The following is a 57,671-nucleotide window of genomic DNA, read 5'->3' as shown; positions in this document are numbered from 1 at the left end:
GTATTGATAATAACATTTATCCACGTCCTTTGGTTTCAATGATTGGATTAAGCCTTAATTTCTAATAACTTAACTTAAAAAGGAAAATTATGAAATTCTATATATTAAAACATCTGGTTCCTGCAGTAGCTTTTACATTGGCTATGGGAACTAGTTCATGTATCGGTGACCTGAATGTTGACCCTACAATAGATAAAAGTACTTCTGTTGAATTTAACAGAGATCCTATTTTTGCAAAGATATATGCTAATATGGCATTAACAGGTAATATCGGACCTGCAGGTAATGGTGACATTGACGGTATAGATGAGGGAACATCAGATTTCTTCAGACAATTATGGAATATGAATGAATTGCCTACTGATGAGGCTGTATGTTGCTGGGGTGATGCAGGTGTGCCTGAATATAATTTTACTCAGTGGGATGCTTCACACGGAATGATGACAGCCATGTATTACAGATTATATTTTGGTATAACAATGGCAAACTATTTCTTAGAGAATACTGTAGATGATGCAACTGCAACAGATCTTAGGGCAGAAGCCAGATTTCTAAGAGCATTATATTATTATTATGCAATGGATTTTTATGGTAATATACCTCTTATTGTAAAGGTTTCTACAGAGCAAGCAGAGCAGTCTGACAGGAAAACAATATATGAATTCATAGAGAAAGAGCTTCTGGAGTGTGTGGATGATATGAAAGACCCTAAAACAAACACATACGGTCGAGTAGACAAGGCTGCTGCATGGTTATTGTTGGCTAGACTTTATCTTAATGCTGAAGTCTATACAGGAACTCCACAGTGGGGATTGGCGGTTACTTATGCAGAAAAGGTACTTGAATCCGGATATACTCTTTGTAAACCATATAAAAATCTGTTCATGGGTGATAATAATACCAATGGTGCACAGAATGAAATCATTCTTCCGATACTTCAGGATGGTATAGATACACAAAACTATGGTTGTGGTACGTTCTTGGTTGCTGCTACTCATAAAACAGACATGAATAATGCCGGAACAAGTGAAAACTGGGCTGGTAATAGAGCAAGAAAACAGATGATGACTATGTTCTTCCCTAACAATGATGCTCCAAATGTTGATGAAAATGAAATGGTAAAACAAGCTAAAGACGACCGTGCTTTGTTCTATGGAAAAGACAGAGAGCTTGAAGTTGAAGATGTATCCAATTTTACTCACGGATATTCTTGTGCGAAGTTTACAAATAAATATTCTACAGGTGCAACACCAAAAGATGCCAAATTTGTAGATATGGATGTTCCTTTCATGAGAGTTGCGGAAGCATATCTGATTATAGCAGAGGCAAAAACAAGGCTTGAACTACCTGATGAGGCTAAACCTTATATTGACGATCTTAGAGATAGAGCAAATGCAACAAAACAACCTACATATTCATTGAATGATATTTGTGACGAATGGTGTAGGGAATTTGCTTTCGAAGGACGTCGTCGTATAGATCTTATCAGATTTGGTAAGTTTGGTGGAAATACTGACTATGTTTGGGATTGGAAAGGTGGTACAAAGGAAGGTACAAACTTTGACGCTTATAGAAATCTTTATCCGATACCGACAAAGGAAATAGTGGCAAATCCTAATCTTGAACAAAATTTCGGATATTAATATTATGTTGTTTTAATGACATTATAAAGATATAAATTATGAAAAATAAGATATTTACATTATTACTTGCAGGAATGGCCATTTTCTCTTCTTGCGATAGCGATAGAGATTCCAATCCTGTATATAACCAGCCGGAAACGTTTACCTTGAATAAACCGGCTTTGTCTGGTAATATTTTCGATTTGAACAGTTCTTCTCATATTTGGCTGACTTGTTCACAGCCTGATTATGGTTTTACTGCAGCCGTTACGTATACTTTGGAAATCTCTTTGACTGATGATTTTGAAAAAGTACAAGTGCTGCCTACGCAGTTTACTACTGCTAAAATGGAGGTAAAGACTAATGAGTTGGCAGTTTGTGCTACAAACCTTTTCATAGCAGAAGGTAAGGTTAAAGACGATTTCCCTCTTCAGACTCCTTTATATTTAAGACTAAAAGCTGTTGTAACAGATCTTAAAGAGCCTGTTTATTCAAATTCTATCGAGATAAAAACAGAATTGGAATATACTTTACCGCCAATTGAGATTCCAAAGAAATTGTATATCGGTGGTGACTTCTGTGAATGGAATTGGGACAATACACTTGAGATGGTTCCTGTAAATGGAGTTGAAGGAAAATTCTGGAGATTGATATTTATTCCTGAAAACAGTAGTATCAAGTTAAGTCAAACTTCAACAGAAGAAACTAGTGCCGGATTTGCAGAAACGACAATTAATGATAATTATGAAGCTGTTGTAACAGATAATTCTGGAAAGATTGGCTTTACTAAAGGAGGATGGTATTTATTGGTTGTTAAGGCAGCAATAGAAGGAGCTGAACTTAGATATACCATGGATATTAATGAGCCTGCAGTATATTTGTTTGGACCTGTAATTGGAGATAAATGGGCTCCGGAAGAAGCTTTGAAATTTACGGTTCCTCAGGTAGCAGACGAATTCTTTGTATCTCCTGCGTTTACAAATGCCGGTGAAGTACGTGCGTGCGTAGTATTGGAAGGTCACGACTGGTGGAGAAGTGAATTTATGGTTTTCAACAATAAATTGGAATATAGAGGTAATGGTGGTGATCAGGCACGTATTCAGGGTGCTGTAGGTCAGAAACTATATATCAACTTCACAGCCGGAACTGGTAAAATTGAATAATATAAAAATGTTGTCGGGGATAATTTTTCCCCGACAAGCTAAATTAAAATGGATCTATGAAAAAGAAATTTTTATATACAGCTATATTTGCTGCAATGATAGGTTTGGCTTCATGTAATGAAGATTTCAATGCAGATGTTGCAGCTCCACAGACTTGGGAACAGGAAGAAATTCTTGCAGCTTCAGGCATGACTATTACGCCGGCAGCTGATATTAATCTAGAAACAGCAACAGAAGATTCTGTGATACTTTTTTCTTATCAGGTAAATAATCAGGTAGAAGGCAGTAAAATTGAAAATCTTACAGCTTATGTATCAAAACAAGATGTTGAGGAATGGCGTAAGATTGAAGTTAATGAGGAAGGTAAAGCTAGCGTAGAAGTACTGCAGAAAACTATAGAAGACTTGTATGGAAAGAAAGATGAAATGCGCACGCTTGCTCTTAAAGCTGAAGCTAGTATGAATATTGATGGAGAAGCTTTGTTTTTAAGTGCTGAAAAAGTTTCTGTAAATATTACGCCTAAAAAACCTTTGATAATCCCGGAATATTATATTGTTGGCAATATACAAGGTTGGAATACAGGAACTAAGAGTTGTGCCTTATATCCTGTAAATTTGGAAGAGAGTATTTTTACATATACAACAGATTTTTCGAATAATAATGCTGGAACTCCTAACTTTAAAATATGGGCGGCTGCTGATTTTGGAAATTGGGACAATGCCATTGGTACACAGATTGATGGTGATACAAATCTAGAAGGTAAATTAGTTCAAGGAAATGTTGGTGCAATTCAGACACCTGACAATGGAATATATACATTAACATTAAATCTCATTGAAATGAAATATGAGATGGTTAAAGAAGAGAATCAAAGTGTCGTTGAGTATACATCAATCGGTTTAGTAGGTGGATTTAATGGTTGGAACCAGGTTGATAATGTACAATTGATTAAAGCTGCTCCACATAATTGGTATATAAATAATTTTACAGTAGAAAGTGAAAGTGAACTGAAGTTTAATGCAGATAAAGCATGGACAGTAAGTTGGGGTACTGGCGTAAATTTAGGTGATATTCCTTTTGGTAAAGCTGATCTAAATGGAGCTAACTTTAAACTTCCTGCAGGTACATACGATGTATTCTTTAATGATATAACAGGCCAATTTGCCTTCTTTGCAAGATAATAACTAATTATAATCAATGAATTGCCATTCGGAGGAATACAAAAGTTCCGATGGGTGGCAATTCTTTTTTTAACCTGACTACCATGAAAAAGACTCTTCAAATAGGTTTCTATATATTAATTTCATTGTTCATATTTACTCAAAGTTCATGTCAGGACAAGACTTTTGATAATGAATCGGATAGTGAAAATTCAGGAAATGATTCAAGTGATGAAGGAGATGACAATGAAGAGACATTAAAGGAAGGACTCACTTGGTCACCTGAAAATCCTGATGCTGATTCTGAACTTACTATTAACTTTAAGGCTCCTGTAAAATCAAAGCTTTACGGCTATATGGGAGATGTTTATATTCACACCGGAGTTATCACTCAAGGTGTATGGGCTTTTGTTCCTGCCGAATGGAACGAGAACATAGCCAAATGTAAAATGACGAAGAAGGATGACAATTGCTGGTCTATATCTCTTTCTCCATCTATAAGAGAATGGTTTGCTTCGGGTGAGACTGCTATTAATAAACTTGGTATAGTAATACGTAGTTCCGATGGTAGTAAGAAGGGAATAGAAGAAGATTCTTTTATTGAGGTAACCGATAATAAATACACAGCTTTCCAACCTGCTCCTATAATTGAGCAGACTATGCCGGCAGGGACAGTAGAAGGTATAAATATATCAGGTGGAAGCAGTGTGACTTTTGCTTTCTATGATAAGGATAAGAATGGAAATCATAAAGACTTTGCATACATATTAGGTGATTTCAATAACTGGACATTAGCCAATGACGGCACTTCTCAAATGTATAGGGATAATTTAGCCGGATGCTGGTGGATAACTGTTGAAAATTTGGATCCGGAAAAGGAATATCGCTTCCAATATTATACAGGAACTAAAGACGGTGATGTAATTAGACTGGCTGATGCATATTCCGAAAAGATTCTTGACCCTGATAATGATAAGTATATCCCTGAATCGACATATCCTTCGTCTGAAATGGTTTATCCGGAGAAAGGTATAGGAATAGTTTCTACATTCAAGATTAATAAGGATGAATATCCATGGCATAATAATGATTTCAAGATAAAGGACATAGATAATCTCCTTATATATGAATTGCACCTCAGAGACTTTACTTCAACATCCGATCTTAATGGCGCAATAAGCAAACTTGACTATCTGGAAGGTCTTGGAATAAATGCCATAGAGCTGATGCCGGTACAGGAATTCGATGGTAACGACAGTTGGGGATATAACCCATGCTTCTTCTTTGCCATGGACAAAGCATACGGAACAAAAGAAATGTATAAGAGGTTTATTGATGAATGTCACAATAGGGGAATAGCCGTTCTATTTGATGTGGTATATAATCATGCAACAGGAGCACATCCTTTTGCAAAATTGTATTGGGACAGCAAGAATAATAAGACAGCAGCTAATAATCCGTGGTTTAATGTTGATGCACCTCATCCTTATGGTGTATTCCATGATTTCAACCATGAATCAGAGCTTGTAAAGACTTTCGTAAAACGAAACCTCAAATTCTTACTAGATGAATACAAGATAGATGGTTTCCGTTTTGACCTTACGAAAGGTTTCACTCAGCGTCAATGTAGTGAAAGTACCGCATCTGATTATGATGGAAATCGTATAGCTGTTTTGAAAGATTATTATGACGCTATTCATGAGGCAAACGAAAATGCCGTGGTTATATTGGAACATTTCTGTTGTGATAAAGAAGAAAAAGAACTTGCAGACTATGGTCTTAAACTATGGAGAAATGGTAACAATGCGTATTGCCAGTCTGGAATGGGTTGGCAAGACGACAGTGGTTTTGAAGGAATATATACAGGCACTAATAATATGAAGTTCGGTGGCTATATAAGTTTTATGGAGAGCCATGACGAAGAACGTACTGCTTTTAAGGCAAAGGAGTACGGTAATGGTGACTTAAAAACTAATCTGGCAAACCGAATGAAAAGTATGGCTACAAATACGGCTTTTTTCCTTACTGTACCAGGACCGAAAATGATATGGCAGTTTGGAGAAATGGGTTATGATGTTTCTATTGAAGAGAATGGTCGTACAGGACGTAAGCCTTTACATTGGGAGTATTTGAATGATCAGTATAGAAAAAAACTCACAGAGACTTATACCCTTATTCTTAAACTTAGAAATAAACTACCACAGCTTTTCTCTTCTGATGCGACATTCAGATGGGAAGTATCTGAAAGTTATTGGGAAGGATGCCGTAATATTTCAATTGAAAGTATAGACGGAAAGAAACTTTTCATTGTGGGTAATTTTACGACAGAAGAACAGACATCTTCAGCTCAAGTCCCGTCGGGTTGGAGCGGATATTATAACTTTATCAGTGCTGAACAGGTAAGTAATGTTGCCGGAACACAGCCGACTGTAGCTCCACATGACTTTGTTATTTATTCTAATTTTCTTATTAATAACTAAATGATATGATAAAGAATTAGTCTGAATATGAAAAGTTGAGTAGTTAAGAGATTTTGGATTATTTCTATGGAATTAATTATCTTTTTATTTATTTTGACGATAGTATCATGATAAAACTAAAACAACTGATGACATTACCACTGATAGTAACTACTATAGGTTGTGGGGAGACTAACAGGTATGAGTCGTATGCAGACTATCCGTCATTCTCTACCGAATGGACGGAAATGGTATATACCCCCAAGTCGACAAACTTTATGCTGTGGGCGCCTACTGCAGAGGCTGTAAGAGTTAATATATTTGATGAAGGAATTGGCAGTCAGGCGGTGAATTCTGTGAAAATGAGTCGTGGAGATAACGGGCAGTGGACTGCAGAAGTCGATGAAGATCTTAACGGCAAGTTCTATACATTCAATGTATGTATTGACGGTAAATGGCTTGACGATACTCCGGGAGTGATGGCAAAGGCTGTAGGTGTGAACGGCAAGCGTGCTGCCATATTGGACTTGAATAGTACTAATCCTGAAGGTTGGGAAAATGACAAACGTCCAGAACTGAAGAGTTTCAATGACATTATTCTGTATGAAATGCATCATCGTGATTTCTCGTTAGACAGTTTGTCTGGTATTGAAAACAAGGGAAAATTTCTTGCTTTGACTGAAGAAGGAACCAGAAACATTTATGGACAGACTACAGGTATTGACCACTTGAAGGAGCTAGGTATCACTCATGTTCATATTCTTCCGTCATACGATTATGCGTCTGTAGATGAAACTAAGCTTGATACACCTCAGTATAATTGGGGATATGACCCTCAGAACTACAATGTGCCTGACGGCTCATATTCAACAGATCCGTACAAGCCTGAAGTCAGAATTCGTGAGTTCAAGCAGATGGTGCAGTCACTCCATAAGGCTGGTATCAGAGTGATAATGGATGTAGTATATAATCATACTTTCAATACAGAACACAGTAATTTTGAATTGACAGTACCTGGATATTTCTATCGTCAGAATGAGGATGGAACATTTGCCAATGGTTCAGGCTGTGGAAATGAGACTGCTAGTGATCGTGATATGGTGCGCCGTTATATAGTGGAATCAGTGAAACATTGGGTGAATGAATACCATGTTGATGGCTTCCGTTTCGATCTTATGGGAATACATGATATAGAGACTATGAAGGCTATTCGTACCGAACTTGATAAGATTGACCCTACAATTTTCATTTATGGCGAAGGATGGGCTGCAAGCGCTCCTAAATATCCTAAAGAAAAACTGGCTATGAAGGCCAACACATGGCAGATGCCCGGAATTGCTGCATTCAGCGATGAATTCCGCGACAGCTTGCGTGGCTCATGGAGTGACGATGCTAAGGGAGCTTTTGTCACTGAAGGTAAGGGATATGAGTCGGGTGTTATGTTCGGTATTGCTGCTGCACTACCTCATCCTCAGTTGAAAGAGGCTTTGAAGGACTATCCTGCATCATGGACAGCACAGCCTACTCAGATGATAAGCTATATAAGCTGCCATGATGATCACTGTATAGGCGACCGTCTTCTCATTACAGCTCCAAAAGCTGACACTAAGCAGCGTATGCGTTTATTGAAGTTGGCAGAAACGGCTGTATTTACATCACAGGGCGTTCCTTTCATCTTTACAGGTGATGAACTGATGCGCGACAAGAAGGGAGTTAAGAATTCATATAACAGTCCTGATTCAATTAATGTGATAGACTGGCGTCTGAAAAAGCAGCATAACGATTCTTACGAATATATAAAAGGACTTATTGCTCTTCGTAAGGTTCATCCTGCATTCCGTTTGGGTACAGCCGATAAGGTTTATGAACATCTTGAATTTATAAATCCCGGGACTAAGGGGGTTGTGGCATTTCGCATCAAGGGACAGCCTGAAGGTGAGGAGTGGAAGGATATAACAGTGATACTTAACGCTGGAACTAAAACTGCAAAGGTTGAGGTGCCGGAAGGAACATACCGTTTGGTTTGTTACGATGGAAAGATTTCACCGGAGAAAGGCTTGAAAGATTCCAAGGGTAAGACTCTTGCTGCAGCACCTCAGTCGGCTACTATTGCTTACAGAAAATAAATTTATTTTTTGATATGAATAGACACATATTGATGTTTATCATGATCCGGCATTGACCTATTGATTTGTTATTAATAATTGTTTTTATGCTATATACTGTTTTTTATGGAACAGTATATAGCATTTTTTATAAATATTATATATATTAGTGGTGTAAATTCTTGATATAGGGTGTATTATGGTTTGTAGAATTAAGTTATATCCATTAGTGTTGCTCTTTGTTACATTACTTTTTTCATGTAGTAAATACACAATCAATGAAAATGATGATACCTCCGATGAAGACGGAGTAGTAAATGTCTATTTAAAATTTCGTAAGAATCAAAATGGTGATATTATTGAACTGGAATATCCGGTTCGCATTTTTTGTGTGGAAAAAACTACTTCTGCCATTACAGAGTTTTATTATGAGGAGGGTGATGGTATTCTGGCATCTGTCAATAAAGGCAAGTATTCAGTAAATGCTTTTCTTGGGGTAGACAAGGATAATTTCATTCTTATGAACGATATAAATGGTAAACCTATGATATCCATAAATGCTTCTGGAATATCTGATAAGCCAGTCATGTCTGCACATTCCACATTGAATATAGACAAGCAGACGGAGATAAATTTTATTCCCATCTATATTGTTTCTTCTACTGAATTTGAGTTTAGTAATATTCCAACAGAGGTAAGGAGTGTGAATGTGGAAATATCCCCTGTATGTTGTGGTCATCATGTCGAAGGAGGATTTTCTGATAGAATACAAAGTGCGGTTATAGCTTGTGAGTTGAATAACGGTAAGTGGATTTCCGGTCAGAAGTTCTTATTCCCGGCAGAAGGAGAGAAGACAACAGTAACAGTAAGACTTGACTATGACAATGAAATAAAAGAGTATCAATATATATTTTCCGGAGGCTTAAAATCAGGACAACCTTATAAATTTACCGGAGGATTTGATGAAGATTTAAGTATGGATGGAGATTTTCAGATAAGTGGTTGGAATATGGAAGAAGAAGTTGTTATTGATTTTGAAAACGGTAATACGGTTGACGATGAGGATGGTGGAGATGAAAATGATAATGATGAGCCCGACGATGAAACTTCTGTAGATCCGGATGATGTATTTTATGTAGATGAGCTTCCTTCGCCAAACGCAATATGGGGGCCTTTCTATTTATGGAAATCAGAAGAGATAGAAACAGGAGAGGCTTTAGTAACTGTCATATCTCCCGACCAATGGTTTCAGATATATGAAGAAGGTGAGGCTTTGGAAATATTGAGTAACTATGAAATTGACGGTATCTCTGATTGGAGAACTTTCACTAGAGAAGAAGCCGAAGATTTCTTTAAGGAGTTTTCCAAGAATCTTGGTGAACTGAATACTTATTTGGAGGAAAATGGACATAATATTTTTTATACAGAGAACAGATATCTGTGTGAAAATGGTGGGTATGCATTCAGTATGTTTGGAGCAACTAATATCAGGCCGGCAGGTAAGACTGTGAAATATTATCTACGACCGGTAAGAACGTTAAAATTGAAGGTCCGTTCATAACCTGTCTGTTATATTCGTTTATATGTGAAATTTAAGATTATGCTTCAAAAAATATTATATAAATCATCTGTTATTCGAAGTTAGGCATTATCTTTGCAAGTATAAAATTGTTTCGTTTATTAACAAACAGGTAACTTTAAATGATAATTTGCTCATAAAAACTTAAAAAATAATATTAAACCATGAGAAGTAAAAACACATTTATAGCCGCAGCCTTATCTCTTATGTCAGCTGCTGGGACTGTTTATGCCAATGAAAATATAATGACTGTACATGCCAACAAAGTCATATCTGAAATAAGCCCTACTATGTACGGGTTGTTTTTCGAGGATATAAATTTTGGGGCTGATGGAGGATTGTATGCTGAATTGGTAAAGAACAGATCTTTTGAGTTCGATCAGAATTTAATGGGGTGGAACGTATTTGGAAATGTTGTTCTGATGAACGACGGACCTTTCAACCGTAATCCTCATTATGTTCGTTTAAGTAAAGCTTCACACCCTCATAAACATACCGGAATCGAGAATGAAGGCTACTTTGGAATTGGGCTTAAGGCAGACAATGAATATCGTTTTTCTGTGTGGGCTCGTGGTAAAGGTCAAAGAATACGGGTAGAACTTATTGATAACGACACTATGGGTGAAAGTCAGGTTATTACTTCCGGAAAAGTTGAAGTAGTGTCTGATGAGTGGAATAAATATGAAATTACACTTAAACCTAAAGTTGAAGAGAAGAAGGCACATCTTCGTATATTCCTTGAAACTAAAGGTAGTGTGGATTTGGAACATGTGTCACTGTTCCCTGTAGATACCTGGAAAGGAAGAAAGAATGGTCTGAGAAAAGATCTTGTACAGGCATTGTATGATCTTTCGCCTGACGTATTCAGATTTCCGGGAGGATGTATAGTAGAAGGTACTGACGCATCGTCCAGATATCAGTGGAAAGAAACTGTTGGACAGGTAGAAAACAGACCTACTAATGAGAACAGATGGCATTATACTTTCCCTCACAGGTTCTTTCCTGACTATTTCCAGTCATACGGATTAGGCTTTTATGAATATTTCCTGTTGTCCGAAGATATAGGAGCCGAACCTTTGCCTATTTTGAACTGCGGTCTGTTGTGTCAGTACCAGAATAGCGATGATTGTCAGATGTCAGCTGACAGTCTTGATATGTTTGTTCAGGATGCTTTGGATTTGATAGAATTTGCCAATGGTAGTACAGAAACAAAATGGGGAAAGTTGAGAGCAGAAATGGGACATCCTGAACCATTCAATCTGAAGTATCTGGGTATCGGTAATGAACAATGGGGGCAGATTTATGTTGACAGACTGAGAGCTTTTGTAGAAGTTCTTAGAAAGCAGCACCCTGAAATCAAGATAGTAGGTTCGTCAGGACCATATCCTGAAGGTAAGGAATTTGATCATCTTTGGAAGGGAATGAAGGAACTTAAGGTAGATTTGGTAGACGAACATTTCTATCGTCCTGACAACTGGTTCATTTCTCAGGGAAAGAGATATGACAGCTATGATAGGAAGGGTCCTAAGGTTTTTGCAGGTGAGTATGCATGTCATGTTCCTGGAAAAAAATGGAACCATTTCCGTGCTGCATTACTTGAAGCGGCTTTCATGACAGGATTGGAAAGGAATTCTGATATCGTCAAGATGGCTACATACGCTCCTTTGCTGGCACACGTAGAAGGATGGCAGTGGCGTCCGGACTTGATTTGGTTCGATAATCTTTCTGTGTTGAAAACATGTAGCTATTATGTTCAGCAACTTTATGCTACAAACAAAGGAACACATGCATTGAAACTGACTATGGACGACAATGCCGTATGTGGTGATAAAGAACAGAACGGTCTGTTTGCAAGTGCGGTTTGGGATGAAGATGCACAGATGTATATAATTAAAGTTGTCAATACCTCCAGTGATACACAGAATATAAAGATAGACTTTAAGGGATTGAAGAAGAAAAAGTTACAGAATGATGTGGAGACTATCTCGCTTCATTCTGATAATCTGGAAAAAGAAAATACTTTTGATGATCCTGATATGATATTACCAAAGAAGGGAAATGTAAAAGTTGAGAAAAATATTCTTTCAGATTCTTTGCAGCCTATGTCTTTTGTAGTGTATAAATTGAAGACTTTATAAAGGTTGTAGAGGTTTTAAATAAACGCCTTGTCATTTGATTTTAAATGAACTGTTATTTTAAATCAAATGACAAGGCGTTTTTTGATAAGTATTATTAGAGCGAATTTGTCTTCTGAATATAGAATGTTTTATTAAAAATGTGTTTTTAACTTGTTTTATTTATTTTTTTTCCCGATAATTGCAACTTGATGTTTATTAACCTAAAAATAAATAGTTGAGTTCTATTCTATGTTACAATTGTAAATTTATGGGGGAAGAGAATGATGATATTATAATTTGGAAAAATTTCTTGTCTGGCGACAAGGAAGCTTTTTCTATGTTATATCGTAGATATGTACAAAACCTTTTTAGGTTTGGAATACAGTTTACGGATGACAGAGAGTTGGTGAAAGACTGTATTCATGAGGCTTTTCTCAAAATTTATAAGAACAGAGGAAAAATATCTAAAGTAACGAATGTAAAGATTTATTTACATATAGTTTTGAAAAATATCATAATAGATGAGTTGCGTAGGACAGTTAAATTTAATTCTTCTTTAGAACCAACGGAAATTGACTCGTCTGAAGGATTCGATATTGAGGAAGAGTATGTGAATAAAGAATTAAATATATGTAAATCTAAATGTTTAAGAGAGTTTATGGAAATGTTAAATCCTCATCAACGTAAAATTATCCGGATGCGGTTTGTGGAAAATATGAGTATAAAGGATATAGCGGTGGCGATGGATATGAAATATCAGTCTGTGGATAATCTTATACATAGAGTTATAAAAAGAGGTAGGAATGAGTATCTTAACTAATATTAATAGAATAATATGGGTATAAATCCACCTATTTTTCGTTCTTTTAATGAAAACGGTAGATATATGGAAGAAACATTAAGAAATAAATATGTTGATTATGGGTTTGAAGATTTTCTTCATGATTCATATTTCATAGAATCTGTCAACAATCCTACAGAAGAGTCGGAGGCTTTTTGGAAAAATGAGCTAATAATAATGAAACGAGTTGATGAATATAGGGCTGCTTGCGAATATATTAAATCTATTAGTAATGACACGGATGATGTTAGACTGTCCGATGACGAGATTGGTAATCTTGAGAAAGAGATATTGATGTCATTTTGTGAAGTGGATAAGCGTAGATTGTTGACTCTTAACATATTCAAAATTATAGGTATTGCGGCATCTTTCTTTTTATTGTGTTTGGTTGGATACAAGGCCTATATCAATTATTATTCAGAAAAGGATAAATTGGATATAATGACTTTTGCCATGAATAGTAAGCAATCTGAAGAGAAGGTAAGTGATGAAATAGTACTATTGCTTTCTGATGACAGAAAAATCAGTATGAAAGAAGATGAAAGTGTTATTAATTATAGTAAATCATCGGAAACGATATCTATTGGTAAAGAAGAAAAGAAAGAAAAGTATGTAGAAAAGGAAAGTGTTGCGCAATATAATGAGTTGATAACTCCAAGGGGTAAAAGAAGTAAATTAGTGTTGGCTGATGGGTCAAATTTGTGGGTCAACTCAGGTACAAGAGTCGTTTATCCAAAATCTTTTTCTTCGGATAAAAGGGAAATATTTGTTGATGGTGAAATTTATATAGAGGTTGCTCCAGATAAAGGAAAACCATTTTATGTAAGGACAAAAGGAATGGATGTCAGAGTACTGGGTACAAAATTCAATGTGTCTTCATATTCAGATGAACAAAATGAAAGTGTGGTGCTTGTTTCTGGTTCTGTTTCAGTAGGAAAACACGAAGAGGCGGAATCGACTGTAGTATTGACTCCCTCTCAGAAATATAATATACATGATGGTGATGCCACTGTTGAGACTGTTGATGTGAAAAATTATATATGTTGGATTAACGGTGTTTTGTATTATGATCAAAAATCTATTATTTATATTTTGTCCGATTTGGCGAAATATTATGGTGTTAATGTAAATTATAACTTGTCCGAAGATTTTGCAGAAAATAATTTATATACTGGAAGACTTGAAATTAAACCGACATTTGATGAAGCTTTGAAAAGTCTAGGAGGTTTTCTACCTATAAAATTTGATAAGAAAGGTAATAACTTATACTGTATAAAATTTTGATTATAAGTAATTTATATATAACAATATAGAGGAAACATTTCGGTGTTTCCTTTTTTTTTTGAAAAAAATAAAGAAAATGTGAGTATAAGAAATGAACAAATACGTTCATATTTATGAGTGAGCGAATTTTAATTATTAACCTTTTAATAAACTGAGATATGAAAACATGAAACCTTAAAACAGAAAACCGAGAGAATACTGCAATATTCACTCGGTCTCATTGAATAGATAATTAACATTAACATGTTAAACTTATAATCGTTACAAATATATGAGGAAAAAAATATACAATGGATTAAATCGGTTAATATTTAGGTATATTTATAGTTTTGCTGTATTTGCTATTGTTCCGTCCGGCTTTACCTTGTCGGCGGCAGAAGTCGTACATAATAATGATGAAAAAATTATTCTGACTTTAAATATCAAAAATCAGCCCTTGGAAAAAATATTCTTGGCTATAGAAGAGAAAAGTAATTGTTCTTTTTTTTATCCTTCTAATTTGGATTTAAAACAGAAAGCTTCTATATCTGTAAAGTCTGTTGAGTTAACAGCAGAATTGTTGAATAGTGTATTTAAGGATACAGGTTTAACCTTTTCTATGGATGGCAAACAGATATATGTAGCAAAGAGAACAGAAAAGCAAACTAAGGTTTTTACTAAGGATAAGGACGCAAAAATAGAAGTTCGCGGACGAGTGATAGATGAAAATGGAGAACCTGTAATTGGAGCGACAGTCATGGTTAAAGGTTCATCGTCTGGAACAATTACTGATTTTGATGGAAATTATGTGATTAATGTTTCAAGTAATAAAGATGTGTTGCAATTCTCTTTTTTGGGATATTCCAATAAGGAGGAAGTTGTGGGTAACAGAAGGTTTGTAAGTTTGGTGATGTCCGAGGATGTAGAGCAACTTGATGAGGTTGTCGTTGTTGGATATGGAACTCAGAAAAAAGAAAGTGTTGTAGGAGCGATTTCTCAAGTAGGTAGTGAAGATTTGGTTAATTCAGGAACACCTAATATTACTAATGCAATAACAGGAAAGTTGTCAGGAGTTATGACTATGCAGACAAGTGGACAACCTGGTAAAAATGATGCGGAGATCATAATTCGTGGTATATCAAGTTGGAATGGAAGTAAACCGTTGGTATTGGTAGATGGTATTGAACGTGATTTCACGGATCTTGATCCGAATGAAATAGAAACAATTTCAGTATTAAAAGATGCTTCTGCTACTGCTGTATTTGGTGCTCGTGGAGCCAATGGTGTTATAATTGTCACTACAAAAGAAGGAAAAATAGGTAATCCTAAATTTAAAATTTCTTTTAATCATGGTATTTCGTGGGCAACAAAGTTACCAAAACATGTGGATGCAGGAACAGTATTGAATGCTTATAATGAACAGTTGATGAATTCTGAGAAATATGAACAACTTGTTTCTCAGTCTACAATTCAAAAATATGTTAATCCTTCTTCTCCGTTGGAAGCTATTATGTATCCAGACGTAGACTGGCTTGATGAACTTACTAATAATTTTGCTAATGTCACAAATGCAAATGCAAATTTAAGTGGAGGTACAGAATTTGTAAATTATTTTAGTTCTATTGGTTTCATGAGAGAATCTTCCTTATTTACTGCATATCAGGGAAATAATAAGTATCATGATGCAAATTTTGATTATAGAAGATTTAACTATCGTACTAATCTTGATTTCAAACTTACTAAATCTACAAAATTACAATTAAAGGTTGGAGGTGATATCTCTATTAATAAATCTCCAGGTTCTTCCCCTTGGAGGAGTGTATTTTCTACTTCCAGTGTGAATTATCCTGCTTATTATCCAGCTTGGATGCTTGAAGAATTTCCTGATTTGTATTATCCTGACGCACATGGAATAAGGTTAGTATCACCAGATATGGCTCCTTTCCCAGTAAAAAATCAGAATCCTTATTCAATCTTACATTTAGGGAATTTCAATCAGACTAATTCAATGAAACTGTTTACAGACTTGGTACTGAACCAAAAACTTGATTTTATAACCAAAGGATTGTCTTTACAGGCAAAGGTAGCATTTAATACATATTATACACATACATCACTTACTTCTTCATACAATCAGAAATTTTGGACTTTTTATCCTGAAAGAATAGGAACAGATCAAAATCCGTGGAAAATGCAGGGTGAAGGAGATTTCTATTATCATGAGGTTGAGAATCCCAATCTTGGTGTAGGTGGACTTGGCAGTTTTAATAAAGCTTTGCATTATGAGTTTTCTTTGAGATACGACCGTTCTTTTGGTAAACATAATGTAACAGGACTTGCTCTTATGAACCGTGATATAAACCATATAGGTGCTGGTTATCCTTATCTGTATGAATCATGGGTTGGGCGTGCTACATACGATTACGGTAAACGTTATCTTTTTGAATTTAATGTAGGATATACAGGAAGTGAGAAATTTGCTCCATCAAACAGATTCGGACTTTTCCCTTCTTTTGCAATAGGATGGGTCATTTCGCAGGAAAAGTTTTTCAAAAAGGCTTTTCCATGGATAAATAAATTCAAAGTAAGGTATTCGGATGGACTTGTCGGTAGTGATGCGTCGGCAAACCGTTGGCTTTATATTAGTGAATATTCTAAAAATGGTAGTAATATTACTGAAGACAAGATTCCTAATCTTCATGCTCAATGGGAAGAAGCACGTAAGCAGGATATTGGTATTGAGATGAGCTTTCTTAACAATGAACTAACATTGGGCTTGGATTTATATCAGGAAAAGCGTGACAAAATGTTGTTAAGTCCTCGTTATAATATATTTGTGGGAACTTCATTCAAAGATCTTAACATTGGAAGTATGAAGAAGCATGGTATGGAAATTGAAGTCGGTTATAGAAAACATACAACATACGGTCTTGATTATAATATTCAGGCTATGGCAGGATTTACAGAAAACCGTATTCTAAGTAAGGATGATCTACCATATGCTCCTGAGTACCAGAAAATAGCAGGTAAGGCCTATGGCGGAAGAAATAGCGGACAGATTACGATTGACGGTAATTTCTTTAATTCAATAGATGAATCTCATATTTATCCTAGTACAAGCATTAGTAAGTATATGGCTACTACAGGTGGATATAAATATATTGATTATAATTCGGATGGTGTTATTGATAATTTGGATGTTTTTTCAATAAAAGGGAGTAATTATGCTCCTTGCTCATTTTCATTGACAGGAGGATTGAAATATAAGAATTTTTCTATGAGTATGGTTTGGTATGGGAACATAGGAAAATATGTTTTATATAATTCCGCATTCTTTAAAGAATTCTTTTCTACTGAGGTTGTCATGCATGAGAATCAGGTTGATTATTGGAGACCTGATAATCATGATGCTACTCATCATGGTATGGGAGCTGCGAGTTTGTCATTTGCTGGTGGAGATGATTATGACGGTTTTGAGTTAGGTATACAGGGTTTTTCATGGGTAAGAGCAAATTATATAAAATTGAAGGAAATAAGGCTTGCTTATAATGTAAAATCTAAATTTCTGAAGAAAGTATTAGGAATGAACAATTTTAATGTCTTTGTTGATGGAACTAATCTGTTGATGTTTACTGAATTACCTATGGGAGATCCTGAATCTAAGTTATATAAAGAGGGTACATATCCTCAAATGGCAAGTGCTAGAATTGGTTTTAATATGGACTTCTAAATAATTACGATTATGAAAAAAATATATAAATTGTTATTATATGGAATAATAGTTTCTATAACATCATCTTGTACGGATTTTCTCAATATATCACCGGATGCCAATCTTAAGGAAGAGGAAGTTTTTACAGATATGAATAATATTAGAGCCTATTTTAATCCTGTTTATTCAAAAATGAGAAATGGAAATCCTCTTTATCTTAGTAAATGGGGATCAAAATGGTCATTTGAAGAATTGACAGATGCAGCAGAAAATGGTGCTGGATATGCAAGAAGTGTAATTAATGGAAATTGGAAAGAAGGAGTTAGTATACTTATATCAGAACGTCGTCCTATTTTTAAAGAGAGTTTTGTATCAATACGTATATGTAACAATGTTATTGCCAATATCGACAGAGTGGAAAATGCCATAAGCGAGGAAGAAATATATGATTTGCTTGCTCAGGCATACTTTTTCAGAGGATATGCGTATTTCCAGTTATGTCGTATGTGGGGAGGCATGCCATATATGTATGAACCATTAGCTTCTGATGATGATTTTGATATGCCAAGATTGTCTGCTGTTGATACTTATAAAGCAATAGCGGCAGATATGGACTTGGCTTATGAGAATTTTGTCAAGGCTAATAAGGTGAGGCGAGATCCTAAACCTGGAGAAACAGGTAACTTATCTACAACATATAAATTGAATCAGCCTAACGGATGTGCTGCTTTGGCTTTAAAATCAAGAGCTTTGCTTTATGCTGCCAGTCCATTAAATAATAATAATAACGATCAACAGTTATGGATAGACGCTGCAAAGGCTAGTCTTGAGGCTATAAGAGTGGCTGAAGATAATGGATATATACTTCTTCCTATAGAACAGTGGCTTGATAATACTTATAATAAAAAGTATACAAATGAACAGATTTGGGCAGATTCACATGGTAAATTGAATTTTAAGAGCGAGGGTATGACAACTCTATTGACAGGGCCGATGATGAATAATACCGGTTATGCCACGGGTATTTTACCAACACAGAACTTTGTAGATAGGTATGAGATAGCGCCAGTAAATGGTCAATTGGCTTTTCCAATGAATACTGAAGAAGAAAGGAATAAAGCAATTGAAGCTGGTGTATATAATCCACAGACTCCTTATAAAGGATTGGATAAAAGATTTTATCATACTATATTCTATAATATGGCTCCTACAGTATATAAGAAGAAACATCAGTCCGCATCTATACAGAACAAAATAAATATGTGGTATCAGATAAAAACTGATGGTACAAAATTGGAGTCGGATTGTATTATTTCTGATAAGTTTAAAGGATATGCTTTTACTGGATACATGCAAAAGAGATTGACTGGCGATATAAATTGGACAAATACTGGAAGTAAAGAAATTACAGATCCTTTATTTATGCTTAGCGAATTATATCTTAATTATGCTGAAGCTGCCAATGAAATAGGAGGTCCAGAAGGCTCGGTCGAAGGAGGTATGACATCTTATCAAGCATTGATGGTTATTCGAGATCGTGCAGAACAGGGGGACGTTCGTCCGGAATATCTTATAAATAAGGATGTATTTAGGGAACGCATAAAAAATGAACGTAGTATAGAGTTAGCATTTATAGGTCATTATTTTTACGACTGTAATCGTTGGATGGATTCTTCAAAACAAAGAGGGGTAACATTATATGGTATGGATGTAGAAAAACTTTCCGGTAATTATGATATAACAGCTTATCCGGAAGGGTATAGATATACAAGATTGCCTTTGATAGATACAAAACAAATGACTATATGGCATGATGCTATGTATCGTTTCCCTTTTACTCTGAATATGTATTATCAGTTCAAGGATTTTGATACTTCATTGAATCCATATTGGTAATTAAAATAATATAATATATGAATACTAGAAATATATTAAGAAGTGTGGATAAAATTGCTTTCTGCATATTTGTGCTGTTTATAACTTTGATGTCTACAAAAGTAGAGGCACAAAAACAATCAAAAGTTAATAACCAGATATCTGTAACAATAAAGGTTACGGATGAGAAAGGTGAAGCAATTCCTGGTGCATCTGTAGTAGTAGGTGAAGGATTAATACATGCAACTACAGATGTAAACGGGGAATTGACATTCGTTTCAAAACCTTCGGCTGTTGTGTCAGTCAGTATGTTGGGGTATGAGAAATATTCAGGCATAGTCTCAAATCTTGCGATTAGAGGTAATATAGTATTAAGTGAAGCAGCTTTTCTTAAGTCTTCTGATGATGTTGTCAGTATACCATACAGTTCTACATACAGTCGTTATGCAACAGACAATCTTTCTACTCTTACAGGAAATGATTTGTCTAAATATCCGACATCGGATTTGCGCAACGCCATGACAGGTCTTTTGTCTGGATATACTTCATCCGAGAAAGATGGACAACCTGGCTTGCATGCTGAGGAGATGAATGCTACCAATGGTATCACTTCGAAAGTGGATGAATATTCACGTGGACAGGGTGTGGTCTATGTTATTGATGACATTCAGGTTGACATAACGGAAATGCCTCTTGATCCGGAAGAAATTGAGAGTGTTACGTTGGTGAAAGATCCTGTAACGAGGTCTCTTTATGGACCAGCCGCACAGGCTATAATGTATATCAGAACAAAACGAGGAAAAGTTAACGATAGAAGAATCAGTGTTAACTTAGAAGGTGGTATCAGTGTTGTGGATCGTTTCCCAGAATACACAAATGGGGTAGATTATGCAAGACTAAATAATATGGCAAGAGTTAATAGTGGACTTGAACCGTTGTATAGCGATGAAGCTATATCACAGTATGCATTAAACGACCCTTATAACCCATTATATCCTAATGTAAATTGGCGTGATATGATGTTTAAAAACACACGCTCTTATCAGAGAGCGAATGTCTCTTCCATTGGAGGAAACAGGAATGTACAGTATGCTGCTTATATAGGATATACCGGTGAAGGTGATATCTACAAATTGGGCAGAAAGGCTGATTACAATAGACTTAATGTTAGAACAAATCTTGATGTAAGGCTCAATGATATAATGAAAATACGGTTTGATTTTGCCGGAAATATAAGTATCAGACATTCTCCAAATTATGGTTCCACTGAAGATATAAATGAGTTTACCTCATTGATATCTCATGTGAATAATAATAGTCCTGTCGCATATCCTGTTCATATCGGTTTTAGTGATGCTACTGGCAGGCCAATGTATGCCATATCTAAGACATACCCTAATAATCCAATAGGAGGAATTGAAGGATGTGGATATTATTCTGAAATTAATCGTTCAGGTATTGGTAATGTTTCGCTTGATATAGATTTTGGGCATTTGATCAAGGGCTTGAAATCTACTTCGTATATAGGATTCAACGGTTCTTATCTTACACGTGTAGGAAAAAGTGAACAATATGCGGCTTATTATATTATTCCTAATCCGGAAGCAGAAAATGGATATGATACAGAAAAGGTGAGGGGGGAGACTCTTGCTTCAGGTGAAAGTAAGTTACATCAATATTATAGTGTTAAATATACTGCGTATGAACGTCTTTCTTATGACAGAACATTTGGAAATCATCAGTTAAAAACCGGTCTTACAATGAATCTGAGTAATTGGGTCCGTGAAGGTTATAAAGAACCAATACGTCAGGCCAACGGAATATTTGATTTATCGTATATACTTAAGGATAAATATATTTTCCAGGGAGTTGTAAACTACGTCGGTTCTAATTATTATGCTCCTAAGAATAGGTATAAGATGTTTCCTACATTTGGGGCTGCATGGATACTTTCTGACGAGAAATTTATGAAAAAATGTGAAGTTGTAGATTTCTTGAAACTACGTGCCCAAATAGGACGAGTTGGTGACGTTACATATCGTACGACATATAAATATGAATCAAACTGGAAGAGCGATGGCGCTGATGCCTTTGGATATCCAGGAGGTCCTTCGTCAGACTGGATAGGAAATAATACTTCTTCTACAAGTTCTACACAATATACCACACTTGGAAATCCTAATCTTGATTGGATTTATATGGATGAATTTACTGTGGGTGGAGAAGTTATGATGTTTGATAAAAGGTTACATGTTGATGTGTCTTATTATAACAGAACAAGAAAAGGTCAGATTATACAACCGTCTAATTATTATCCAAGCTATTTGGGTTTCAAGGTCTTACCATATCAGAATTTCTCAAAAACGAGATTTCATGGGGTAGAGATTATGGCTTCATATAAAGATAAAATAGGTGATTTAAATTATAGAATAGGATTAAATCTTTTACGTAATAATGCTTTGTATCTTAAACTCGACGAGCCCAATTATCCTGAAAACGAGAAATGGTATCGTTCAAAATCAGGTAAAGCTACCGGTGATATTTACGGTCTGATTTGTACAGGTAAGTATGCCTCTGATGAAGAAGCGTTGAATGATCCTGTAAAATCTTCATTCTCTACTGATTTGAAGGCAGGAGATCTGAAATATAAGGATATGAATGGTGATGGAGTAATAAATAATAATGATAAGGCTTGTATAGGTAATTCAACTCCTAAACTCAATTATGCAATCAACATTAATTTAGAGTATAAAGGATTAGAATTAACAGCAGTCGGAACAGGAGTAGCCGGAAGAGAAGGACTATTACCAAGCTCTTATTATAGAGGTGGAAGCGGTGAAAACAATTACTCAACATGGGTAAGAGACAATATTGGAGGTGAATATCCACGTTTGACTTATTATAAAGTTGAGCATAATTTTCAGGATTCTTCTTTCTGGTTGCGTAATATGAGTTATTTTAAACTACAGAATGTTGAACTTGCATATAATATTCCTTCAAGAATATGCGATAAATGGGGGATAGGAGGTATTCGAGTTTTTGTTCGTGGTGCAAATTTGCTAACTATTTCCGGAATAAAGGATACAGATCCTGAATCTATGTCATCTGGAATAGATGTATATCCTTTGTATTCAACTTATACAGGTGGTTTGAAATTTACATTTTAAAATAAAAAAATATGAGAAATAAATTATCTTTTGCAATAATATTTTCTGTGATTTTATCCGGATGTGATTCTTTGCTTGATCCGTATCCATACGGTCAGGTGGATGATGAAGAAATGGAAAAATTTCAAAATTACGTAAGTGGGCTAGTCGGCTATGCGTACGAACAAATACCAAGGAACTATAGAACTATAGAAGGTAATCGTTTGGATTGTACTACTGATGATGCTGTCTTGACAAGTGTAAATGACCAAGTTGTAAAATTTGCAACTGGTAGAAGTAATAATTCACAGGATCCCTTTTCAGGAATATGGAGTTCTTCATATAAAGCTATTGCTAATCTTAATATATTCCTTGATGATAATATGGGGTTGAATAACAAATATTATTTGGACCCAAAACTTGATGAAGCATTTAAGAAAAGATTGCAGGGAGAGGCGTATGGTCTTCGTGCATTTATGGAATGGAGATTACTTAAAACTTACGGTGGAAGAGGTATAAAATCAGGAGAAATGCTTGGTACACCTATCATTACAGAAAAGGTGACAGTAGATTCCGAACAGATTTATTATACGCGCTCAAGTTATGATAAATGTGTTGAACAGATTTTGTCAGACTGTGAAGCTGCTTATGCCTTATTACCTTTGGCGCATAGGGATTTTTTGTATACAGATGAAGAATTACGAACATATCAGGGTATATTGGGAGGTTGTAATTGGGGAAGGATAGACGGTATTACAACGAGAGCTATTTTAGCTGATATGTATCTTACATACGCTAGTCCATTATTTAATCCTAATGGAGATATGGAGCGGTGGAAAAAAGCGGCTGAATATGCAAAGGAAGTGATGGATTTTAAATTGAATACAGATAATGTGTCCGGCGGTTTCGTTTGGAGTAATAGGTTGAATTGGTTTGATGCATGTTCTCCCAATGGTATATTTGTAAGTCGCAGGGATGGTAATACAGATACTAATGACAGTCATGAAAAAGAGTTCTATCCTGTAGGATTTAGAGGAGATGGAGTATTAGGGGCTACTCATGATTTAGTAGATGCTTTTCCTATGAGTAACGGGTATCCAAAGGAGCATCCAGAGGGACAAAAACTTTATGATTCAAATAATCCTTATGCAAACAGGGACCCTCGTTTCTATTCAGTTATATTTTATCCTGGATCGACAAATAAACATGACTACACTTTTGAAACATGGTTTGATGAGACTTCCGGTGAATGGGGGAAGGATTCACCGGGTTTGGCAAAAGTAAGCCGTACAGGATACCACATAAGAAAAATGGTTTATCCTGATCTTGATTGGAGTGCTGCAAATGTTTATAAAGGTCCACATGTGAAACATTATTACAGATGGGAACACATGGTCCTTGCTTTTGCTGAGGCGGCAAATGAATATACAAAAGATCCTAACAGTACATTTTTCGGGATATCACCTAAAGATGCATTGAAATATCTTCGAAGCCGTAAGACTTATGATAATAAGGCCATTTTTGCTGATTCAGACCCTTATCTTGAAGAAGCTGCCGAAGATTATGAAACTTTTCGTGAACTTGTACATAACGAGAGGCGTATTGAGTTTTGTTTTGAAGGACAGCGTTTCTTCGATATACGCCGTTGGGCTACTAATGTAAATGAAATAAATAAACCTGTACATAAAATTAATGTAACAAAGAAAACCGACGGAACATTTATATATGAGGTACAGGAAGTTGAAAATAGGGAATTTCCATCTTTGTTTATTCCGATACCTTATGGTGATATTCTTAAAGATGATAATCTTGAACAAAATGAAGGTTGGAATACTTGGTCTAAATAATTATATTATGAGTATGAAGAAATTATTATTGATTTTATCTGTATTGGTGTGTTGTACATCATGTTATGAAGATTATATTAAGGATTATGATTATTCCGGTATTTATTTTACTCATCAGGTTGATGTGCGTAGTTTTATAATCGGTGAACGTAATAAATTCGATTTTGGTGCTGTTTTAGGAGGTGTAATGTCAAATGATAAAAAACGTGAAGTCTATTTTGAAATAGATCCGAGTATAATTGATGAAACTATACTTGATAAAATGAAAACGTCTAAGTTTGATCACATAAAGAATTCAACAGCCAAATTAGAGAGTCTTGAATTGCTACCTTCAGAATGGTATTCTTTAAGTAATTATGAGAAAATGACTATTGATAAAGGAAGGTATGCCGGTATTGTTTCTGTTGAAATGCAGGATGGATTCCTAAAAAATTATACAGAAACTATAAGTCCCAAGTATGTCTTGCCAATTAGGATAATTAGAGCAGATGCAGATTCTCTAATGGCTGGAAAGGAATATACTGTAATAGGTGTAAAATATGAGTGTAAACTTTTCGGTTATTATTATAACTATGGAGAATATGTTTATTATAATGCTCAAGGAGAGGAAACTGAGAGAAAGAAGATTGCGTTTAAAATACCTATGGATGATAATTACATAAATACACTTGTAACATCTGCCCCGAATAGTGTTATGTCAAGTATGGCTGCCAATAATATTGATTACAAAATGAATATAAAATTAAAGGAAGACAATACTATCGATTTGTTAGCGCCTGAGGGCGTTGGATATTCGATACAGAGTGTAGGTGAATGTAAATATAATAATCCCAAACTGCTTCAGGATCGTAAAATGTTCCTTAATTACAAGATTACCAATGGGGATGGCAGTTATATTGTAGCCAATGATACTCTTGTTTTTCGTAACAGAATAAGGGATGGAGTCAAAGAATGGAGAGATGAAGATCCAGAAAACTATAAGTAGTTAAAGTTTTAGATAGGTTTTATATAGAGAAGAAAGAGAAACTGAGATTTTTATCCTCAGATTTCTCTTTCTATAGACTTTATTTAATTTAATCAGTATTTTGTTTGTTGATAAATTATTACTTTTTTTAATAGTCTATTATTGTTTTGATGCCATAATCATAAAAATATATTTTGATTATATCTGATTTTATATAATTGGTTATAACATTTACGTAAAATATTGTTTTTAAGAAAGATGATAATTATGGTAACGTCTGTTATAAATTACTGGTGTTGTTAAAAGGTTAGTTGGATAATACTGATATAATTTATTAGTAGTTCGGAGCGTATGATTTTAAATACTAAGCTTTTAATATAGAAATTTAAAGTTTACTACGCAGTTCGAATATTATGAGCATAATTGAATAAATTATGTAAGTAAATAAAATAAATGGAAAGGATGATATTTAAAATTAGAAGTTTCTGTGTATGGTTTATAAAAGAATATTATATCTATTGTTATCGTTATTGATGATTATTTCTTTGAATGCAAAAGTTATTTTGCCGTCAATAATATCGGATCACATGGTTTTGCAACGAAATAGTAATGTAAAATTATGGGGGTATAGTGACAGTAAAGAATTTATAGAAGTGTTTACCTCATGGAATTCAAAAGTTTATAAAGCTCAAATAAATTCAAGTGGATATTGGGAACTTACAGTAGAGACTGGCGATGCTGGTGGACCTTATAATATTAAATTTAATGATGGTAATATTCATAAGTTATCAGATATTTATTTAGGTGAGGTCTGGTTGTGTTCAGGACAGTCAAATATGGAAATGCCTATTAAGGGCTTTTCAGGACAACCTGTTGAAAATTCAACAGAAACGATAGTAAACGCAAGACCTGATACACCGATACGACTTTTTAGTGTTAGTAAAAATCCTTCAAAAAAGGCTTTAGATGATTGTCAGGGAAAATGGAATGTGAATACTCCGGAAAATGTTTCGGATTTTAGTGCTACAGCATACTTTTTTGGTCTTCAGCTGTATAGAACGTTGAACATTCCTATAGGACTTGTCAATTCAAGTTGGGGTGGGTCAAAAATACAGTCATGGATGACTACGGAAACGTTGAAAACATATCCTGAGATTTCTCTTAATCATTTGAGGGATGACTCAAAAGTGGATAAACCGCAATGGGCTGCATCAATGCTTTATAATGGGATGATTAATCCTATAAAGAAATTTTCCTTCAAAGGTGTTATATGGTATCAGGGTGAATCAAATAGAGATAATCCTTCTCAATATGAATCTTTGTTTAAAACGTTTGTAAATGATTGGCGTACACAACTTAACAATGTTGAACTTCCGTTTTATTATGTACAGATAGCACCGCATTGTTATGAAAATAAAGATTCTATTGGCACAGCTAAATTAAGAGAGGCGCAGTATAATTGTGAGAAGAATATACCTAATGTAGCAATGGTAGTTACGTTGGATATTGGCAATGAAACCTGTATTCATCCATCACAAAAGATGGAAGTTGGAAACAGATTGGCTTATTTGGCATTGTCCAAGACTTATAATATTAAAGGTATAATTGGAGAATCTCCAAGATATATTTCACATGAAATAAAAGGTAATCGAATAATTCTTTCATTTGAAAGAGCTCCTCTAGGCCTTACATCAAAGTATAAACCATTACGTGATTTTGAAATAGCTGGTAGAGATAGTGTTTTTTATACTGCCAAGGCTCGTATTGTTAATAGAAAATTAGTTGAGGTATATAGCGAAAATGTGAAGGAACCGGTAATAGTTCGTTATGGATATAAAAATTATGTTGAAGGAAGTCTTTGGGGAACTAACGGTTTACCTGTATCTTCATTCATTACTGAATAATAAAATAAATATTCTTACAATTAAATATAAATGACCATGAAAACAAAAAACATATTAGAATTTAATCACAGATTCAGTTTGTGTATAATGTCATTGGGGGTATTATTTATGACATTATTTTTTTGTAGCTGTAGTGATGAAATAAAGAAAGATGATATTCCAGAAGAGGAAGAAGAAACAAAGCCTATAGAGGATTGGGTGTTTAAAATAGAAGGTTGGGAAGATAATATTGAAGCTAGAGGTGGTTCGAGAACAATAAAAATCTATTCTAATAGAGAGTGGCGCATTTCTTCTAATAGATCCTGGGTCACTTTAAATTCCAAAAACGGAAAGGCATGTCCTGAGACTCCTATAGAAGTTCAAGTGAATACCGAGTTTAATTTTTATGATGATCGTGAAGCAACTATAACGTCGTTTATATACGATGGATTTTCAAATGGTAAAAAGGAATTTGTTCTGAAACAGCCTAAATATAAACGTAAAGAAACAAAATATCAGGTAGGTGACCCGGAAGTCACTTTTGACGAATCTAAGTTCTCTGAGAATTATAAATATAACGCTCAAATGCAGATATGGAGACAGGCCGGTAAGCAAGGTGGAATTCCGCATCTTGAAGATCAACTTAAGGAGGTAACAAAGGTGTTTGAACCTGGTACAAACTTCAATGAAATTAAAGCTTATTTTGAGAATAATAAATATGAAAAAGTAGTAGCATTATTGAAAAATGGTAATTATACCATGAATACTGGAATCAGACTTTATAACAATGCAGTATTGATTGGAGAAAGTCGTGATGGTGTTATAATTACAATTGACCCCAAAATATCCCCAAAGACATTCGGTGTGATTAGTATGTATAATGGTACTAATGTAGGACTACGGAATGTTACAGTTATAGGTGGCTGGTTGAATGAGGATGGACAGAATTATCCTAAGGATGATAATTTGGGTAAGGATGAATTACCTGCTTATGCTGATTTTATGACTGTAAATATGCGAGGCTCAAAGAATTGTTATGTTGATAATGTGAAATTAATAAATAACGCATCTCATTCTATATGGGTAACTGGTAATAATAATACAATACGAAATGCAGAAATGGACAGATCTTTCTGTAAAGGTGGAGGAGGGCATGGATACTTTTTTATAGGTGGATCAAAAAACCTTATAACTAACTGTCGTGTATCCAGACTTAGACACCTTTCATTTCAAGATCCTGGTACAAAACAGAATGTACTTTATGATAATGAATTGTGTCAGGAAGTTACTTTTCATAATAATGACGGTGGTGATAATCTTGTAGAGAATAATCGTGTTTATCTTCCTTCAACGATGTCAAATGCTTATAATGCAATAATGGGGCCATGGGCAACTATACATAAAGTTGGTAAAAAGAATTTTATTTATAAGAATAGATGTAAGGAAGATAATCGTGAGGGAAAAACACCATGGTCTGATGACCAGCTTTATTTAGGGCCTTATGAAGTGAGTGTAGGTTCAGACAATCCAACTCGTTATACAAATTTCCGCCCTGTAGATTCTACGGATTTTCCTCCTGGAGGTACATTGTATCCTGTTGTTCTGGAATGATATTTTTTTATTTAAAATATATAACGATGAATAATAAAAGTCTTTTATGTTTAATGTTTTTAAGTTCTGTAACACTTTATTCGCAGGACCGTCCTAATATAGTTGTTTTTTTGGTTGATGATATGGGAGTTATGGATACTTCTGTACCATTTATTACAGATTCCAACGGAACTCTTTTACCCCAACCTTTGAACAACTGGTATAGAACCCCCAATATGGAACGTTTGGCTGAACAAGGTGCACGTTTTTCTACCTTTTATGCTCAAAGTGTAAGTTCACCCTCACGAATATCAATTATGACAGGTCAGAATTCAGCACGTCATCATACTACAAACTGGATTTCAGAAAATTATAATAACAGAAATGATTATGGTCCCAAAGAATGGAACTGGAAAGGATTAAATTCCTCCAGCATAACTTATCCGTCATTGTTAAAATCTGCCGGTTACAGGACAATCCATATAGGAAAAGCACATTTTGGGTGTAACCAAAGTGAAGGGAAAGACCCTAAGGTTATAGGATTTGATATTAATGTTGCCGGTTGTGCAATAGGACATCCTGGTAGTTATCATGGAGAAAACGGATATGGTTGGATAAAGGGACAGCGTACAAAGGCTGTTCCTGATTTAGAAGAATATCATGGGACCAATACATTTCTGACTGATGCATTGACAAACGAGGCATGTAAAGAGATAAAGAAATCGGTATCTGAGGGTAAGCCCTTTTATTTGAATCTTGCGCATTATGCTGTTCATTCCCCTTTTGAGAAGGATGAACGTTTTATTGATAATTATCCTAAAGGTAAGAAGAGTGACAATGCAAGAGCATTTGCCACCTTGATAGAAGGTATGGATAAATCCTTAGGTGATTTGCTGTATAATCTCGAGGAATTGGGTGTGGCAGAGAATACCTTGATATTTTTCATAGGTGACAATGGAAGTGACGCTCCGCTTGGTGATCCTGAAGACCATGCTTCATCCGCGCCATTGAAAGGTAAAAAAGGTTCTGAATATGAAGGTGGAGTAAGAGTTCCTTTTATAGTATCTTGGGCCAAGCCTGATTCTTCAAATAAATTCCAGAAGAAGTTTCCTATAAAACAGAATTTTGTCCAGACTGAAATTGGTACCATAATGGATGTATTTCCTACAGTCCTGTCTGCAGCTAATGTTGATTTGCCTAAGAATCATATATTGGATGGCAGTGATATAAAGAAACTGCTTTCCGGTAAGAAAGACAGATCAAGACGTGATGATGTCTTGATGCATTTCCCTCACAAGCATCGTGGCAGTTACTTTACGTCTTACAGAAAGGATAAATGGAAGATTATTTATTATTATAATCCTGAGAAAGGTGGTGTTCCTTCTTATAAATTATATAATCTTTCAGACGACCCATACGAGAATAATGATCTTTCATCTTCTAATCCCTCACAACTCAGGTGGATGTGTGAGCAGATGATAAAACGCCTTGAGAATGAGAATGCACAATATCCTGTAGATAAGGAAGGTAAGATCTTGTATCCGGTACTGCCTGATTTTCAATAATATAAATATTCAATTAATTTAAAAATCTATGAACCTAAGTTTTTATTTATGATATGATTTTTATATTGGACATAGATGGGACAAATATACAGTTAACCGTTTACGAGAATAATTTCTGAGAAGATATTTCAATAATAAATAAAGATTGTAGGTAAGAATATTTTTTAATAAATAAGTTGTTTTTTAATATTAGGTTTATCAATAAATAGATTTTACATAAAGAATTATTGATTTTTTACCATATTTTAATTATTATGAAGTTTAAATTATTATTTTTATTAGTTTGTTTTTCATTGTTTTCATTTACAGAATCAAAGAAAAAAGTTCTTATAATTGGTGATTCTATATCTATTGGTTATACACCTTATGTTAAAGAAGGTCTTAATGATGTGGCTGATGTCTTTCATAATAGAGGTAATGCCCGTTATACAGGAATTGGTGTTGATAGTTTGAAAAGCTGGTTAGGAGATACAGATTGGGATGTCATTCATTTCAATTTCGGATTGCATGACCTATGTTATAGAAGTACTCCTTCAAACCGGGATAAGAAGAACGGAAAGCTAACCACATCGTTAGAAGATTATGAGCAAAATTTAAGAGAAATAGTAAAAATACTTAAAAAAACTGATGCCAAGTTGATATTTGCTACAACTACAATGGTTCCGAACAAAGAACCAGGACGTTATTCCGAGGATGTGGAAAAGTATAATTCTGTAGCACGTAAGGTAATGGAATCTAATAATATTCCAATAAATGAACTTTATGATATTTCCATAGGTATACATGAAAGAAATGGTAATGGGGATAATGATGTTCACTATAATAAAGAAGGGTATAAAGAATTGTCAGTTCCAGTAATAAATGCAATAAAATCTGCATTCTGATGTTTAAGAAAAACTTTAAAAATGGTGGTATTTATGAAAATCAGGATAAGTTTATTGCTGTTCTTTTTATCAACAATTCTATATGCTAATAATAATATTGTACCAGATGAAAGAATTGTATATAAAAAAACATTAAAAGGCGAATTACGTTTGCATGTATTTTATCCTGAAAATAGTAGTGTGATAAATAACAGAACAGTTGTTGTCCATTTTTTTGGAGGAGGATGGAAGTCTGGTAGTGCAAGACAATTTTATCAGCAGTGTAAATTTTTAGTGTCTAAAGGTTATGTTGCTATATCTGCAGATTACAGAACAATGAATAGTGACAGTGTAACTCCTTTTGATTGTGTTGAAGATGCAAGAGATGCCATTATTTATATTAGGAGTAATTACAAGAAATTTGGTATAAATCCTCAGAGAATATTCGCAAGCGGAGGATCAGCCGGTGGACATATAGCATTATGTACTGCAGTTTTTGATTCATCGGGAGAAGAAATGATATCTTCAAAACCTAATGCGTTGATATTGTATAATCCAGTATTGGATACAACTAAGGATGGTTATGGAATGAAATGCTTCGATGGTAATGAACTGTCTCTGTCACCTAATCATAACATCACATCAGGATTGCCTCCGACACTTATAATGCATGGAACAGCAGACAAAACAGTGCCTTATAAAAATGCATTGACATTCAAAACATTGATGGATAAGTATGGTAATGATTGTAAGCTGGTTCCATTTAAAGGAGCAGATCATGGTTTCTTCAATGGTTCATTCTTTAGGAAAAACAATGGAGATAAAAATTTTTACTGTTGTATGAAAGAAGTTATTCTTTTCTTGAAAAATACTTTTAAATAGACAAATACATTAATTTGTATAGTTTTAATCTTAGAAATTATGAAAACTGAATTATTATTCTCCGCATTTGTTTTATATTCATCATCTTTATGTTTGGCAAATACGGAAAAACGTCCTAATATTATATTTATCCTTGCCGATGATATGGGGTTTGGTGATATTTCCTATCTCAATGGAGGTTCTAAAATTAAGACATATAATCTTGACATGATGGCAGATGAGGGAGCCGTTCTTATGGATTGTCATTCTTCATCTTCCGTAAGTACACCTACAAGATATGGAATATTGACTGGGCGTTATAATTGGCGTTCTACTTTAAAACAGGGAGTTTTGAACGGTTATTCCAAGGCCTTAATACCTTCTACACGTGAAACTATGGCTTCTATGCTTAAAAAACAAGGTTATAATACCGGTGCAATAGGGAAATGGCATCTTGGCTGGGATTGGTACAATATAGATGCAGGTATAAAAAATATAGACTATGGGAAACCGATTAAAAACGGTCCGACAACTTTGGGGTTTGATTATTTTTATGGTTTCTGCGGTTCGCTTGATATGCCTCCGTATGTGTATGTTGAGAATGATATGCCGACGGCTATCCCTGATACCATAACTGAGAATAAAGGGAAATATAGTTGGTGGCGTAAGGGACCTACTTCTTCTGATTTTCGTCATGAAGAAGTGTTGTCACATATAATAGAAAAGGGATGTAAATATATATTGGAAAAATCCAAGTCGTCGGACCCTTATTTCCTTTATCTTCCTCTACCGGCTCCTCATACTCCGATACTTCCAACAGATGAATTCAGTGGTAAATCAGGAATAGGTGAATATGGTGATTATGTCCTTCGTGTTGACGCCATGGTTGGTAAAATACTTGATGCTGCAAAAAAATCTGGTGAAGACAATAATACAATAATAGTGTTTACTGCTGACAATGGTTGTAGTCCTGCGGCTGGAATCTCCATAATGGAGGAGAAGGGGCATCATTCCAATTATATATATCGTGGTCATAAGGCGGATCTATATGACGGTGGTCATAGAATACCATGTTTAGTTCGTTGGCCTTCGAAGATATCTCATCATAAGATACAACAAACGGTCTGTCTGACTGATTTTTATGCCACTTTTGCTGCTATAAACGATTATAATTTGTTGGATACAGAAGGTGAGGACAGTTATAATATTCTTCCTGCCTTATATTCGGTGAAGGAAGTTTCTACCATTCGTGAAGCGACAGTTCATCATTCAATAAATGGTGAATTTACCATTAGACAGGGAAAGTGGAAGTTGTTATTGTCTGCCAGTTCCGGTGGTTGGAGTTATCCGCGTCCTGGAAAGAATGATAGTATAATTAAGAATTTACCTTCAATGCAGCTTTATGATATGGAATCTGATCCTAGTGAGAGGCATAATCTTGTCAACGACTATCCCAATAAAGTACAAGAATTAAAATCTTTACTTTTATGTTATATCAATGAAGGACGAAGTACACCAGGTATCTCTCAAAAAAATGATAAGGGAAACACTTGGAAACAGGTGGAGAAGATTAGAAAACTTATGTGAATATATAAAATAAAAAAAACATTGAATTATGAAAATAATATATTTCCCTATTTTAGTCAGTTTTGGGGCAATTGGCGAGGATATATATGCCGGAAATATTAATAGTGAAGTTCTGCCCAATATTGTAATCATAGTTGTTGATGATATGGGTTACAGTGATTTTGCTTGTTACGGAAACAAGTCTCACAAAACGCCCAATATTGATAGATTAGCGAAAGAAGGTATTATTTTTACGGATTTTCATACAAATGGAGTCGTATCAAGTCCAACTCGTGCGGCTCTGATGACTGGAAGATACCAACAATATTCAGGAATAGAAGGCGTTATAACTGCAGCTTCTCATCGCAAATATGGTTTATCAACAGATATACCTACTATTGCAAAGCTTCTGAAACAGAAAAATTATGAGACCGCAATTTTTGGTAAATGGCATCTTGGCTATGACAAAAAATATAATCCAGTGAACCACGGTTTTGACAGGTTTGTGGGTTATGTTGCTGGTAATGTTGACTATTTTTCGCATATAGATCAGGAAGGTTATGAGGATTGGTGGGAGAATGATATTATAAAACCTGAGGTTGGTTATACTACAGATATAATAACAGATCATGCAGTGGAGTATATAAAGGAAAAGAAGGATAGGCCTTTTTTTGTTTATGTGCCTTATGAAGCATGTCATTATCCATTGCAAGGACCTAATGATAGGGCTGTACGTTCTATTTCTGACGGTAAACTGAAAGTTACTGGAACAGGACGTGCGGACTATGAGATAATATACAAAGAGATGGTAGAGTCTGTTGATGATAATGTGGGAAGAATAATGAAGGTTATAAAAGATTTGAAACTTGACGAGGAAACTTTGATTTTTTTCTTTTCTGATAATGGAGGTGCTAAATATGCCTCCAATTTTCCTTGGTCTGGCGGTAAGGGTTCGTTGTTGGAGGGAGGTCACAGAGTTTCTTCCATAGCGAGATGGTGTGGTCATATAAGGCCGGGAAGTGTTTCTGACGAGATATTGATGACTTTTGATATTATGCCTACGGTATGTGAGGCTACTGGTATAGACATGAAAGGTGTAGAGCATGATGGCTACAGTATACTTAGGATGATGACAGAGGGTAAAGCCATACCGGAAAGAACTTTATTTTGGAGAACACGTAATGGTATATGTGCACGTAAATATACTTGGAAACTGCATGTTGATAGGAAATACGAACACGTAAGGTTGTATAATCTGAAATACGATATTGAGGAAAAGACAAATGTAGCAGGCTATAACACTGAGATTGTCAAGATGTTGCTTGATGAGATAAAAAAATGGGATGCTAATTTTAGGTATATAAAACAGTTTTCATGAAGTTATCTTATAAAATCATTTCGTCAATAATGTGAACTTATAAAATATAATAGTATATTAAGCTTGTGCAGGATATTACAGTTATACTTATTCTTCTTTTTTCTGTTAATTGGCTGTAGTGATAAAATTATGAATAAAACAATTCCAAAGGATTATGATGATAAAGAGTAATAGACGGTTGTGATTATAGAATTGAAGGCCTTTAAAGTGCTTTGAAGTTTTTGTGGTTTGAGTATTTATAACAAGAAGTGACGTTTTTCTTCAAATAGATATTTGATAACTTTCAGTAAGAAGACGAAATATTAGGTCGATGATTCTGAAGTTATTTTCATAGTTGTTCTAGTGATAATTTCGTAGAAAATAATTGTGTTTATCTTACTTTTACAAAATCTAAAATGCTCTCTATGGCGACATTTCATAAAGTAGGAGGAAAGAATTATTATCTAAAATAACAAATTTAAAGAGAATAATCGTAATGGAGAGACTCCATGATTCTATATCTGGTTGCATTTGGGCCCTTATAAAATAGATGTAGGTTTCGATAATCCTCCACGTTATATCAATTCCTGTTCTGTAGAAACTACGGATTTTTTTTCTGAAAGTACATTGTATCCTGTTGTTTTGTAATGATATTTTTTTATTTAAAATATATAACGATGAATAATAAAAGTCTTTTATGTTTAATGTTTTTAAGTTCTGTAACACTTTATTCGCAGGACCGTCCTAATATAGTTGTTTTTTTGGTTGATGATATGGGAGTTATGGATACTTCTGTACCATTTATTACAGATTCCAACGGAACTCTTTTACCCCAACCTTTGAACAACTGGTATAGAACCCCCAATATGGAACGTTTGGCTGAACAAGGTGCACGTTTTTCTACCTTTTATGCTCAAAGTGTAAGTTCACCCTCACGAATATCAATTATGACAGGTCAGAATTCAGCACGTCATCATACTACAAACTGGATTTCAGAAAATTATAATAACAGAAATGATTATGGTCCCAAAGAATGGAACTGGAAAGGATTAAATTCCTCCAGCATAACTTATCCGTCATTGTTAAAATCTGCCGGTTACAGGACAATCCATATAGGAAAAGCACATTTTGGGTGTAACCAAAGTGAAGGGAAAGACCCTAAGGTTATAGGATTTGATATTAATGTTGCCGGTTGTGCAATAGGACATCCTGGTAGTTATCATGGAGAAAACGGATATGGTTGGATAAAGGGACAGCGTACAAAGGCTGTTCCTGATTTAGAAGAATATCATGGGACCAATACATTTCTGACTGATGCATTGACAAACGAGGCATGTAAAGAGATAAAGAAATCGGTATCTGAGGGTAAGCCCTTTTATTTGAATCTTGCGCATTATGCTGTTCATTCCCCTTTTGAGAAGGATGAACGTTTTATTGATAATTATCCTAAAGGTAAGAAGAGTGACAATGCAAGAGCATTTGCCACCTTGATAGAAGGTATGGATAAATCCTTAGGTGATTTGCTGTATAATCTCGAGGAATTGGGTGTGGCAGAGAATACCTTGATATTTTTCATAGGTGACAATGGAAGTGACGCTCCGCTTGGTGATCCTGAAGACCATGCTTCATCCGCGCCATTGAAAGGTAAAAAAGGTTCTGAATATGAAGGTGGAGTAAGAGTTCCTTTTATAGTATCTTGGGCCAAGCCTGATTCTTCAAATAAATTCCAGAAGAAGTTTCCTATAAAACAGAATTTTGTCCAGACTGAAATTGGTACCATAATGGATGTATTTCCTACAGTCCTGTCTGCAGCTAATGTTGATTTGCCTAAGAATCATATATTGGATGGCAGTGATATAAAGAAACTGCTTTCCGGTAAGAAAGACAGATCAAGACGTGATGATGTCTTGATGCATTTCCCTCACAAGCATCGTGGCAGTTACTTTACGTCTTACAGAAAGGATAAATGGAAGATTATTTATTATTATAATCCTGAGAAAGGTGGTGTTCCTTCTTATAAATTATATAATCTTTCAGACGACCCATACGAGAATAATGATCTTTCATCTTCTAATCCCTCACAACTCAGGTGGATGTGTGAGCAGATGATAAAACGCCTTGAGAATGAGAATGCACAATATCCTGTAGATAAGGAAGGTAAGACCTTACACCCGATATTGCCTGATTTACAATAATAAATATTAAGAACTATAAATGGTATTATATATGGAAAGAATTAAATTGTTTCTGATTATATTCCTTATATCATATATCGGAGTTGTCAGTTCTATGGAATTACCACTGTTTTCTACCGCCGGTTTTTATGAAATACCCAATAGTGGTAGAAAGGTCTTTAATATGAACATGGCTTGGAGATTTTATAAAGGAGATATTGATAATGCATATATTGAGAGCTTTGATGATAGTGAGTGGAATATAGTATCATTGCCAGATGGAATAGAATTATTGCCTGAAGAAGCCAGTGGAGATATAAATTATCAGGGTATAGTTTGGTATAGAAAGCATTTTAGACTTGATGGATTTGAACTGAATAAAAAGATATTTCTTCATTTTGAGGGAATAATGGGAAAATCAAAAATCTGGATTAATGGCAGGTTTGTAAAGGAAAATTATGGTGGTTATCTTCCTGTTGTCATTGATGTGACTGATTATGTATATAAGGACAATGAAAATATTATAGCAGTTTGTGCTGACAACAGTAATGACAAGTCCTATGCTCCCGGAAGACCTCAGTATGCTCTTGATTTCACTTACTTCGGTGGTATATATAGAGACTGCTGGTTGATAACGCATGACAATTTATACATAACCGATCCTAATCTCGAGGATGAGGTAGGAGGCGGAGGATTGTTTGTCCGTTATTATGATGTAAGCAATAAAAAAGCTACAATATCCCTACAGCTTCATTTGCGTAATGATAGCCAAGAAACTAATAGCGGATCTGTGGATTTCAGTTTGACAGACTTATCAGGCAAGCAAATAACAGAGTGCCTAAAAAAATATTCAATAAAATCCAACCGTACAGAATATGTTTTGGCTGATATGAAAGTTGACAATCCTTGTTTATGGTCCCCTGAATCGCCATATCTGTATTGGCTTACAGTCGAGGTGAAAGATAAGAATGGCAATGTTATAGATGGATACAGGCAACGTTTGGGTATTCGTTCTCTAGAGATGAAGGGAAAGGAAGGTTTTTGGCTTAATGGGAAACCTTATGATAAATTGATAGGTGCTAACAGGCATCAGGATTTTGCTGTTCTAGGTAATGCACTTCCTAATTCATTACATTGGAGGGATGCATTTAAATTAAGAAATGCTGGTATGAAAATTATTCGTTCAGCCCATTATCCTCAGGATCCCGCTTTTCTGGATGCATGCGATGAATTGGGATTATTTATTATTGATGCAACTCCCGGGTGGCAGTTTTATAATAAAGATTCTGTATTCTCTGAACGCGTATATGATAATATACGTAATATGGTAAGGAGAGATCGTAACAGACCATCATTACTGTTCTATGAACCGATATTGAATGAAACCATATACCCTGAAGATTTTGCATTGAACGCAAAAAAATGTGTAGATGAAGAAATGAAAGGCTATAATGCTTATTCTGCTTCTGACTATTCTAAGAATGGAAGAAATGAAAGACAATATGGCATAAAGTATTATCCTGTGATTTACTCACACCCCAGTATAGAAAGAGAAAAGGATAAAGTATATTTTACCAGAGAGTTTGGAGATAATGTTGATGACTGGAGCGCACATAATTCAACAAGCAGGGTATGCCGTGCCTGGGGAGAGGTACCTATGCTTATTCAGGCTGAACATTATGCATATCCTAAATATTCTGCGACTTGTATTGAGAGCCTTTACAGAACCCCACCTTCTCATATAGGAGGTGCTTTATGGCATTCGTTTGACCATCAGCGTGGTTGCAGCCCAATATCATTTTATGGCGGTATAATGGATTCTTACCGGCAACCGAAGACATCATATTACATGTTTATGTCTCAGCGTCCTAATTATACAAATGATAATCTTAAGATTGAAACAGGTCCTATGGTTTATATTGCAAACGAGATGACACCGTTTTCACCTTCTGATGTAACGGTATATTCCAATTGTGAAGAGGTACGCCTGACCATATTCGAGAATGGAAAACAGTTGATATGGAAACGTGATGAGTCTTCATTAAAGATGCCTTCACCTATCATTACATTTAATGATGCTTTCGATTTTATGGAAACAAAAAAACTTTCACGTGCCGGAAGACAGAAGGAGGTTTACCTATTGGCTGAAGGATTGATTAATGGAAAGGTTGTTGCAACACATAAAAGAATTCCGTCAAGGAAGAGTTATGAAATCCGGATAAGACTGGATAATAATGGAATGCCGGTTGTTGCTGATGGTTCTGATGTGGTAGTTGCAATTGCTGAGGTTGTAGATAATGAAGGTACTGTAAAAAGACTGAATAATAATATAATACATTTTTCAATCGAAGGCGAAGGAGAAATTTTAGGAGATTATTCTTTGGGATTAAATCCTGTCAGAGCTAATTGGGGAAGTGCACCTATATTAATAAGAACTACATCAAAACCTGGAAAGATTAGAATAAAGGCAAGTATATGTGGTGAAGGTGTTAATTCCATTAAATCAGGAGAACTGGTATTTGAAACGACAGTATCACCTCAAAAATATATATATGACACATGGACAGTGAAAAGAAAATCTGAGAGTGTTGCAGTTATGTGTGGTAAAAAAAAGATTATTAAGGAGATAAATGTTCAGAAGGATCTGGAGAATATGGAACAACAGCAAGAGTTGTTCGGAGAATAGGGATCTTACATGATTTTTTTGTATCAAATTATGTAAATTTTTACCGCTAAAATTATATATATATCAATTATCATAAATAAAATTGTACTATATGTATATAAAATATTTTATAATATTGTTATTGCTGTCTTTATCTTTAAATATTTCATCGGCTGATTATGCAAATTTTTCAACTGCTGGATTTTATGAATTGCCAGGAACTGGCAGATATGTGTATTCAATGAATCTGGCATGGAGGTTCTATAAGGGTGATGTGCTTGGCATTCCTTATGCATTGGACTTTGATGATTCGTCCTGGGAAACAGTATCAGTTCCTCATGGTTTGGAATATCTTCCGATTGAATCTAGTGGTTGTGCCAATTACCAAGGAATCGTTTGGTACAGAAAGCGTTTTACACCTGAGGAGTCATTTATAGGAAAGAAAATTTTTCTTCATTTTGAGGCAATAATGGGAAAGTCGGAGGTTTATCTCAATGGCAAACTGATAAAAAAACACTATGGAGGATATCTTCCAATTATAGTTGATGTGACTGACTATTTGAAATATGGTAAAGAGAATGTTATTGCTGTAAAGGCAGATAATAGTGACGACCCTCTCTATCCTGTTGGTAAATCTCAGAGTCTGTTGGATTTTACGTATTTTGGAGGTATATATCGTGATTGTTGGTTGATAGTTCATAACGATGTCTTCATTACTGATGCCAACTACGAAAATGAGATTGCTGGTGGAGGAGTATTTGTGTCTTATGACAAGGTATCTGATAAAAATGCAGAAGTTAATATTAAGGCCCATATCCGTAACTCTTCCAGTAAATCTACATCTGTTAATGTCTTTTTTTCTCTTAAAGACAGAAATAATAATTTGGTCAGTAAGAAAAGTAAACAAATAAGTTTATCTTCAGGTAAGGCAAAGCATACTCTGTGCTCAATGTTTATTGAAAGTCCCAATTTGTGGAGTCCTGAGAATCCGTATCTTTATAATCTGGATATTATCATAGAAGATAATAAAGGAAATGTCATTGACGGATATAGACGTAGGATAGGAATAAGAAGTATTGAGTTTAAGCAAACAGATGGCCTTTGGATAAATGGTAAACCTTATAATGGCAAAATAATGGGTACCAACCGCCATCAGGATTTTGCAGTATTGGGAAATGCTCTTCCTAATTCACTACAGTGGAGAGATGCAAAAAAACTTCGTGATGCAGGTTTAAAGGTTATAAGAACACATTATGTTATTGATCCTGCATTTATGGATGCTTGTGACGAACTTGGATTGTTTGCCCTTGTAGAAGTTCCTGGATGGCAGTTCTGGAATAAAGAACCGATATTTGCAGAAAGGATATATTCCGATATTCGTAACATGATCCGTATTCACAGAAATCATGCGTCTCTGTTCTTTTGGGAACCAATATTGAATGAAACGAACTATCCAGATTATTTTGCCAAAAAAGCCCTTGAAATATGTGAAGAAGAATATCCATATCCATATAGTATAGCGGCATGTGACCATGGAGCCAATGGTGACAGTTATTATCCTCTCCTTCTTAGACCAATCGAAAGCAAACTTCGTACAGACAAGACTTATTTCATCAGAGAATGGGGTGATAATGTAGACGATTGGAATGCCCACAACTCTGACAGTCGTGTGTCACGGGAATGGGGTGAAATTCCAATGCTTGTTCAGGCGGAGCATTATGCTAACCCATATTATATAGAGGATTATCCTATCCTTTGTTATGAGACGATATGCCAGAAACCTTCTCAGATTGTTGGTGCATGCTTCTGGCATTCATTTGACCATCAGCGCGGCTATCATGCAGATCCTTTCTATGGGGGAATAATGGATGCTTTTCGTCAGCCAAAAACTTCTTATTACATGTTCATGTCACAGCGCTCACCGGAAAAAACAGAGCTCATAGCGGATAATGGCCCTATGATATATATAGCCAATGAATTAACCCCGTTCTCTCCTAGAGACATTACAGTGTATTCTAATTGTGACGAAGTGCGTCTTACAGTATTTGAAGGTGGTAAGGTGTATACTTATAAAAAGGACAAAACACATAAGGGAATGCCTTCTCCGATAATAAAATTTGAAAATGCATTTAATTTTATGGAATGGAAAAGTATGGCACGCTCTAAAAAACATAATCAGGCATATCTCCTTGCCGAGGGTTTGATGGACGGAAAAGTCGTTGCGGTACATAAGAAATATCCTGCCGGTCAAGCTGACCATATAAAATTGCATTTAGACAGTGAAACACTGGCATTGCGAGCTGACGGTTCAGATGTTATAACTGTTATAGCAGAAATTGTGGATAAGAACGGAAATGTAAAACGTCTGAACAACTCAATGATACGGTTTAGTATTGAGGGTGAAGGGCATTTATTGGGGGGTGAAGTCGCAGGAGTTAATCCGCAAAAGATTGAATGGGGAAGTGCCGTTGCTCTTGTACAGGCCACAAACAGGCAGGGCTCGATAAAACTCACAGCATCATTGGATGTTCCTGGAGAGTCGAGACCTTTGGAAGGTACAATAGAATTTGAAACTTTTGAAAGTGATAAGCGTGAATTATATTCAGAGAAGGATCTTAATTCGGAAATTGTTGATAATAAGTTTTACAATGATAATCCCAAGAAGAGTGAACAAGAAAAAGAAATCATCAGATTGCGAAAGGAGTTAAACCAACTTAAGGTAAAAGAGGTTGAGAAACAACAGCTACAGTTTGGTGTTGGTATTAATGACTAAAAGATAAATATAATATCGGGTATTATAATTTAATAAGTATGTGAAAAAACTTTATTGTTGGATAAGTCATTTTTCTTATCATATGAAAATAATATATTTGATAATAATTTAAAATAGTTTATAAATTGATTATGAATATACAAATGGTATTGTTGTCGTTTAAATATTTAAAGCGAACAAATGCAGCATTAATGTTTTCATTGTTGTTATTTTTATTACCGTGTAATGCGAGTGAATTACAAAGGTTATGGCCGGATAATAAAATGCCTGATAGTCAGTCACATCAAACTGTTGTTATATCAGAAGGAGCTAACCCTTTGGAATTTAATTTAAAAGAAGACAACATAGCTTATATAAAATGGTTTGATAAGCCTGCTGTAACAAATGGAGCGTGTATAGTATTTATATCTGGTGAAGAATATAATACAGGATGTGATATCTCAATGATAAAATCATGGTATGGAATATTCTCTAATCTTGGTTTTCAATGTGTGAATCTGGTATATCGTACTCCACGTCCAGAAGGAATTCCTTTTTATAAAACAGCTTGGGAAGATGGGCAAAGAGCTGTTCGTTTAATAAGGAATGAGTCAGTGAAACGAGGGTTTGATCCTGAAAAAATAGGTGTGGTATCAATGTCTGCCGGCTCACATTTAGCTTTATTATTGTCTACTAATTCTCAGAGTAGATCTTATGAGCCGATAGATAAAATTGATTCTATATCTTGCCATTTAAATTTTGCAATAATAAATTCTCCTGTTTATGTAACTACTGACAGTGAAAATGGCACACATGCATGGTTGCAAGGGTATGGTCCTGATGTAAAACTTTCCGAGTGTTTTCACTTCGATAACAAAACATGTCCAATAAGCCTTCATCATGGTGGGGCTGATGAGCATTCTCCTAATGGAAGTACGCTAATTTACAGGCAATTGCGTAGGATGAATATACCTTCTGAATTACATATATATCCGGATATGTATCATGGAGTATATGGTTTGGAATGTGGAATAGAGTTTCTTAGACAATTAGGCATTATGGGAGAGCTTAGTCCCGAAGAAAGTATAATGGACAGATATAAAAGTGATGATGACAGGAAAAATGTTATCAAACAAGCGATATGGCCTATAGGTAAGATACCGAATATGCAAGGACATCAGGTCATTCCATATATTGAATGGCACTTTCCGAAAGAACTGAAAACAAAATCTATACAAATTATATATAGTGGTGGTGCATATACGAATAATAACCCGGATGAATTTGAGGTTGCTCCTGTTCGCAGATATCTGAACAGACTTGGGATGGTTGTGGTAACATTGAAATATAGGACACCTCGTCCGAAAGGATTGCCAAAGCATATAAGTGCATGGGAGGATTTACAGCGTGCAATCAGGGTCGTTCGTTCTCAGGCTGCATATTATGGTCTAGATTCCAACCAGATAGGTATAATGGGAAGTTCTGCTGGTGGCCACCTTACTTTAATGGGAGTTACTTCTTCTTTACACAGATCATATCTTCCAATCGATGAAATTGACAATATACCATGTAATGTACAATGGGGAATAGGTATTTATCCGGCATATGTACTTACAGATGGTATTAATGGTATAAATACAAATAAAGGAAATAATGATGATGATGTTATAGTTTCAGATTTTAGTTTTGATATAAAGACTTCCCCAATGCTTTTTATTCATGGAGATGCAGATACGTATTCTTCTATGGGTTCTGTAAAAGTCTGGGAAAGAATGCGTAGTATGGGAATACAGTCTGAACTTCATACTTTAGCATTACGCAAACATTGTTTTCAGAGAAAAGCTAATCCAGGAACTGGAAGTTACGAATGGTTAGAGCGTATAGCAGATTTTTTACGTAGACAAAAAAAACTTTGAGAACTTTGATGGATTTTTTATATAAAGGTGAATATATAAAATGGGGGGTTGATAATAATATATATTGCTATAAAAAATATTCTTTTTCTTTTTTTATTTACTTATTGGTGTATTTGATGAAATATTAACTATTTTACCATTTTGATTTAGAACTATATTTTTCAGATTTAAATAGGTATTTTTCTACATGAAAATTTAGTGCAATTTAATATTACTTGTTTATAGGTTTGACCATCTTTAGTTAAAATATTCTGCAGTGATATTAATTTTGACTATTTTAATGAAGTATTTGTGGTTATAAATATTAATGAACTTATATTAGAAATGAAACCATATTATTTATTGTTATTTGCAGGAAATTGTTTACCTGTATTCTCTGGTACTATTGAGAATAATAAGGAAACTCCTAATGTTATTTTTATTTTAGCTGATGATTTAGGTATAGGAGATTTAGGTTGTTATGGACAGGATAGAATTAAAACACCTGCTATAGATTATTTGGCTAATAATGGAATGAAGTTTACACAACATTATTCTGGCTCAACAGTTAGTGCGCCTTCAAGATGCTCTTTATTAACAGGTAAACATACAGGACATTCTTATATAAGAGGTAATAAAGGATATATAGGAAAAGATAATCGTAAATATGATTTAAATTTGGCTGATGAGGAAATTACATTAGGTGAGATTTTCAAAATAAAGGATTATACTACAGCATGTATAGGTAAATGGGGATTAGGGGGACCGTCTGGAGAAGGACATCCTAATAATCAAGGCTTTGATTATTTTTTCGGATATTTAGGACAAGCAAATGCACATAATTATTATCCTGATCAACTTTTTGAAAATAATAATCCTATAATATTAGACAATAAAGTCTATTCACATGATTTGATAATTGAAAAAGCTCTTAATTTTTTGAACAAGAACTATGATAAACCTTTTTTCCTTTATTTAACGCCAACAATTCCTCATCAACATTTAATAGTACCTGAAAATGAGTTTTACGATTATGATGGGAAATTTGATGAACCTGCGACAAAAGGTAAAAAATATAGAAAAGGTTCTAAACCTCGTACTACATTTGCTTCGATGGTGACACGTTTGGACTATGGGGTTCAAAGTATAATAAATCTCCTGAAAGAGAAAAATATTCTGGATAATACGATTATAATATTTACTTCTGACAATGGAACACATGAAGAAGGAGGACACAATCCAAAGTATTTTGATAGTAACGGACCATTTAGAGGTATAAAAAGGGATTTATATGAAGGTGGAATTAGAACTCCTTTTATAATCCATTGGCCAGCTGTCATAAAACCTGGTTCTATATCTTTCCATGAATCAACTTTTTGGGATTTTATGCCAACAGTATGTGATTTGATTAATGTTGAAAAGCCAAAGAATATTGATGGTATTTCATATTTGCCAACAGTGTTGGGATATGGGAAACAGAAAAAACACGATTATTTATATTTTGAGTTTCATGAGCGTGGTGGTAAACAAGCCGTTATTAAAGATAGATGGAAACTAATAAGATTAAATGTTAATAAACCAGACGAAGAAGTTTACGAATTATATAATCTTAATGCTGATCCTTCTGAAATTGCAAATGTATATTCTTTATATCCAGCAATTGTAAAAGATTTAAAGAATATCATGAACAAATCTCATATCAGGAATGAGAATTGGCTTTTTTCGTATGAGAAATAAATTTTTTGTTCATTTATATTAAAGTTTAAATGTGAATAAATTCTTTTAGATCGTCTTATACATTTTTTGTTACTTTTAAATTGCAAGTTTTGTACTTTAGAAACTTAAGTGCATTATAAATAAAAATTAACTTTGATATTAAAATCATGTTGTTTTAAAAAATACTTCTATCAATGTAACATCTTAATATCTTGATGTAAAATTATAATACTAAATTAAATAATAATGAATTATCCAACTTTGTTTGGGTTTTAAACGGAAAGGAATACCATGAAAGATTTTAAGTTTTTTACAACAGCCTTTATTTCTACAATTGCTGTTGGGCAGGTTTATGCTACTGAACAGAGGAAAACTCCGAATGTAATATTTATTGTTGCTGATGATTTGGGCTATGGTGATTTGAGTTGCTATGGTGAGAAAACAATTAACACACCTAATGTTGACAGACTGGCAAATATGGGAATTCTTTTTACGGATGCTCACTCTGTTGCTGCAACTAGTACTCCATCCAGATATTCTTTATTTACGGGTTGTTATAGTTGGAGAAGGGATGATACTGGTATTGCACCTGGAGATGCAGGTATGATTATACGTCCGGAACAGATTACAATAGCAGATATGTTTAAATTAGCAGGATATAAAACCGGTGCTATAGGAAAATGGCATCTGGGGCTTGGAGACAAGAGTGGTACACAGGATTGGAATGGTACAATAAGTCCGGGACCTCAGGATATAGGGTTTGATTATTCATATCTTATGGCTGCTACCGGTGATAGAGTTCCCTGTGTATGGATAGAAAATACAAGGGTTGCCAATTATGACTCGGATCATCCTATATATGTAAGTTATAAGAAAAACTTTCCGGGTGAGCCGACAGGAAAGGATAATCCGGAACTACTAACCAAGTTACACCCGTCACACGGACATAATCAATCTATTGTAAATGGCATTTCTCGTATTGGCTATATGAAGGGTGGAGGTAGAGCTTTGTGGAAGGATGAGAATATAGCTGATACTATAACAGCAAAGGCGGTACAGTTTATTGAAAAGGAGTCTGATAAGTCATTTTTCCTGTATGTCGGAACAAATGACGTACATGTTCCTAGATATCCACATGAAAGATTTCGTGGTAAGAGTGGTATGGGCTATCGTGGTGATGCTATTCTCCAGTTTGATTGGACAGTTGGACAAATAATTGAGGCATTGGAACGTAATGGAATATTGGAGAATACCTTGATAGTCCTTACAAGTGATAATGGTCCTGTGATAGATGATGGCTATAAAGATCAGGCAAAGGAACTTCTTGGTTCTCACAGGCCATGGGCTCAGTTTAGAGGTACTAAATATAGTATATATGAGGCCGGAACACGTGTCCCCTTTATTGTAAGCTGGAAAGGAAGAATAGCAGAGGGGACTTCTAAGGCCCTTATTTCTCATATAGACTTATTTGCTTCTATGGCTGCTTTGGTAGGCGTTTATATTCCAAGAGGGGCTGCAGGTGATAGTTCTGACCAATTGAAAGCGTTATTGGGTAAGGATAAAAAAGGACGTGAATATGTTATAGAGTCTGCTCATCAGTTGGCCGTAACTACGGGGGACTGGAAATTTATAATGCCCAGAATTCAAAATACCAAACAAAATTCAAAATACTCACAACAAAAGAGTAAAGGTGAACTTTATTGTTTGAAGAATGATATTGCAGAGAAGAATAATGTAATAGAGAAATATCCGAAAAAGGCTGAGAAATTGAGAAGTATAATTGACACGGAATTGAGTAAATACTAATTTTACAGAAGAATAGCCGATAAGTCTTAGGATATATTTTTAATATTAGAAACTCACTTTAATGTTAAAACTATGTTAGCAAAAGAAATTTTATTTGCTTCTCTATATAGCAGTATTTTTTTATGTAAATGTTGAAAATTTGGAAAATAGTAAGCATCCGATAAAATACACATTGTAGCTCTAAAAACTCTTCCATTACTTTGCGATCAAAAAGTAGTAATGAAACGATCAATGAGTAAAGAAGAGTTTTTAGCGCTATATAAGCGCCAACAGTCCAGTGGACTAACAATAAAGGATTTCTGTGATAATGAATCTTATTCCGTATCTGTTTTCATTATTGGAAGAAAAAATACGGTTTGAGTCACCCCTATACCAAACATATCGAGCCAATTGGTGATTCGTTTATTCCTCTTAATATTAATCATAGTCCTACAATTTCCACCTCATTATGTGGTGACAGGCATGTAACCATAGAGCTTCCATTTGGTATAAAGATACATCTTAACAGTTTGAGTAATACTGAAATTATTTATGGTCTGATCAGTAAATTATGTAGTCATGTTCTGTCTGAATGATACGATGCGATACTTCCTATGTTCCGGCAAGACAGATATGCGCAAGGGAATAAATTCTCTTTGTGGAGTAGTTCATGATAAAATGGGATATTACGTCCGGCTTGGCGATGTGTTTATCTTTGTAAACAACCATGAAACTCCTGTATGCAGAAGTTGGAGGTATGGTATTATACGTTAAACGCTTTGAAAAAGGTACATTCAGACTTCCTGCCTATGATAGTGAAAGCCGTTCCTATTCCATGGAATGGTGCGATCTGGTAATGATGGTAGAAGGTATAACTGATAATCCGAGTGAGCGGCTCAAACGTCTTAAAGCCAGTCGAAAAGATGGTTTTTATTAATTCAAAAGAGCCTCAGAAACTTGTGTAACTGCATGGTTTACCGTATCTTTACATCATAATAAGAAACGAAAAGAATGATTCAAGCAGATACGTTGGAATTAATAATCAAGTGGTAACAGGAGCAGATAAAGGGATTCTGGAGACTAATCGTACCCTTGTCGAATCAAATCAGCAACTTATGGAACAGACGAGAGATCTGCAACAAAAAGTGCAAGAACTCCTGTCTCAAGTAGCCTGGTCAAACAGACAGCTTTTCGGCAGAAAGAACGAAAAACTCGCGACCTTTGATTCAACCTGCTTTTCCTGTTTGATACCTTACCTAATCCAAGGCCGGAAGAAACTGATCTTACAGAGACTGATTCAGTTGTCAGGATATGCAAACCTGACGGAAAGAAAAAGGAATCCCGTCGTAATAGGGAACTGTTAGATGGTCTACCTGTTGTAGAAGTTATTGTCGAACCTGATAATGTGAATCTGAATAGTTATCGTCGTATAGGTGAAGAACGCACACGTACGCTTGAATTTGAACCTGGAAAGTTATATGTTAAAGAAATTGTACGTTCCAAATACGGACTCAAAATAATTTAAGTTTTCCCAATGAAGGTGAAAGTGGTGTTATAATAGCACCTCTTCCACCTTCTCCTATATACAAATGTCTGGCAGGACCTTCCATGCTGGCTGAAATACTTCTACAGAAATATGAATATCATGTACCGTTTTATCGTTAGTTAAAGGAATACAGGCATATGGGTGTACGATTGCCTGAAAGTTCTTTAAGCGGTTGGTTTAAGTCGGTATGTGAGTTGTTAAGACCTCTTTATACGGAATTGTTAAGGTTCATAACAGGCTGAGGCTATGTTCAGGCAGATGAGACAACAGTACGGGTCATTAATAAAGGGAAAGGAAAAACTGATAAGGAATATTTATGGTTGGTCAGGGCTGTTATGGAAAAGCTGGTCATCTTCAATTATGATGACGGTTCACGATCTGGACAGACAATCAAAAATTTATTAAAGAACTTCAAAGGATATCTTCAAAGTGACGGATACAGTGCCTACAATACGTTTGTGGGTAATAAAGACGTGTGCCTTATTGCTTGCCTTGCCCATATCAGGCGACATATGGAGTTGGCACTGGATGAAAATAAATTACTTGTTGAATATACCCTTAAACAAATACAGGAATTATATCATATTGAACAGGTTGCAGATACTTAGAAACTAAATGCCGATGAAAAATGTGAACTCTGTCAGCGTTTAGCCGCACCAAAACTTGACTCCTTTGAAAAATGGATGGAACAGACTTACGGTAAAGTATCACCAAGAAGTCGTATGGAACAGGCTATTACCTATACTTATCCTCTTTGGCCAAGAATGAAAAATTATCTGAAAGAAGGAAATCTGAAAATTGATAATAATTTGGCGGAGAATGCACTAAGGCCACTGACTCTGTCCAATAAGAACTTTCTCTTTTGTGTTAACCATGAGTCAGCCGAATATACAGCAATTATATGCTCACTATTAGCTACATGTAAGACACAGGAAGTTAACCAAAGGGAATGGCTGAATGATGTAATAACCAGACTTCCATATTATCTGGAAAAAGGGTCTGGGAAAATGTTCGTGAACTTCTTCCGGATGTTTGGAAGTTGGAGAAATCCAATACAAATCCAATTGGAGTTTAAATATTTATGTTGAAGAATAGAACTCGATATTAGCTTTTGATTAAAGTTGATATCGAGTTTTCTATTTTATGAGAAATACAATGTGTACTTTATCGAATGTTTACGCTTTTTTGAAAAGAAGCCCGCCATTGACGTGAATATTGTCAATGACGGTCAACTGTCTATTTTTTTATTTTATTTCGAACTCACGTTAATTTACATCCTCTGCGTACTTCAATTTTACAGTATTTTCACTTATTACATCTCCTTTTTTCCAACTATAAGAGCCCTTAATCCTATTTAAAATAAGATAATCAAAAACTTTTGAGCGAAACCATTCTTTAGCGCAAATATAAATTCCGTTAACTGGTTTTAAAGTACTTATTGACATTCTATCGTCTATTGTAATTTGAGTTCCTGACAATAATTCATCATTACCTGACAAAGAAGAAAATCTAAATTCTTTATTATTATTTTTAACTGTTCTATATCCTTTCTCTTCAATCCAATGCGGATGATTCAGGATTCCGAAAGATAATGTTGAAATTTCTTCTGTTTTTACATCTGCCAAAGCCTGTAATTTTTCAGAAATTATCAATTCTCCATTATCATTAGAGGATACATTTAGATTTGAAAGTATTGATTTTCCATGTAAAACTTCAATTTTAAATTTAATGCTGTTAGATAATGTATCTATATATATTGACCTTAACTCAACCGGTAAGCTCTTTTTATCACCTTGCAATCGTACATTACCAATACAATTCTTCCAGTCAGGAGCCATTATAGGATCCTTACTCCATGACATTGACTGAATTTGTATTCTTTTTCCCCAAGCTATACTATGGACTGAATTTTTTAAACGTCGGATATAAAACTTTCCATTTGGGTACATACGTGAGACATTATTATCTGGTTCTAACTCTTTTAATGGAGATGCCAACATTAGCATCTTCCAACAATCAACAAGACCTAATCCAGATAATGTTTGAGAAGAAGGGAAAAAATTCTCATTCTCACCATATATACGTTTATCAATATGTCTTGACTGCATCTTCTCAATAACATCCAAAGTAACCCTTAACCAATATAAAGCCACAGGATCTTTATAATAATAAAGACAAAAGGCATGAATATTTGCCCAATCACTGTGACGGTTTATTGCCCAATCCTGACCTGTAGGATATAAAAAACCACCTGAAGGCAGTAACATCAGTTTCAATTGTTCATAAATTTTATCAACATTAAACATACAAGCATCAGTTGGTACACGTCCTGAAGCAAGGTAATCAATCATTATCTCACCTTTTAATGTACATGCAGTCATATAATCAGGATGTACTATCCCATGATTTTCTAGAGTATAATCATTATATATATTTGCACCTTCATAAATATCCTTCATACGGACACCATCTATTATAGCTGTTGAAAAACTATCATTAGGACATACATAAGAAGATACTAACCACCGCTGTAATGATTTATCCCACAAAACGACATTAGGGTTATCAGGCATTAATAATATTGCAGATGAAAGTGCACCTGCATTCCAAGCATTTTCTTCTGATTTACTATCATTTTTTAACGAATATGGTGGATCCAATTCAGCAATTCTGTTAGCTTCAACAGAAACCAACTTTTTAATACCTAAACGTATATCATAAGGCAAATCATTCCAGATAGTAGCTGCTCCCTGTGCCAATTGATGTGTCCAATGAGCCGACTGCCAACTCATACCCCATTGTTTGCCATTATCAAATGTCAAATTACCTGTTTTATGTACACTAATCAAATAGCGCATCATAGGGACAATTACAGTATTCAGAAGTTCATTACGAGATATGCCTACAATATTTTCATCATAATCACCAAAACGATATAGAAATGAAAATATAGCAACAGCTCCGGTATTTGGACGGGTAATATGTTCTTCCACTCCTTGTGACTGTGTTATAAGCTTATAGTTAATATTACCATTCCATGGTTTAACCAGTGTTAATAAATAATGAGCCTGATTTTCAATTAGTGAATAACATTTTTGAACATCTTGTTCATAACAATTACTGACTACCTTATCCGGGAAATTATATGTTACTTTAGAATTAATGTCAATTATAAAAAACAGGCAAAATAAAAAAACAATATAAAGTCTCATTTTGATATAAAAAACATACACAAAATAAATTAAATTATAAATAATATCATCTTTTTAGAAATAAAAACATCTATATGCCTGAATCTAACATTTTATTCAACCAATTTCTTACATTCCGACTTTCTGGCAAATCGAATGCAGGCCACAAATCAGTATGGGCACTTTTAAAATATGAATTTGGTATATGAGGAAATCTAAAAGTCACATTTATTGGTTGGTAACTGAATTGACCTTTATTTTCAACCCCCATTGATTTCAGACTATCCTGATAAGATTGTTTATCAATTCCATTATACGAAACATACCATTCTCTTCCATGAACTCGAGAAAGCCTTTTTATAGCAGATGCTCGATATTTCTCATAAGGAGTTCCCCAAGTTGTATTTTTCCATTCTCTAAATCCATCAAAATGGTCATGAGAAATAAACCCTTTCCAATATGAAGCTATCTCATCGTCATATAAACCAATATAACTGACTCCTATAGCCCCTCTGGAGAATCCACATAAAAAGAGATTATCCATATCTACATTATATGAACTTGAAATAGATTTTATCAAATCTTTCAAATAAGAGACAGTAAGCTTCTCATCACCCCACCACAATACTTGATTTTCTTTTCCTGAAGTAGATATATACGGAACTACAACTACAATAAAATCCCTTTTAAGGCATAATGAAAGGGCAAAATGTGCTTCTTCTACAGTTCCATTACCATATGTCCACTTATTACCTGTCAATTCAAATAAAACCGGCATTTTTTTTTGTTCAGAATAATTATCTGGTAATGCAATCAAATGATGTACATCAGTTCCTTCATATTGTTTTAGTTGATACCTTTCATAACAAGTATACTTTAAAGAATACTTGTCAAAATACTGCTTCATTAAGAAATTATTTGCACGTACAAATAATGAAAACATCAAAAATATTAGAAATAAAAATCTTTTCATTTTAATATATCAAAATAGTTAGATAAAAAACACCAAATCCTAATAACTTTTTAATTTATTTTGAATAGAAATTCACAGTTACTGGTCCTGGTAAACCCGACGGAACTAATGGCGAATCAGCTTCATAATGTTTCCATGTACTATACGTTATCCTTTTACGGTTCTTAGGCATTTGATCTGATCCATATATCCAATCTGGTAATTTTATTGCTCTATTTTTTTTAAAAATATCACCTTTAGTATCATATTCAACATTATCAGGTATAGCTTCATCACCAATAATACGATTAATCCAAGTATTTGCTACACGAATTTCAATTTTATTATTTCCAGATCGTATTACATCTGTAATATCTACCACATAAGGTTTTGTCCATACTGTTCCAAGTGATTTATCATTAATAACTACTTCTGCTATATTATACAACTCAGGCCCTAAATCAAGTTTTATTCTTGCAGATTTTTTCAATATATCATCATCTATTTTAAATACATTCTTATATACTCCTGTACCAGAATAGTATTTAATCCTTTTATCATTACTTTCATTCCATAAAAATAAATTATTTGTTACTATTGGGGTCGTAATACCCTGCCTTTTATCTATAAAATCAATCTCCCATCCACAGTCTATAACAGACTTCAATAATAATTGTGGATTTCTATAATTCTGTTTCTTAGACTCTATTTTATCTTGGGATTTATCACGGAAAACAAAAAATGCCGAGCCATATGGCGCAAACTCATATGGAATAGATACTTTATCTCCATCTATAAAATTAACAGAAGGCTCATAAACCACTCCCGTAATAGGATCCCATATTTCCGGGAGACGTTTATTTATACGAAATAAAATATCTAACCGAATTTTTTTCTCTGTCTGATTTGTCAAAAAATAAATATCTTCAGTATCAGAAACTCTATGGATATGATACATCACATCTTTTAGATCTACATTACCATAATATACATCAGGCTCAATATTCATCAATTTTATCAGCTCAGAGGCTTTTGTTTTCTGATAAATCACACCATTTCCGTACTCTTTTCTATATTTTGTTTTTCCATTAAGCCCACCCCACATTTTATTAATCAGCATATCAAATTCTGATTGTTTTTTTATACTCCAATTATATTCTGACGGAATTCCAACTGGTGGACATCCTGATATAGTTGCACCTTTCTTGACTAAATCTGAAAGAAGTTTAAGAGTTTCTAGATCCATCTTAGAATTTTCGGCTAAAACCAAAACCTTAAACTGCATACCGCAAGGTAAAACTATATCACCATTTATTACTTTTGCCCCATGAAGACTTTCGGGATATATAATTTGATAATCATAACCAGAAGGTAATGCAACCATATCACTAGAAAAACTATAACGTATATCATTATGAAATAAAAAGCCTACATCAGCCAAAGTCTTACCTTGCTGAAGCAAATATTGCGAACGTGTAATATAAGAGAACCAATCCTTAGCATAATTCCACCAAGTAAGATGACGACTAAAAATCGTTCCATATCGCCCCATGGTAAATCCTGGAACTACATGATCGAAAGGTTGATGTACATAAGTATGAAAACAATAACGGTTAACTCCACTAGCAAAAGCCAAATCTCCACCTTTTTTCATTCTCCATGGAGTATTTTGCCATTTACCATTATCAGGTGTGGAAGTATATGCCTCAGCTGCTATAATCTGTTTGTTCTGTACATTACCTAATGACGCTGTCAATTTAATGCGCGTCATCCTAGGTCTTGTATCAGGAGTCCAAAATTCATTCATTGGTATATCAATATAGTCAATTACACTTTGTGGACTTATTGGTCCTCCTTGTCCCTCAGCATAAACAATAAGTTTATTTTCATTAGCTAATTTTTGCATAGTACCATAATAGTTTTCAGCCAGCATAATATCAAGTGTACGTCTTATATCGTATAATACCCTTTCACTTTTATCAACATTTTCAATATACCTACCTGTGTATAAAGGAAGCCATGATAATATATCATAACCATTTAATTCTTTAAATTTATCAGGAAACTTTGAAGTCCAATTCTGTTGACCTGCCTCATAACTGTCAAACAATATGCCTTCAAATGTATTACCTAAATATTTTTTTGTTGCTTTCAGTAATTTCCCTAAACTTTGGTCAAATTGAAAAGCCACAACATCAGCATCAAGTTTATCACATTCATAACCTTCTCCCCCCCATGCATTAGGATGTGATTTTCTACCTGCTGATGTATAACCAAATCTAATTATAGTCCATTCCCCTACAGGAGCATTCCATTTCAGCTTTTGATTTTCATCAAATTTATCAGTCAAATCTATAATCTGACTACGTGGAATAGCGCTACAGATAGGTGACATTTTACTCCCCTCCAATGTTACATTTGTAGCCATCAATATCTTCTTATTTTTATCAACAATCTTTTCCGGTTCATATTTAGCAGGAACTGCAAGTACCGCTATATCCTGATAATAATTATCCTGAATTTTCGGCTTAGGTACTTGTATGTAAATATTCTTTCCCCCGATAATATTAATCTCAGAAAAAACCAGCTTTTTCATTGAGAGTTCAGGAGTTATCCACGGTCCACCAGAGCCAGACCACCCGGCAGAATTCATTGCTACAAATTTCATATCCAATGAATCACATATTTCAACTGCATATTTCACATAATCTATCCACTGATCTGAACCGTATTTTAAAGGACCTTTAGGAAGATAAATATGCACATTAAACATCTGCACACCACGCATTCCATTTTTATGCATAGCAATTAAATCTTTACGAATGCCTTCTTTTGTCACATTTCCATTAATCCAATGCCACCACGTCATAGGACCATATTCTCTGGAAGGATTTCTAAATACATCTTCTGATATCTGTCCTTCTGATAACACAGGAAAGCATATCAAAAAAAATATTAATAACATTTTCTTCATATTCTTTATATTTTAATTACATGTTTTACTGTTTCATAATAGCTAAACTTCATGCGTGATAAAGGGTAAAGCAGTCAATATCAGGAGTAAATGTAAAACGACTTCCTATTTTTATATTATTATATCCCTTATGTAACTCAACCCAAACCTCAACCTTATTCACACCTGTTGAACGATTCGATTCAAGCTGCTTAATAACGAACATATCCCCATTTACACTTACTTCAATACACCTGTCGCTAACAGAAGGTTCACGTATTCCTCCACGACCTTTCTCTGAAGGGACATAATAAAGTGTCATCTTATATTTCCCTCCATTTTCACTGTAAACCTTATCCCATAAAGCATAGTTATCTTTGTGACCACCCAAATTTGTTACAGTCATACTTCCTGAAGCCGATTCAAATGGCATGAAAGTAACACTTCGCTTACGTTTGGCCAAATCATCAAAATCATTCAGGAAAGCATGTTCTGCTTCATAAA

At 34.7% G+C, this 57,671-nt stretch carries 31 protein-coding genes and 4 pseudogenes (1 of these 35 running past the window's edge); 31 read left to right on the top strand and 4 right to left on the bottom strand.

Annotation, left to right across the window (positions count from 1 at the left end; genetic code table 11):
- From Q0486_RS14185 to Q0486_RS14040, 31 genes and pseudogenes are all read left to right on the top strand, one after another.
- Nucleotides 1–65, top strand: partial view of a TonB-dependent receptor gene (locus Q0486_RS14185; RefSeq protein ID WP_299234727.1) — the 3' portion only. 2,953 nt of this gene lie to the left of the window's left edge; 65 of the gene's 3,018 nt are visible here — the last part of the coding sequence; the start codon falls outside the window, past its left edge; the stop codon is at nt 63–65.
- Between the two features lie 24 nt (nt 66–89).
- Nucleotides 90–1,643, top strand: a complete 1,554-nt coding sequence (locus Q0486_RS14180) for a RagB/SusD family nutrient uptake outer membrane protein (protein WP_299234724.1) — start codon at nt 90–92, stop codon at nt 1,641–1,643.
- 38 nt (nt 1,644–1,681) lie between these two features.
- A complete protein-coding gene (locus Q0486_RS14175; RefSeq protein WP_299234722.1) occupies nt 1,682–2,785 on the top strand; it encodes a SusF/SusE family outer membrane protein in 1,104 nt (367 codons plus the stop codon).
- A 56-nt stretch (nt 2,786–2,841) separates the two neighbouring features.
- Complete coding sequence (locus Q0486_RS14170) at nt 2,842–3,966, top strand: DUF5115 domain-containing protein (protein WP_299234719.1); 1,125 nt, start codon at nt 2,842–2,844, stop codon at nt 3,964–3,966.
- A gap of 83 nt (nt 3,967–4,049) precedes the next feature.
- Nucleotides 4,050–6,425: an alpha-amylase family glycosyl hydrolase gene (locus Q0486_RS14165; RefSeq protein WP_299234716.1), complete on the top strand. Its 2,376-nt coding sequence runs from the start codon at nt 4,050–4,052 to the stop codon at nt 6,423–6,425.
- A 110-nt stretch (nt 6,426–6,535) separates the two neighbouring features.
- A complete protein-coding gene (gene pulA / locus Q0486_RS14160; protein ID WP_299234761.1) occupies nt 6,536–8,530 on the top strand; it encodes a type I pullulanase in 1,995 nt (664 codons plus the stop codon).
- A 178-nt stretch (nt 8,531–8,708) separates the two neighbouring features.
- Nucleotides 8,709–10,070, top strand: coding sequence for a hypothetical protein (locus tag Q0486_RS14155; protein ID WP_299234713.1), 1,362 nt, complete (start codon nt 8,709–8,711; stop codon nt 10,068–10,070).
- 224 nt (nt 10,071–10,294) lie between these two features.
- A complete protein-coding gene (locus Q0486_RS14150; protein WP_299234758.1) occupies nt 10,295–12,226 on the top strand; it encodes an alpha-L-arabinofuranosidase C-terminal domain-containing protein in 1,932 nt (643 codons plus the stop codon).
- 247 nt (nt 12,227–12,473) lie between these two features.
- On the top strand, nt 12,474–13,025 hold the full coding sequence (locus tag Q0486_RS14145) for a sigma-70 family RNA polymerase sigma factor (protein ID WP_299234711.1): 552 nt from the start codon (nt 12,474–12,476) through the stop codon (nt 13,023–13,025).
- Nucleotides 13,026–13,091: 66 nt separating this feature from the next.
- A complete protein-coding gene (locus Q0486_RS14140) occupies nt 13,092–14,330 on the top strand; it encodes a FecR family protein (protein ID WP_299234708.1) in 1,239 nt (412 codons plus the stop codon).
- 436 nt (nt 14,331–14,766) lie between these two features.
- The gene (locus Q0486_RS14135) at nt 14,767–18,039 is read left to right on the top strand and encodes a TonB-dependent receptor (RefSeq protein WP_299234705.1); all 3,273 of its coding nucleotides are present in this window, start codon (nt 14,767–14,769) and stop codon (nt 18,037–18,039) included.
- A gap of 12 nt (nt 18,040–18,051) precedes the next feature.
- Nucleotides 18,052–19,917 (top strand): RagB/SusD family nutrient uptake outer membrane protein, encoded by a 1,866-nt coding sequence (locus tag Q0486_RS14130; RefSeq protein WP_299234702.1) that lies wholly within the window; start codon nt 18,052–18,054, stop codon nt 19,915–19,917.
- 17 nt (nt 19,918–19,934) lie between these two features.
- Entirely contained in the window at nt 19,935–23,063 is a 3,129-nt protein-coding gene (locus tag Q0486_RS14125) for a SusC/RagA family TonB-linked outer membrane protein (RefSeq protein WP_299234700.1), read from the top strand.
- 11 nt (nt 23,064–23,074) lie between these two features.
- Nucleotides 23,075–24,889: a RagB/SusD family nutrient uptake outer membrane protein gene (locus Q0486_RS14120; RefSeq protein ID WP_299234698.1), complete on the top strand. Its 1,815-nt coding sequence runs from the start codon at nt 23,075–23,077 to the stop codon at nt 24,887–24,889.
- 13 nt (nt 24,890–24,902) lie between these two features.
- Nucleotides 24,903–25,874: a DUF1735 domain-containing protein gene (locus Q0486_RS14115; protein ID WP_299234696.1), complete on the top strand. Its 972-nt coding sequence runs from the start codon at nt 24,903–24,905 to the stop codon at nt 25,872–25,874.
- Nucleotides 25,875–26,440: 566 nt separating this feature from the next.
- The gene (locus Q0486_RS14110) at nt 26,441–27,757 is read left to right on the top strand and encodes a sialate O-acetylesterase (protein ID WP_299234693.1); all 1,317 of its coding nucleotides are present in this window, start codon (nt 26,441–26,443) and stop codon (nt 27,755–27,757) included.
- A gap of 36 nt (nt 27,758–27,793) precedes the next feature.
- Entirely contained in the window at nt 27,794–29,347 is a 1,554-nt protein-coding gene (locus Q0486_RS14105) for a right-handed parallel beta-helix repeat-containing protein (RefSeq protein WP_299234690.1), read from the top strand.
- 26 nt (nt 29,348–29,373) lie between these two features.
- On the top strand, nt 29,374–30,891 hold the full coding sequence (locus tag Q0486_RS14100; RefSeq protein WP_299234687.1) for a sulfatase: 1,518 nt from the start codon (nt 29,374–29,376) through the stop codon (nt 30,889–30,891).
- Between the two features lie 254 nt (nt 30,892–31,145).
- Nucleotides 31,146–31,775, top strand: coding sequence for an SGNH/GDSL hydrolase family protein (locus Q0486_RS14095; protein WP_299234684.1), 630 nt, complete (start codon nt 31,146–31,148; stop codon nt 31,773–31,775).
- Between the two features lie 33 nt (nt 31,776–31,808).
- A complete protein-coding gene (locus tag Q0486_RS14090) occupies nt 31,809–32,636 on the top strand; it encodes an alpha/beta hydrolase (protein ID WP_299234681.1) in 828 nt (275 codons plus the stop codon).
- A gap of 39 nt (nt 32,637–32,675) precedes the next feature.
- Nucleotides 32,676–34,202 (top strand): arylsulfatase, encoded by a 1,527-nt coding sequence (locus Q0486_RS14085; protein ID WP_299234678.1) that lies wholly within the window; start codon nt 32,676–32,678, stop codon nt 34,200–34,202.
- Between the two features lie 28 nt (nt 34,203–34,230).
- On the top strand, nt 34,231–35,559 hold the full coding sequence (locus Q0486_RS14080; RefSeq protein ID WP_299234675.1) for a sulfatase-like hydrolase/transferase: 1,329 nt from the start codon (nt 34,231–34,233) through the stop codon (nt 35,557–35,559).
- A gap of 656 nt (nt 35,560–36,215) precedes the next feature.
- Nucleotides 36,216–37,733, top strand: a complete 1,518-nt coding sequence (locus Q0486_RS14075; protein WP_299234671.1) for a sulfatase — start codon at nt 36,216–36,218, stop codon at nt 37,731–37,733.
- Nucleotides 37,734–37,764: 31 nt separating this feature from the next.
- Complete coding sequence (locus Q0486_RS14070; RefSeq protein WP_299234668.1) at nt 37,765–40,398, top strand: sugar-binding domain-containing protein; 2,634 nt, start codon at nt 37,765–37,767, stop codon at nt 40,396–40,398.
- A 91-nt stretch (nt 40,399–40,489) separates the two neighbouring features.
- The gene (locus tag Q0486_RS14065) at nt 40,490–43,150 is read left to right on the top strand and encodes a sugar-binding domain-containing protein (RefSeq protein WP_299234665.1); all 2,661 of its coding nucleotides are present in this window, start codon (nt 40,490–40,492) and stop codon (nt 43,148–43,150) included.
- A gap of 263 nt (nt 43,151–43,413) precedes the next feature.
- A complete protein-coding gene (locus tag Q0486_RS14060; RefSeq protein ID WP_299234662.1) occupies nt 43,414–45,045 on the top strand; it encodes an alpha/beta hydrolase in 1,632 nt (543 codons plus the stop codon).
- Nucleotides 45,046–45,336: 291 nt separating this feature from the next.
- Nucleotides 45,337–46,761: an arylsulfatase gene (locus tag Q0486_RS14055; protein WP_299234659.1), complete on the top strand. Its 1,425-nt coding sequence runs from the start codon at nt 45,337–45,339 to the stop codon at nt 46,759–46,761.
- A gap of 270 nt (nt 46,762–47,031) precedes the next feature.
- Nucleotides 47,032–48,546, top strand: a complete 1,515-nt coding sequence (locus Q0486_RS14050; RefSeq protein ID WP_299234656.1) for an arylsulfatase — start codon at nt 47,032–47,034, stop codon at nt 48,544–48,546.
- A 219-nt stretch (nt 48,547–48,765) separates the two neighbouring features.
- Nucleotides 48,766–49,121 (top strand): annotated as a pseudogene (locus tag Q0486_RS16165) (IS66 family insertion sequence element accessory protein TnpB).
- Nucleotides 49,105–49,462: pseudogene (gene tnpB, locus Q0486_RS14045) on the top strand (IS66 family insertion sequence element accessory protein TnpB). Before Q0486_RS16165 ends, tnpB begins: the two co-directional pseudogenes overlap by 17 nt.
- A gap of 125 nt (nt 49,463–49,587) precedes the next feature.
- Nucleotides 49,588–51,146 (top strand): annotated as a pseudogene (locus Q0486_RS14040) (IS66 family transposase).
- Between the two features lie 190 nt (nt 51,147–51,336).
- On the opposite strand, the gene Q0486_RS14035 reads toward Q0486_RS14040, so the two are convergent.
- The 4 genes and pseudogenes from Q0486_RS14035 to Q0486_RS14020 all read right to left on the bottom strand — a co-directional run.
- On the bottom strand, nt 51,337–53,283 hold the full coding sequence (locus Q0486_RS14035) for a hypothetical protein (protein WP_299234653.1): 1,947 nt from the start codon (nt 53,281–53,283) through the stop codon (nt 51,337–51,339).
- A 70-nt stretch (nt 53,284–53,353) separates the two neighbouring features.
- Nucleotides 53,354–54,235: an alpha/beta hydrolase-fold protein gene (locus Q0486_RS14030; RefSeq protein ID WP_299234650.1), complete on the bottom strand. Its 882-nt coding sequence runs from the start codon at nt 54,233–54,235 to the stop codon at nt 53,354–53,356.
- 55 nt (nt 54,236–54,290) lie between these two features.
- Nucleotides 54,291–57,188: a glycosyl hydrolase gene (locus Q0486_RS14025; RefSeq protein ID WP_299234647.1), complete on the bottom strand. Its 2,898-nt coding sequence runs from the start codon at nt 57,186–57,188 to the stop codon at nt 54,291–54,293.
- A 49-nt stretch (nt 57,189–57,237) separates the two neighbouring features.
- A pseudogene (locus Q0486_RS14020) lies at nt 57,238–57,671 on the bottom strand (alpha-galactosidase); the annotation flags it as partial.

It is taken from the genome of uncultured Bacteroides sp. (genome assembly GCF_937912035.1).
In the GTDB taxonomy this organism is placed as follows: domain Bacteria; phylum Bacteroidota; class Bacteroidia; order Bacteroidales; family Bacteroidaceae; genus Phocaeicola.
This window is presented reverse-complemented; position numbering and strand designations above follow the sequence as displayed.

What these genes read in the sequence shown, in the direction of transcription:
- Q0486_RS14180 (WP_299234724.1), top strand. Translation starts at nt 90, where the DNA reads ATGAAATTCTATATATTAAAACATCTGGTTCCTGCAGTAGCTTTTACA.
- Q0486_RS14070 (WP_299234668.1), top strand. Translation starts at nt 37,765, where the DNA reads ATGGAAAGAATTAAATTGTTTCTGATTATATTCCTTATATCATATATC.
- Q0486_RS14145 (WP_299234711.1), top strand. Translation starts at nt 12,474, where the DNA reads ATGGGGGAAGAGAATGATGATATTATAATTTGGAAAAATTTCTTGTCT.
- Q0486_RS14170 (WP_299234719.1), top strand. Translation starts at nt 2,842, where the DNA reads ATGAAAAAGAAATTTTTATATACAGCTATATTTGCTGCAATGATAGGT.
- Q0486_RS14165 (WP_299234716.1), top strand. Translation starts at nt 4,050, where the DNA reads ATGAAAAAGACTCTTCAAATAGGTTTCTATATATTAATTTCATTGTTC.
- Q0486_RS14105 (WP_299234690.1), top strand. Translation starts at nt 27,794, where the DNA reads ATGAAAACAAAAAACATATTAGAATTTAATCACAGATTCAGTTTGTGT.
- Q0486_RS14110 (WP_299234693.1), top strand. Translation starts at nt 26,441, where the DNA reads ATGGTTTTGCAACGAAATAGTAATGTAAAATTATGGGGGTATAGTGAC.
- Q0486_RS14090 (WP_299234681.1), top strand. Translation starts at nt 31,809, where the DNA reads ATGAAAATCAGGATAAGTTTATTGCTGTTCTTTTTATCAACAATTCTA.
- Q0486_RS14100 (WP_299234687.1), top strand. Translation starts at nt 29,374, where the DNA reads ATGAATAATAAAAGTCTTTTATGTTTAATGTTTTTAAGTTCTGTAACA.
- Q0486_RS14140 (WP_299234708.1), top strand. Translation starts at nt 13,092, where the DNA reads ATGGAAGAAACATTAAGAAATAAATATGTTGATTATGGGTTTGAAGAT.
- Q0486_RS14025 (WP_299234647.1), bottom strand. Translation starts at nt 57,188, where the DNA reads ATGAAGAAAATGTTATTAATATTTTTTTTGATATGCTTTCCTGTGTTA.
- Q0486_RS14075 (WP_299234671.1), top strand. Translation starts at nt 36,216, where the DNA reads ATGAATAATAAAAGTCTTTTATGTTTAATGTTTTTAAGTTCTGTAACA.
- Q0486_RS14035 (WP_299234653.1), bottom strand. Translation starts at nt 53,283, where the DNA reads ATGAGACTTTATATTGTTTTTTTATTTTGCCTGTTTTTTATAATTGAC.
- Q0486_RS14175 (WP_299234722.1), top strand. Translation starts at nt 1,682, where the DNA reads ATGAAAAATAAGATATTTACATTATTACTTGCAGGAATGGCCATTTTC.
- Q0486_RS14060 (WP_299234662.1), top strand. Translation starts at nt 43,414, where the DNA reads ATGCCTGATAGTCAGTCACATCAAACTGTTGTTATATCAGAAGGAGCT.
- Q0486_RS14080 (WP_299234675.1), top strand. Translation starts at nt 34,231, where the DNA reads ATGAAAATAATATATTTCCCTATTTTAGTCAGTTTTGGGGCAATTGGC.
- Q0486_RS14030 (WP_299234650.1), bottom strand. Translation starts at nt 54,235, where the DNA reads ATGAAAAGATTTTTATTTCTAATATTTTTGATGTTTTCATTATTTGTA.
- Q0486_RS14050 (WP_299234656.1), top strand. Translation starts at nt 47,032, where the DNA reads ATGAAAGATTTTAAGTTTTTTACAACAGCCTTTATTTCTACAATTGCT.
- Q0486_RS14125 (WP_299234700.1), top strand. Translation starts at nt 19,935, where the DNA reads ATGAATACTAGAAATATATTAAGAAGTGTGGATAAAATTGCTTTCTGC.
- Q0486_RS14120 (WP_299234698.1), top strand. Translation starts at nt 23,075, where the DNA reads ATGAGAAATAAATTATCTTTTGCAATAATATTTTCTGTGATTTTATCC.
- Q0486_RS14155 (WP_299234713.1), top strand. Translation starts at nt 8,709, where the DNA reads ATGGTTTGTAGAATTAAGTTATATCCATTAGTGTTGCTCTTTGTTACA.
- Q0486_RS14085 (WP_299234678.1), top strand. Translation starts at nt 32,676, where the DNA reads ATGAAAACTGAATTATTATTCTCCGCATTTGTTTTATATTCATCATCT.
- Q0486_RS14095 (WP_299234684.1), top strand. Translation starts at nt 31,146, where the DNA reads ATGAAGTTTAAATTATTATTTTTATTAGTTTGTTTTTCATTGTTTTCA.
- Q0486_RS14115 (WP_299234696.1), top strand. Translation starts at nt 24,903, where the DNA reads ATGAAGAAATTATTATTGATTTTATCTGTATTGGTGTGTTGTACATCA.
- Q0486_RS14130 (WP_299234702.1), top strand. Translation starts at nt 18,052, where the DNA reads ATGAAAAAAATATATAAATTGTTATTATATGGAATAATAGTTTCTATA.
- Q0486_RS14065 (WP_299234665.1), top strand. Translation starts at nt 40,490, where the DNA reads ATGTATATAAAATATTTTATAATATTGTTATTGCTGTCTTTATCTTTA.
- Q0486_RS14150 (WP_299234758.1), top strand. Translation starts at nt 10,295, where the DNA reads ATGTCAGCTGCTGGGACTGTTTATGCCAATGAAAATATAATGACTGTA.